General features: G+C 36.5%; 54 protein-coding genes and 1 tRNA gene (1 of these 55 running past the window's edge). 12 read left to right on the forward strand and 43 right to left on the reverse strand.

Features of this window, described 5'->3' with window-relative positions; translation table 11 throughout:
* Positions 1–179 precede the first annotated feature (179 nt).
* The 7 genes from ODR02_RS22185 to ODR02_RS22215 form a co-directional block, all read right to left on the reverse strand.
* Positions 180–557 (reverse strand): VanZ family protein, encoded by a 378-nt coding sequence (locus ODR02_RS22185; RefSeq protein ID WP_209786029.1) that lies wholly within the window; start codon positions 555–557, stop codon positions 180–182.
* The gene (gene gcvH, locus ODR02_RS22190; protein WP_209786030.1) at positions 532–909 is read right to left on the reverse strand and encodes a glycine cleavage system protein GcvH; all 378 of its coding nucleotides are present in this window, start codon (positions 907–909) and stop codon (positions 532–534) included. The genes ODR02_RS22185 and gcvH overlap by 26 nt, the downstream gene beginning before the upstream one ends.
* Positions 910–1,016: 107 nt before the next feature.
* Positions 1,017–8,048: a T9SS outer membrane translocon Sov/SprA gene (gene sov / locus ODR02_RS22195; protein ID WP_209786031.1), complete on the reverse strand. Its 7,032-nt coding sequence runs from the start codon at positions 8,046–8,048 to the stop codon at positions 1,017–1,019.
* A gap of 57 nt (positions 8,049–8,105) precedes the next feature.
* Positions 8,106–8,690 (reverse strand): Holliday junction branch migration protein RuvA, encoded by a 585-nt coding sequence (ruvA, locus tag ODR02_RS22200; RefSeq protein WP_209786032.1) that lies wholly within the window; start codon positions 8,688–8,690, stop codon positions 8,106–8,108.
* A gap of 227 nt (positions 8,691–8,917) precedes the next feature.
* Complete coding sequence (locus ODR02_RS22205) at positions 8,918–11,203, reverse strand: NADP-dependent malic enzyme (RefSeq protein WP_209786033.1); 2,286 nt, start codon at positions 11,201–11,203, stop codon at positions 8,918–8,920.
* A gap of 16 nt (positions 11,204–11,219) precedes the next feature.
* Complete coding sequence (locus tag ODR02_RS22210; protein WP_209786034.1) at positions 11,220–12,071, reverse strand: BadF/BadG/BcrA/BcrD ATPase family protein; 852 nt, start codon at positions 12,069–12,071, stop codon at positions 11,220–11,222.
* A gap of 82 nt (positions 12,072–12,153) precedes the next feature.
* Positions 12,154–12,420, reverse strand: a complete 267-nt coding sequence (locus ODR02_RS22215; protein ID WP_309513582.1) for a hypothetical protein — start codon at positions 12,418–12,420, stop codon at positions 12,154–12,156.
* Between the two features lie 364 nt (positions 12,421–12,784).
* Between ODR02_RS22215 and ODR02_RS22220 the strand changes: the two genes are divergently transcribed.
* From ODR02_RS22220 to ODR02_RS22250, 7 genes are all read left to right on the forward strand, one after another.
* Positions 12,785–13,243: a GtrA family protein gene (locus ODR02_RS22220; protein WP_105684656.1), complete on the forward strand. Its 459-nt coding sequence runs from the start codon at positions 12,785–12,787 to the stop codon at positions 13,241–13,243.
* Positions 13,244–13,246: 3 nt separating this feature from the next.
* The gene (locus ODR02_RS22225; RefSeq protein ID WP_209786035.1) at positions 13,247–13,984 is read left to right on the forward strand and encodes a lysophospholipid acyltransferase family protein; all 738 of its coding nucleotides are present in this window, start codon (positions 13,247–13,249) and stop codon (positions 13,982–13,984) included.
* A 30-nt stretch (positions 13,985–14,014) separates the two neighbouring features.
* A complete protein-coding gene (locus tag ODR02_RS22230; RefSeq protein WP_209786036.1) occupies positions 14,015–15,460 on the forward strand; it encodes an MFS transporter in 1,446 nt (481 codons plus the stop codon).
* 91 nt (positions 15,461–15,551) lie between these two features.
* Positions 15,552–16,514, forward strand: a complete 963-nt coding sequence (locus tag ODR02_RS22235) for a DUF3810 domain-containing protein (protein WP_442879496.1) — start codon at positions 15,552–15,554, stop codon at positions 16,512–16,514.
* 766 nt (positions 16,515–17,280) lie between these two features.
* A complete protein-coding gene (locus ODR02_RS22240; RefSeq protein ID WP_309513584.1) occupies positions 17,281–18,795 on the forward strand; it encodes a thioredoxin domain-containing protein in 1,515 nt (504 codons plus the stop codon).
* A gap of 189 nt (positions 18,796–18,984) precedes the next feature.
* Complete coding sequence (locus ODR02_RS22245) at positions 18,985–21,180, forward strand: peptidase domain-containing ABC transporter (protein WP_309513585.1); 2,196 nt, start codon at positions 18,985–18,987, stop codon at positions 21,178–21,180.
* Positions 21,181–21,323: 143 nt separating this feature from the next.
* Positions 21,324–22,622, forward strand: coding sequence for an HlyD family secretion protein (locus ODR02_RS22250; protein ID WP_209786040.1), 1,299 nt, complete (start codon positions 21,324–21,326; stop codon positions 22,620–22,622).
* Positions 22,623–23,051: 429 nt separating this feature from the next.
* On the opposite strand, the gene ODR02_RS22255 is transcribed toward ODR02_RS22250, so the two are convergent.
* The 7 genes from ODR02_RS22255 to greA form a co-directional block, all read right to left on the reverse strand.
* A tRNA-Met gene (locus tag ODR02_RS22255) sits at positions 23,052–23,125 on the reverse strand.
* A gap of 44 nt (positions 23,126–23,169) precedes the next feature.
* Positions 23,170–24,462 carry a TlpA family protein disulfide reductase gene (locus tag ODR02_RS22260; protein WP_209786041.1) on the reverse strand — a complete coding sequence of 431 codons (1,293 nt, stop codon included), beginning with the start codon at positions 24,460–24,462 and terminating at the stop codon, positions 23,170–23,172.
* Between the two features lie 61 nt (positions 24,463–24,523).
* Positions 24,524–24,742 carry a signal peptidase gene (locus ODR02_RS22265; protein WP_209786042.1) on the reverse strand — a complete coding sequence of 73 codons (219 nt, stop codon included), beginning with the start codon at positions 24,740–24,742 and terminating at the stop codon, positions 24,524–24,526.
* Between the two features lie 5 nt (positions 24,743–24,747).
* Positions 24,748–26,751 (reverse strand): T9SS type A sorting domain-containing protein, encoded by a 2,004-nt coding sequence (locus ODR02_RS22270; protein ID WP_309513586.1) that lies wholly within the window; start codon positions 26,749–26,751, stop codon positions 24,748–24,750.
* A gap of 74 nt (positions 26,752–26,825) precedes the next feature.
* Positions 26,826–28,013, reverse strand: coding sequence for an ATP-dependent Clp protease ATP-binding subunit ClpX (gene clpX, locus ODR02_RS22275; protein WP_105684646.1), 1,188 nt, complete (start codon positions 28,011–28,013; stop codon positions 26,826–26,828).
* Positions 28,014–28,082: 69 nt separating this feature from the next.
* Positions 28,083–28,472 (reverse strand): HIT family protein, encoded by a 390-nt coding sequence (locus ODR02_RS22280; protein ID WP_209786044.1) that lies wholly within the window; start codon positions 28,470–28,472, stop codon positions 28,083–28,085.
* Between the two features lie 56 nt (positions 28,473–28,528).
* On the reverse strand, positions 28,529–28,999 hold the full coding sequence (gene greA / locus ODR02_RS22285; RefSeq protein WP_047429224.1) for a transcription elongation factor GreA: 471 nt from the start codon (positions 28,997–28,999) through the stop codon (positions 28,529–28,531).
* 109 nt (positions 29,000–29,108) lie between these two features.
* Here greA and ODR02_RS22290 point away from each other — a divergent pair, with 109 nt between their 5' ends.
* From ODR02_RS22290 to ODR02_RS22300, 3 genes are all read left to right on the forward strand, one after another.
* Positions 29,109–29,564, forward strand: coding sequence for a hypothetical protein (locus ODR02_RS22290; protein WP_209786045.1), 456 nt, complete (start codon positions 29,109–29,111; stop codon positions 29,562–29,564).
* A 5-nt stretch (positions 29,565–29,569) separates the two neighbouring features.
* Complete coding sequence (gene dtd / locus ODR02_RS22295; RefSeq protein WP_209786046.1) at positions 29,570–30,019, forward strand: D-aminoacyl-tRNA deacylase; 450 nt, start codon at positions 29,570–29,572, stop codon at positions 30,017–30,019.
* A gap of 266 nt (positions 30,020–30,285) precedes the next feature.
* Positions 30,286–31,944 (forward strand): S8/S53 family peptidase, encoded by a 1,659-nt coding sequence (locus tag ODR02_RS22300; protein ID WP_309513587.1) that lies wholly within the window; start codon positions 30,286–30,288, stop codon positions 31,942–31,944.
* An 85-nt stretch (positions 31,945–32,029) separates the two neighbouring features.
* On the opposite strand, the gene ODR02_RS22305 is transcribed toward ODR02_RS22300, so the two are convergent.
* The 13 genes from ODR02_RS22305 to ODR02_RS22365 all read right to left on the reverse strand — a co-directional run bounded on the left by ODR02_RS22305 (position 32,030) and on the right by ODR02_RS22365 (position 43,631).
* Complete coding sequence (locus ODR02_RS22305) at positions 32,030–32,542, reverse strand: hypothetical protein (protein ID WP_309513588.1); 513 nt, start codon at positions 32,540–32,542, stop codon at positions 32,030–32,032.
* Positions 32,543–32,602: 60 nt separating this feature from the next.
* A complete protein-coding gene (locus ODR02_RS22310; RefSeq protein WP_209786048.1) occupies positions 32,603–33,142 on the reverse strand; it encodes a hypothetical protein in 540 nt (179 codons plus the stop codon).
* Between the two features lie 53 nt (positions 33,143–33,195).
* Positions 33,196–33,900 (reverse strand): DUF1361 domain-containing protein, encoded by a 705-nt coding sequence (locus ODR02_RS22315; protein ID WP_309513589.1) that lies wholly within the window; start codon positions 33,898–33,900, stop codon positions 33,196–33,198.
* Between the two features lie 6 nt (positions 33,901–33,906).
* Complete coding sequence (locus tag ODR02_RS22320) at positions 33,907–35,277, reverse strand: DUF4153 domain-containing protein (RefSeq protein WP_309513590.1); 1,371 nt, start codon at positions 35,275–35,277, stop codon at positions 33,907–33,909.
* A gap of 44 nt (positions 35,278–35,321) precedes the next feature.
* Positions 35,322–35,639: a hypothetical protein gene (locus tag ODR02_RS22325; RefSeq protein WP_309513591.1), complete on the reverse strand. Its 318-nt coding sequence runs from the start codon at positions 35,637–35,639 to the stop codon at positions 35,322–35,324.
* Positions 35,640–35,649: 10 nt separating this feature from the next.
* The gene (locus ODR02_RS22330; protein WP_105684638.1) at positions 35,650–36,135 is read right to left on the reverse strand and encodes a Coq4 family protein; all 486 of its coding nucleotides are present in this window, start codon (positions 36,133–36,135) and stop codon (positions 35,650–35,652) included.
* Positions 36,136–36,170: 35 nt separating this feature from the next.
* Positions 36,171–36,470 (reverse strand): hypothetical protein, encoded by a 300-nt coding sequence (locus ODR02_RS22335; protein WP_309513592.1) that lies wholly within the window; start codon positions 36,468–36,470, stop codon positions 36,171–36,173.
* A gap of 32 nt (positions 36,471–36,502) precedes the next feature.
* Entirely contained in the window at positions 36,503–36,793 is a 291-nt protein-coding gene (locus ODR02_RS22340) for a hypothetical protein (protein WP_309513593.1), read from the reverse strand.
* Positions 36,794–36,856: 63 nt separating this feature from the next.
* On the reverse strand, positions 36,857–37,147 hold the full coding sequence (locus ODR02_RS22345) for a winged helix-turn-helix domain-containing protein (RefSeq protein ID WP_309513594.1): 291 nt from the start codon (positions 37,145–37,147) through the stop codon (positions 36,857–36,859).
* An 85-nt stretch (positions 37,148–37,232) separates the two neighbouring features.
* Entirely contained in the window at positions 37,233–37,850 is a 618-nt protein-coding gene (locus tag ODR02_RS22350; RefSeq protein ID WP_309513595.1) for a hypothetical protein, read from the reverse strand.
* Between the two features lie 160 nt (positions 37,851–38,010).
* Positions 38,011–39,531 (reverse strand): RagB/SusD family nutrient uptake outer membrane protein, encoded by a 1,521-nt coding sequence (locus ODR02_RS22355; protein WP_309513596.1) that lies wholly within the window; start codon positions 39,529–39,531, stop codon positions 38,011–38,013.
* A gap of 10 nt (positions 39,532–39,541) precedes the next feature.
* Positions 39,542–42,487: a SusC/RagA family TonB-linked outer membrane protein gene (locus ODR02_RS22360; protein ID WP_245169786.1), complete on the reverse strand. Its 2,946-nt coding sequence runs from the start codon at positions 42,485–42,487 to the stop codon at positions 39,542–39,544.
* Between the two features lie 379 nt (positions 42,488–42,866).
* Complete coding sequence (locus ODR02_RS22365) at positions 42,867–43,631, reverse strand: enoyl-CoA hydratase/isomerase family protein (RefSeq protein ID WP_309513597.1); 765 nt, start codon at positions 43,629–43,631, stop codon at positions 42,867–42,869.
* A gap of 256 nt (positions 43,632–43,887) precedes the next feature.
* On the opposite strand from ODR02_RS22365, the gene ODR02_RS22370 reads away from it, so the two are divergent.
* Both ODR02_RS22370 and ODR02_RS22375 read left to right on the forward strand, forming a co-directional pair.
* Positions 43,888–44,439, forward strand: a complete 552-nt coding sequence (locus ODR02_RS22370) for a phage tail protein (protein ID WP_309513598.1) — start codon at positions 43,888–43,890, stop codon at positions 44,437–44,439.
* Between the two features lie 36 nt (positions 44,440–44,475).
* A complete protein-coding gene (locus ODR02_RS22375; RefSeq protein ID WP_209786059.1) occupies positions 44,476–45,297 on the forward strand; it encodes a T9SS type A sorting domain-containing protein in 822 nt (273 codons plus the stop codon).
* 84 nt (positions 45,298–45,381) lie between these two features.
* Here ODR02_RS22375 and ODR02_RS22380 read toward each other — a convergent pair whose 3' ends face one another.
* From ODR02_RS22380 to paaC, 16 genes are all read right to left on the reverse strand, one after another.
* Complete coding sequence (locus ODR02_RS22380) at positions 45,382–46,068, reverse strand: SMUG2 DNA glycosylase family protein (protein WP_309513599.1); 687 nt, start codon at positions 46,066–46,068, stop codon at positions 45,382–45,384.
* A gap of 2 nt (positions 46,069–46,070) precedes the next feature.
* Entirely contained in the window at positions 46,071–46,832 is a 762-nt protein-coding gene (locus ODR02_RS22385; RefSeq protein ID WP_209786061.1) for a DUF4241 domain-containing protein, read from the reverse strand.
* A 154-nt stretch (positions 46,833–46,986) separates the two neighbouring features.
* Positions 46,987–47,394: an XAC2610-related protein gene (locus ODR02_RS22390; RefSeq protein WP_309513600.1), complete on the reverse strand. Its 408-nt coding sequence runs from the start codon at positions 47,392–47,394 to the stop codon at positions 46,987–46,989.
* 42 nt (positions 47,395–47,436) lie between these two features.
* A complete protein-coding gene (locus ODR02_RS22395; protein WP_309513601.1) occupies positions 47,437–47,700 on the reverse strand; it encodes a hypothetical protein in 264 nt (87 codons plus the stop codon).
* A 102-nt stretch (positions 47,701–47,802) separates the two neighbouring features.
* Positions 47,803–50,298, reverse strand: a complete 2,496-nt coding sequence (paaZ, locus tag ODR02_RS22400; protein ID WP_309513602.1) for a phenylacetic acid degradation bifunctional protein PaaZ — start codon at positions 50,296–50,298, stop codon at positions 47,803–47,805.
* An 8-nt stretch (positions 50,299–50,306) separates the two neighbouring features.
* The gene (locus tag ODR02_RS22405; RefSeq protein WP_309513603.1) at positions 50,307–50,528 is read right to left on the reverse strand and encodes a hypothetical protein; all 222 of its coding nucleotides are present in this window, start codon (positions 50,526–50,528) and stop codon (positions 50,307–50,309) included.
* Between the two features lie 65 nt (positions 50,529–50,593).
* Positions 50,594–51,421 (reverse strand): alpha/beta hydrolase, encoded by an 828-nt coding sequence (locus tag ODR02_RS22410; RefSeq protein WP_309513604.1) that lies wholly within the window; start codon positions 51,419–51,421, stop codon positions 50,594–50,596.
* An 18-nt stretch (positions 51,422–51,439) separates the two neighbouring features.
* The gene (locus tag ODR02_RS22415) at positions 51,440–52,033 is read right to left on the reverse strand and encodes an acyltransferase (protein WP_309513605.1); all 594 of its coding nucleotides are present in this window, start codon (positions 52,031–52,033) and stop codon (positions 51,440–51,442) included.
* A 145-nt stretch (positions 52,034–52,178) separates the two neighbouring features.
* A complete protein-coding gene (gene pcaF / locus ODR02_RS22420) occupies positions 52,179–53,384 on the reverse strand; it encodes a 3-oxoadipyl-CoA thiolase (RefSeq protein ID WP_309513606.1) in 1,206 nt (401 codons plus the stop codon).
* A gap of 89 nt (positions 53,385–53,473) precedes the next feature.
* Positions 53,474–53,887: a PaaI family thioesterase gene (locus ODR02_RS22425; protein WP_209786066.1), complete on the reverse strand. Its 414-nt coding sequence runs from the start codon at positions 53,885–53,887 to the stop codon at positions 53,474–53,476.
* Between the two features lie 9 nt (positions 53,888–53,896).
* The gene (locus tag ODR02_RS22430; protein ID WP_309513607.1) at positions 53,897–54,205 is read right to left on the reverse strand and encodes a hypothetical protein; all 309 of its coding nucleotides are present in this window, start codon (positions 54,203–54,205) and stop codon (positions 53,897–53,899) included.
* Between the two features lie 87 nt (positions 54,206–54,292).
* Positions 54,293–55,429 (reverse strand): 3-hydroxyacyl-CoA dehydrogenase NAD-binding domain-containing protein, encoded by a 1,137-nt coding sequence (locus tag ODR02_RS22435; RefSeq protein WP_309513608.1) that lies wholly within the window; start codon positions 55,427–55,429, stop codon positions 54,293–54,295.
* Between the two features lie 81 nt (positions 55,430–55,510).
* Positions 55,511–56,311, reverse strand: coding sequence for an enoyl-CoA hydratase/isomerase family protein (locus tag ODR02_RS22440; RefSeq protein WP_105684618.1), 801 nt, complete (start codon positions 56,309–56,311; stop codon positions 55,511–55,513).
* 142 nt (positions 56,312–56,453) lie between these two features.
* A complete protein-coding gene (paaD, locus tag ODR02_RS22445; protein WP_209786069.1) occupies positions 56,454–56,918 on the reverse strand; it encodes a 1,2-phenylacetyl-CoA epoxidase subunit PaaD in 465 nt (154 codons plus the stop codon).
* Positions 56,919–56,970: 52 nt separating this feature from the next.
* Complete coding sequence (locus ODR02_RS22450; RefSeq protein ID WP_209786070.1) at positions 56,971–57,324, reverse strand: four helix bundle protein; 354 nt, start codon at positions 57,322–57,324, stop codon at positions 56,971–56,973.
* A 48-nt stretch (positions 57,325–57,372) separates the two neighbouring features.
* Positions 57,373–57,671, reverse strand: the 3' portion of a protein-coding gene (paaC, locus tag ODR02_RS22455; RefSeq protein ID WP_309513609.1) for a 1,2-phenylacetyl-CoA epoxidase subunit PaaC. It continues 451 nt past the right edge of the window; 299 of the gene's 750 nt are visible here — the last part of the coding sequence; its start codon lies off the right edge, out of view; it ends in the stop codon at positions 57,373–57,375.

Consider the following 57,671-nt stretch of genomic DNA (forward strand, 5'->3'; position numbering starts at 1 on the left):
CAGCATGCGTTGGAGAGTTGCTGGGTTGGAGCGCTAGAGAGCCGCTGGCGTGAGGAGTATGAATGGATAGCAGGAAATAGCTCCTGAATAAGTTGCAGAGTTTGAGGGTTGGAGAGTTAGAATATCAATTTTGTGTTAAGGATAGGAATATGAATCGATTAGCTCTTCCAAAGGAATAATCAGAAAAAACGTTTGACTAATAACTTATAGGTAAAGTATCCTAGCAGACATCCAATAGTATCTGCTACGATATCCAATGTTTCCATAGATCTCCCTAATCCCATTTCTTCCTGCAGGATTTCTGTAAGGAATGCATAGATAAGAATGATCTGAAAAAAGTATGAGAATTTTATTTTTGGGAATGCAGCAATAAAAGAGAACCCCAAGGCAGCAAATATACTGAGATGTAATACTTTGTCTATACCGCTGAACATAAACCAATATTCATGGTTTTCTTCTCCGGGTTTGAGAAGCATATAAGTAAGAAATGCCCAATAAATGGGCAATATCTTACTAAATATTTTTGAAATCTTATCCAATGATAGCTTTGTAATCATCTGCAGAAAGTAACTCTGACTGATCTGCCCCATCAGCAATTTCCAATTTGATGATCCATCCGTCCCCATAAGGATCTGTATTTAACAGTTCAGGCTGAGCTTCTAATTCTGAATTGAACTCAATAACCTTTCCAGCGATAGGTAAGAATAGATCTGAAACCGTTTTTACTGCTTCTACACTTCCGAAAACATCTCCTCCATTAAGATCATCATCTACAGTATCTACGTCAACGTAAACGATATCTCCAAGTTCTCCCTGAGCGAAGTCTGTAATACCAATTGTAGCAATGTTACCTTCGATCTTGATCCATTCGTGATCTTTCGTGTACTTTAATTCTGATGGTGTGTTCATTTTTTAATTTTTATTTTGTACAAATGTATTCAAAAATATAGTAGCTTCAAATATTGGATATAAAAAAAGTCCTTCAAACCTGAAGGACTTTTATGTTTGTATTATTTTTAGAATCCACCTCCGGAATCTCCGAATGTAAATGTGGCAGAAATACCTGCTCTCACTGTAGACAGTGGGAATGCTGTAGAGATCTTATACTTTGAGGTCATCTGTTCGTAGAATACTCTCAGGTTCAGGTTTTCGGAAACGTTATAGTCTGCGGAAAGTTTGATATTCATCAATCTCTGTCCTCCTGTAACCTGTGCATCATTTAACAGAATATTCATAATGGATGTTTTACTGTCTCTTAATGAAATATCTCCTCTGATGTTAAGGTCACTTCCTTTTCCTCTTGTTCCTCTTCCTCTGATATTGGCTGTTCCTAATCTGAAGTTTCTGATAATATACCCAAGTCTTACTACATATTCTGTATTGGCATCTTCGGTAAGCGTCTGGTTAACTAACCCCAATACCATCATTCTGGTTCTGTTGTACTGTATTCCGAACTGCATATTGTTTCTCATGGTAACATCTACTCCAATAAGCGGTGAGAAAGATTCTACATATCCCACCTGGGCGAATGTATACGGGTTAATTTTATCACCTCCATCTTTGACCACATTACCTGCATTATCTACTGTCTGATAATATCCGTTCGGGTTACCGTGATAATCTACGTTACTCTGAATACCTGTTGCCGTATAGGTGGCGGTATAGGCATGTAAGATATCAAACTTCGTGAACTGCCCGCTGATCATCGGGATATTTTTCAATCCGGAATAGGTAATTCTCCAGTTTGGTAACGGGAATCCTGATTTTTTAGGATTGCCCATAGGCGTCACTGATTTTCCTTCCATCGCTGCTCTAAAGGCAGGAATCAATACATAGGCATTTCCAATGCTGTAATGCTTAGCAAATCCGTTGTTATCCAATACTGCTCCCGGATCTCCCAGTTGTTGAGAAAGAGCTCTCGCATTTTCTCTGATCGCCTGGTAAACTGCCTGCCCATCTTTAAATGATGTACTAAGAAGCATTGTCGTATTGGAATAGGTAGTCAATTCGCTGGCAAATGTAAAGTCAGGATCAGAAACCCCACCATTGATATAGTTAAATCCTGTATGTGAGAAGTTACTGTTAAAAGTATGCAACACATTAAGGTCAACTCTTAAATCATTCATCGGCATCACTTGTAGGTCTGCTCTCAATTCTTTGGTCGACATTCTTACATAAGGATCTGTCATATATTTAGAATCACTCACCCATCCGTTTTCCATTACTGTTCTTCTGATGTCAGCCTGTGATCCTAAAAGGAATCCAAGAGTTGGTCCACCCAGTGTCTGTCCAGATCCATACCAGTTTGGAGCTGATATTAGTCCCGGAAGTACTGTTCCATTCGTTTCGTTATAACTTACGTTTAACTGTTTGAAAGAAGTCAGTAAGAATGCTGCACTTTGAAGTGGAGTAAGCTTATTCTTAAATTTATATTTCTTATATCTGTATCTGTTTTTCTCCCATTGCTTTGCATACACATTATTCAGAGAGTCCATTTCCTGTCTGCGTTTCTGAAGTTTGGCATTAATATTTTTGAAATAGTTAAACTGGCCAAAGAACTTCGGAAGATCAGCAGAGGCTGTTGCCTGAATCACATTGGTATTCTGTCCTATTGATCCTAAGCTTGAAGGCCTATTAGTCTCAGGATCTACAAATCCAAGCAATGACGTAGATCTTGCCGCCCAGTTATAGGTAAATCCATATCCTACTTCCGCATCAATAAAGTCCAGATAAGGCAGATACTGGAATGGTAATTTATAGTTTAACTGTGCTCTGTGGTTATACAATACCGGTCTTCCGGCTCTGAATACATTTCCGAAGATTGACTTACTATCCATCGAATTTACATCCAGATTATCATTCAGCGTTCTGGTGGCAGAGTTGATTTCCAGTTTTAATGATTTTGTGAAATTGAATCCTAATCCATACTGCCATCCAAAGAAGAAGTTTCTGTTTCTGATAGCATCAAAATTATTGTTCATGTCACCATTCAGGATAGCTTCTACATTTCTGAACTCAAGCTCATTATAATTTCTGTCGATTTCAGTTCTGAAAGATATTCTTGTAGGAATTGGGTTAATATTGAATTCCTTTACCCATCTCAGATATTTTGTAGACTTTGCCGTATCACTGATCATCTTGTTGAAAGGCTTCAATACCCACGGTTTAAACGTGTAGTTATAATCAATATATCCTCTCAGATACTGTCTGTAATTTCTCTTGGTATAAATATCTCTGAAATAATCATCGTTATAAACAGCCGTTACTGAAACGTTTTCAATATCATAAAACTTAGACTTTTTATTTGGATTTACTCTTTCTTTATGCATGTTGACAACTCCGATACTTCTCTGCTGAGTATATGTTCTCGCTACTTTTTTCAACTGCTCCTTGTTGGGTGCCTTACTGAATTCTACATCGGTATCCAGAGGATTGTACTTTGGATCTTCAATAGTCTGCGAGTAAGAATAATTTAAAGGAATCTTTACTCCGGTTTTTTCAGGAAGGAATTTATCTACATTAATGGCAGTGTTAATACTAAATGCCGATTGAGTAGACTGGGTTCTTTCCGCAGGTTTTGAATCAATATTCCCGAAACCAACTGAGGTATATGAGGCATTGGCATTAACTGTTGCCAAGTCTCCCATATTAAAGTTTAAGCTGGCATTTCCTGCATACCCTCCATCATTTTCAATTTCAGAAAGACGGATTTCGTTTACCCAAAGAACTCTTGATATAGTAGAGTTTGTTCTTGGATCTGCATTTCTTACCCCAATCATAATGGTGGTAACATTTCCTAAACTCGGTCTACCTTTGATATAAATATTTTTATACGGTTCCTGATATCCTGTATCAACTGTTCTATTCGTAATAGCAACACCAGATTTGTCTCTTCTGATTTTAGCATCTACAAAGTTCTGAACATCAAAATCAACTTCATTTTCTATTGGCCAGATCTCCATAGGAGCTGTTGCTGTTGTAGGAGTCATTCTTAAAGATGATTCATACTCGTAATAGTTATCAGTAGCATCGCTTCCAAAACGGATAAAGAATTTGGTATTCTCATCCAGTCCAATTACTCTGTTCAATGGATCATGAGCGTGTACAAACAGCTTCAGCTTTTTGTATCTTCTCATATCCAACGTTGTATTTTTGAATACTCCTCTTGCCTCAGTTTTAAGATCTTTCACTTTCATGTAAAGTGAAGCTTCATTCTGTCTCTGTGCTCCTGCATTTCCACTCAATACCTGTCTGTCAATTCCCGGAGGCAATACATATGGAGGCTGATTCAATGCATTTTCTTCAATATTTACACTTCCTATTTCAAAATTAGGATCTGTCACAGTTCCTGTTCCTTCTTCTGGATTAGTAACATTTAAACTTGCAATTTTACCTGTATACTTTCTCCAGTCTGATCTTACAAGATCCATTGTTCCGAATCTCAGAGTAGAGGTCTGATCAAATCCTGCAAGCATCAATCTTGCAAATCTTACGTTATTTAATACTTCATCTTCGTGTGTTCCTTCAGCTTTATCATAATTTGCTACAGGAATTCTAAACAGGTACCATTTAACATCTGAAGACTGTCCGTTCTGGAATGTTGCTTTTACTGTTTTTACATCTACAATATTGTTCCCTCCCAGCGCTAAACTTTGCTTATCAAGTTTGATCACATACTGATTATAGTTTTCAGTCTGATCAAGGTTGTAGTCTTTATTGATATCTTCAGCATCCGGAGTTTGTGAAGCCACATTCAGAGAGTTGGCTTCTGAGTTTCCTTCAGGATTTCTGAAATATTTGTATCGTTCTACAACAGAAGCTGCCTGGCTTCCTGTAAATTTATCAGAAAGATAGAATACAAAGTCATCCACTGCAGGGTCAGCAATATTGGTTACCGGGTTTACAAAAGTATTTCCGAATCTCATAGCTTCCTGATCAGAAGTAAGACCGTCATATCCTGCATCCTGCACTTTTCTGTCCTCTCCTTCTGTAGAGAAGGCATATAAAATTGGTGGTTGTTTTGGCTGTATTCCCCAGTTTGAATTCGTTGTAGAAGATGGTGTACCAGGAGTTGGCAATCCATTTTCATACTGCATTTTCCCATCCTTCAATACATCTTCAGAAACGTTTCCTAAGTGAAGTAATAGTTTTGGATCAGTACCCAGTGTTTTACCATCTGCATAAGGGTCCATCATCCAGAATTCAACGTATTCAATGTTTGAAGTAACAAAGTTGGGAACACTTATCGATCTCATGATCCCCGCCCATCTGCTTTGTGCCTGTTCTGTTAACGGGTTTACGTTGTATGGTCCTTTTTCTTTAGGGAAATATGAAATATCGAAAGTATTCGTAAAGGTTTGTTCTCCTGCTACGAAATCTCTGTTATTATAAATCTCCGAATATTGTACTCTTCTGGAAGCATGGTTGGATACAGACTGTGGGGTAACTCCTGCCGGAGCTTTTCCTCCAACGCCCCAGAACCTAGGGTCGATATTATACCATGTTAATAATCCTCTTCCATATCCACTTGTTATATCGTCATCTCCTGGTACTGTATTAAATGGCGGCAGTGTATTTTTTTCCGGTTTTGAAGCAAGGCTCCATGCTGCCGGTTCTTTTAATGATATTTTGGAAGTTGTTTGTTCAAAATCATCAATGTAAGACTGATTATTTGTGCCTTTATTCAATCCAGGTAACAAATACGCAGCTTCCATCTTGAAGTTTAAGTTGGATGGAGCTTCGGTTTTCACCATTGGAAGTTTGTTGGTCAATCTTGTAAGGTAAGGAGCCTGATTGTTGTACATCAAGTTGATTCCTGCCATGGTATTGTTTACCGCTTCCTGTCCGAAATTTACTTTCTGGGTTAGTGGAGACTCAGAGTAATTGATCACCGTTCCTCCTAAGATAAAGTTTTCACTAAATCTTCTTTCTAAATTTAATCCTAAGAATCTTTTTCTTTGGGTATTAAATGTCAATTGGTTTTCAAGTGAAATATTGATGGCCTGTCCGGACTGTTTTACATTTTCATTAATGATTGTAACCGTACCAAGCATATAATCTACGGTATAGTCTACACCTTCTGTAAGCTGTACTCCATTTGCAGCCACTTTTACTGATCCCTGAGGAACGTTTACTGCACCTAAAGATATACCCTGCCCCTGAACACCTTTATAACGGCCTTCCATTGTATACCTCTGTGAAAGGTTACTGGCGGACGCTTGTTGTTTTTGTTTGGTATAAAGATCCTGAAATACATATTGAGGATCACTTGTACCTAATTTTGCTTCCAGAAATTTACCGAAAGGCTGTACTTTGGTAAAAATCACTCTTCCTGTTTCCGGTCTGATGGTAATCCCATTGACAAAGTCGAAAATACCGTCTCCTTTACTTCCGTCTTTATTGTTCTGGATATCGCCGTTCATATTAAGACGGTCCCAGTTGAATAACTTCAATAAGTTCTGATCTTTTACAGGAGTGTCTGGAAGATAGTTTACTTTACCTCCTGTTTTTGGATCTCTGTAATAAACATTAAGAATAAAACCATCTGGAGATACCTGTCCTGCATCCATAGAATAAACATTCTTCATCATCAGATCCCACATCGGAGATTGAGTGTTCACTTTATTGTTTACTCTCAATACTTTGGTGATCAACACCGGGCTTTCTTCAGAGAACTCTCCTACTTTGTATACTTTATTGCTTCCGTTAACCGTATATGAGTAGGAAACGGCTAAAAGCTGCTGGTCATTAAGCTTTTGATTTAATGAAATATATCCTAGCTGAGGTTGGTAGGTAAATTCATTAGCATTCAGTTTCCTCGCTTTTGTAGCAAGAAGAAATTCTTCTCCGTTACTATAGGGAGTAGGTGTTCCCGGGAAGACATGCCCTTGAAAAAGAGCATTGTAATTTTTCCCTGCTTCTCTTGTTCCGGCTACTGCTGATACCTCATCATACAATCCGTTCAGCGAGTTATCCGGCAGAGTAACTCCTCCAGGTCCTTCTCCAAGGTCTCTGATGCCGATAATACTTTTTTGATAAGCGAGATTACTGTTCCCCTGATCTAGTACCCAGACTTCCATTCTGGTAATATTGATTGTGGAGTTGATCTGTGGGTAATTAAGTAAGGCATCATCATACTTGTTCAGGAAATAGTGCCCTAAAAAGAAGTGCTGGTTTTCTTCATAGTCAATCGCATTGACTTTAAAGTTGTTCATCACACCACCACCCTGAACTACAATATTACGAGCCTCTCCCTGTTGCTGGGAAAGGACAACCGTTCCAAATGTTTTTCCTAACTGAAACTCTGTTTTCACCCCAAACAATGATTGTGAACCACGGATAAGGCTGGTTGAAAGCGGCATATTTACGTTACCAAACTCAACTCTTTTGATGATTTTATCTTCTCCTCCTTCGTTGGGTTTATCTACATTTCCAAGACCTTTACTTTGAAGATCTTTCCAGCTTCCTTTTGCCTGCCAAACAAGATTCATTCTGTTTTCAAAAGCAAAACCACTCTGGGTATCATAATTGGCCTTTAACTGAAGGTTTTCCCCTACTTTACCCAATAAACCAAGCTGAATTCGCTGATCGATATCAAAGGTAAAACTGGTCCTGTTTTGCGGCAGGATCATCGGGTTATCTATTTTCTGGTAAAGTCCTGCAAAATCAAGGGATGCATACCCTGAAGGAATGATTTCAATTTTGTTACCTCCGAAAATTGTTTCAAAAAGCCTGTTATTAATTAACAATGAAGGGATTAGCCCCTGCTTTCTCGCATCGGATCTGTCTTTTCTGAAAAGAAGGTTATATTTATCAGATTTCTCCTTGTAATAAGCTTTTGTCTGGCTGGCAAGCATATATTCTTTATACTCTTCCGGAGACATGGCTGTAGGAGGACCTGTAATGGTATTTCCGATTTTGGGATACACATAGTACATCCCGGTTTTTATGTCGTAATAGGCTTCGTACCTCGTAGGGTCTGCCACTTCATATTGTTTTCTTATGATCGCTGTATCTTTCTGTGCCTGTGCAAAAGCACTGACAGACATACACAGGAACGACAGGAACAAAAATATGTTAAGATGCTTAATATTCGCCACCAAATGTTAAATGTTTTTTAAGATTTGTTTAACCAATTCTTCTACCGAGATGCTTGGATTTTGTTTTATAATTTTATCCGCAATCTTCTCGCTCGTTCGTTTAGGAATGCCTAAAACTTCTAATGCAGATAACGATTCTTCCTTAATTTTATTATCCGCCATTACAGAAATGTTCGCATTCGGATCACTGTATTTCTGTACTTTATCTTTAAGATCCACGATAATTCTTTCAGCAGTTTTTGCACCGATTCCTTTTGCTTTTTGGATCAATGCACTGTTTCCGGAAAGTATGGCAGAAGCAATCTCATCAAGGCTTAATGTTGACAACAGAATAAGTGCTGAAACAGCTCCTACTCCATTAACGCTTATTAACAGATTGAACATTTCTTTTTCTGAACGTGTGTTAAATCCAAAGAGAAGATGGGCATCTTCACGGATGATCTGCTGGATAAATAAAAAGGTCTGCTGATTCAAAACCAGCGTTTGTGAGGTCATCAAACTGATTCCCACATAGTAACCAACTCCTTGTACATTAATGACAGCGTAGGTAGGCGTAAGTTCTTGAACAGTGCCTTGTAAAGAAAATATCATTATTAATTTTTAAAACTCCCAAATATAGCAATTTAAACTAATTAATGTTTTCATTTGATGTACGAATGATTTTTAACTTAAATTTCAAATAAGAATTCAAGGAATTAACATAAAAACAAAAGACTCCAAAATATGGAGTCTTTTTACTATCTGAACACGGTTTAAAGTGTCATTTTTTAAATAAGAGAGATGGATTACTTATTTTCGGTAATACCATCCATTCTGTATTATTTTTTCTCTCTTCTTTGCGCATCAAGAACAGCAATGGTAGCAAGGTTTACAATCTCATCTACGCTTGAACGCATCTGAAGTACGTGTACCGGCTGCTTTAATCCCATTAAGATTGGCCCGATAACCTGTGCTACTTTCATCCCTCTTATAATTTTGTAAGAAAGATTAGCACTTTCAAGGTTAGGGAAGATGAAGGTGTTCGCTGGTGTAGTACCTAATTTTGAGAATGGGTAATCACTCAGGTGATCTGCATTCATAGCGAAATCCGGTTGAATTTCACCATCTACAACCATTTTAGGGAATTTCTCGTGGAGAATACTTACTGCTTTTGCTACTTTTTTAGAAGTTTCAGAGATGGCAGCAAAGTTTTCAAATCCAAGCATGGCAATCCTTGGTTCGATAGCAAAAGATTTCACTGTAAATTCTGCCATTTTAGCAATGTTCACAAGATCTTCAGAAGTAGGATTCTGGTTGATGGAAGTATCTGCGAAGAAAATAGGTTTCTTTTCAGACAGGATCATCATCATGGCCGCTACTTTATCTACTCCTTTATCTTTTTCAATAACTTCCAAAACAGGACGTAAAACTGAAGTATAATTCTTAGAGAATCCTACGATAAGACCATCAGTATCTCCATGTCTAAGCATAAGAGGTCCGAAATAATCTCTCTGACGTACATATCTCTTTGCTTTGTATTCGTTCATTCCTTTTCTCTGACGAAGTTTCCAAAGGGTTTCTCTGTATTTTTTTCTGTTTTCTTTCTGATCGTCATCACTTGGATCAATGATCGGAACATCCAGGGTAATTCCGTAACGCTCCATCTGCTCCTTGATGTATTTTTTATCTCCTAAAAGACTTGGATAAGCAATTCCTTCTTCATAAAGAATCTGGGCAGCTTTCAATACATTGTATTCTTCAGCATTTCCAAGGGTAATTCTTTTCGGATTGGATTTTGCACGGCTCTGCATCATTCTTACCAGTCTCTCATCTCTTCCCATTCTGTCTAAAAGCTGGTGCTCATATTCTTCAAAATCCGTAATGGTTTTTCTTGCAACACCACTTTCAATAGCCGCTTTTGCTACAGCACTTGATACTTTTGTGATCAGTCTGTTATCAAAAGGTTTTGGAATGAAATATTCTCTTCCGAACTGTAAGTTCTGAACGTTGTATGCTAAAATTACAGCTTCCGGCACCGGTTCTTTTGCAAGATCGGCAATGGCATGTACAGCAGCCAGTTTCATGTCTTCATTAATTCCTGTAGCCTGTACATCTAATGCTCCACGGAAAATGTAAGGGAATCCCAGTACATTGTTTACCTGGTTAGGATAATCACTTCTTCCCGTTGCCATGATTACATCTTTACGAGTATCAAGGGCAAGGTCATAAGCAATTTCCGGATCAGGGTTAGCTAAAGCGAATACAATAGGATTTTCACTCATGCTCAACAACATTTCAGGAGTCATTACGTTTCCTTTTGATAATCCCACAAAAACATCAGATCCTTTTACAGCATCTTCTAATGTTTCGATATCCGTCTGAGCAATGAAATCTAATTTTTCCGGAGTAAGGTTCTCTCTCTTATGATTGATTACCCCTTTACTGTCACACATCAGGACGTTTTCTTTTTTCAGTCCTAATGAAATATAAAGCTTGGTACATGCAATAGCTGCAGCTCCTGCACCATTCACCACCATTTTCACTTTATCAATATCTTTATTCGCAATCTGCAAAGAGTTGATCAATGCAGCTGCAGAGATAATTGCAGTTCCGTGCTGGTCATCATGCATCAAAGGAATATTTAACTCCTCTTTCAGTCTTTGTTCTATATAAAAAGCTTCAGGAGCTTTAATATCTTCCAGGTTAATCCCTCCGAAAGTAGGAGCGATACCTTTTACGATTTCAATAAATTTATCCGGATCTTTTTCATCGATCTCAATATCAAAAACGTTGATATCTGCAAAGATCTTGAATAAAAGTCCTTTCCCCTCCATTACCGGCTTTGAAGCTTCAGCACCGATATCTCCCAGTCCAAGTACGGCAGTACCGTTAGAAATTACTGCTACCAGGTTTCCTTTTCCTGTATAATCATACACAGTTTCCGGCTTATCATGAATTTCCATACAAGGAACAGCTACTCCCGGAGAGTAAGCCAATGACAAATCTCTTTGAGAAGAGTGTGGCTTTGATGGGATTACTTCAATTTTTCCTTTGGGTTCTGCTTTATGATAATCTAGCGCTGCCTGGCTAAAGTTCTTTTCGTCACGATTGTTGTTACTTGACATAAAATTTGGTTTTTTGTTAAAGTATATATTTAATGTGGTAATCTACTAAGCTTTCTATTGGTTTCTGCACAACATGTCCCACATTTAAATTAAGTTCTGTAGCTACAGAACGTAGTATATTTTCATAATAATAAGCGATAGATCCTATAAAATTGATTTCAACGTCTTTAGCTTCTTCATAGGGGATTACCTGGTATTCAAAGAAGTTTTTCATTTCTTCAAAAACCATATCCCTGAAATAAGGATGATCTTTTCTTTCGATCACAAATTTGGTAAAGTCTGCCAAATAAGCATTTGGTCTTGTCGTATGATACATATTTTGCAATGCATCCTCTACGGTAAGCAGATAGTTGGCTTCAAATTCGGCCCGAAGGTCTGAAGGCAGTTTTTTCATGAAATATCTGCGCAGCAATTGTTTTCCTATAGCACTGCCACTTCCTTCATCTCCAATAATAAATCCTAATGAAGGTAATTCTATCTTTACGTTTTCCCCGTCGAAATAACAAGAATTTGATCCTGTGCCAAGAATGCACACGATAGCAGGTTTTCCGCTGTATGCTGCATAGGCTGCAGCCATCAGATCTTCCTTCACAATAAATTCTGCTTTTACAAAAACCTTCTTCAACTCTTCCTCTATGGTTTCGCAGTTTTTTTTCACACCACATCCGGAACCATAAAAATAGACCTTGGTAATTGAATTTTTAAGGGACATCAGATTGCTATTTTTCTGCACCTCAGGAGCGATAAGTTCTCTGTTGATAAAATTCGGATTGAAACCGATTGTTTCTGTTTTCAGAAAAACCTTCTTAAAGTCATCAAGTATTACCCAATCCGATTTAGTAGAACCACTATCTACAATAGCAACCATATTTTAGATTTTAATTTAAGGGTGCTAAATTAGGAATTTATCTTCAATTAGCGTTTAAAAACAACCTGGAAGCTGTCTAAAATCATGAATGTTTGATTTGTGTTTTTTTTTCGTTGAATTGTAAGAGCCAGTCTTCTATTTCATCTTCCAGATAGGAAGTCTGTAATACCATTGCATTGATAAAATCATCAGGCACTGGTTCTCCGTTGGAGTTTTCAAGATTCCACAATTCATTTGACATATTTTCATATTCAGAATACACTCTTTTGAAGCGGGAATTTTCTTTCTCAAGAGCCTCAATATTTTTCTGTTGAAGCTGGAATTTTCTGTATTTGTTTTGACTTTTCATACAAATATTATTAATAATTGGGTCATAAAATGTTGGAGTATATGCGCTTAATCGTGCACTACAAGATAGAAAAAACCATCAACACAAGGAGTTGAAAATGAATTTATTATCAGGTCATTATTACATCATTCTGAATATTAAAATTAGAAATAATTTTTATTAAAAAAAATATTTTAACAACTTTTTTCAGTGTTTAACATATAGTTATAAATTTGCATATCCATATTGTGAAGCTATGTAATTATTGGTATTTTAAAACCATTATTATGAAGAGGAATTCACTAAGGTGTTTATCTGCTGGGATATAGATCACTTCAGTACACTATCCGGTATGGACAAAGATTTTTAGTTTTATACTCATTACATGAAAGAAATACTCTTACGCCAGAAACAGGTTTTGTTCTTCATCATTGCAGGAGGACTGAGTGCCATTATAGAAATAGGCAGCTTTAAGATTTTCAGCACCTATCTTCCGCACTTCTTTGTAAAGGAAACCAACTTCTATGGGATACATTATCCTTTAAGTAATATTTTTTCTACCAGCTGCGGGATTATTACCAACTACTTCCTGAGTATCTGGTTTGTATTTGAAAGGGGAAAGCATTCGAAGAGAAAAGAGTTTGCTTATTTCATGGTTGTTTCTTTCTTTTCAACATTACTCAGCTTAGGTTTTTTCCAAATATTCTACAGTTTCATTTTTAAGGATAATATCAATTTATTTTTTTATACCTTGAGCCCGGAAATGATCAGCAAAATTGCAGCAATATTGCTGGTTTCCATTCTGAATTATTCGATAAAGAAGAAAGTAATTTTTAACGGTTAAGCTGTGACAAAAATTTTAAATTATCTCTGGAGATTCTGGCTGCTGCTGTTGGCATTTTTTCTGACAGTCATTATTGGAATCCCGGTTTATATTTTATCCTTTAATAAAAAGCATTATAAATACGGCTATAAACTTGTCAGACTATGGTGTTTCGGCATGTTTTACGGAATGGGCTTCAGATATGATCTGACAAACCTTTCGGAACAGGTAAAAGATAAGAACATCCCTTATGTCTTTATCTCCAACCATACGTCCATTATGGATATTATGCTTGTCTGCATCCTGTTTCCGGATCATCCGATTTGTTTTGTAGGAAAAAAAGAACTGGTAAAGATTCCGATTTTCGGAACCATATATAAAAGGATTTGTGTCATGGTAGACAGGGCCAGTGCAAAAAGCCGAGCCGATGTATACCGCAGATGCGCAGAGAAGATGGAGGAAGGCAACAGTATTGCTATTTTTCCTGAAGGTGGTGTACCTGACGACACTTCTGTTATCCTCGATGATTTTAAGGACGGTGCCTTCATGCTGTCTTCAAAACATCAATCTCCTATAGCTGTTTATACCTTTGTGGGACTCAAGGAAATGTTCCCGTTTGAAAACTCAAAAGGCTATCCTGGAAGAGTAAAAGTGTATTTCAATGGAATCATGGAGCCTACAGATTCGCCAAAAGACTTAAAGGCAGAGGCTTATGAGACAATAAAAAAAACCTTAATCAGGTATTCCGTTGAAAGGAAATAGTTATATTTGTTTGTGAAATCTATAATAAATATGTCAAATTATTCTAAACAAACCAATTGGGCACAATTCATTCCGTTGGTTACTGTATTCTTCTTTTGGGGATTTGTAGCAGCCAGTAATGATATTCTGATCCCAGTTTTTCAAAAAGCCTTCAATCTATCTCAAACTGAAAGTATGCTGGTGCAGATATGCTTTTATGTAGCGTATACTGTAGGTTCTTTAATTTATATGATTGTATCAAAGAGTCTGAAACAGGATTTGATTAACAAAATCGGGTACAAAAACGGCCTTATTGTAGGACTTTTGATTTCCGCATTGGGAACCTTACTGTTCTACCCTGCTGCCAATATGCATTCTTTCCCTTTAATGATCTCCGGATTATTTATTGTAGGTTTAGGATTCTCTCTTCAACAGATTGTTGCCAATCCGCTTGCGATTGAGGTAGGCCCTACAGAAACAGGATCTCAGAGATTAACAATGGCCGGGGGAATCAACAACCTAGGAACAACCATCGGGCCGCTTATCGTTGCATTTGCCATTTTTGGTTCTGCAAGTGCTGCCAATACAGAAGCAAGTATAGAAAGTGTAAAAATACCTTACCTGATATTGGGAGCAGCCTTCGCACTTGTAGCTTTAATGCTTAAATTTTCTTCTCTTCCTGCTGTAACTCCTACTAACACTGAGGATACAGATGACACAACTCCGGGAGAGCACAGAAAATCAGCATTCCAGTATCCTCAATTGGTCATGGGAATGATCGCCATCTTCGTATATGTAGGAGTAGAAGTTTCTACGGCAAGTAATCTTCCTGCCTATATGGAAAAAAATCTAGGATTTGAAACAAAAGATGTAGCTCCTTACATCTCTCTATACTGGGCATCATTAATGATTGGCCGTTGGACAGGTGCTGTAGAAGCATTTGACGTAAACGCAGGATTCAAGAAGGTCTTAAGGTTCTTAGCACCTTATCTTGCATTTGGGGTATTTTTATTTGTAAACGCACTTGCTCATCATGATCTTTCTCCGTTCTATGTATATGGATTTATCATTATTGCGATGATTATCTGTGATATTTTAAGTAAAGGAAATCCGGCAAGAATGCTTCTGATCTTCTCTTTAGCAGGGATCACAGCTTTACTTGTTGGTATGTTTACTACCGGAATGGTATCTGTATATGCATTCACCAGTGTAGGTCTTTTCTGTTCCACTCTATGGCCGTGTATTTTCGCATTGGCAATTAACGGACTTGGAAAACACACCAATCAAGGTTCAGGATATCTTATTATGATGATTATGGGTGGAGGTATCGTAAGCTTTATACAAGGGTATATTGCCGATCTAACGAATATTCATTTCAGTTATATCGTAGGGGTTATTTGTTTTGCTTATCTTGCATTCTATGCAATCCGTGTAAGTGGAATTCTGAAGGCTCAGGGCATTGATCTGGATAAATTATCTAAAGGTAATGGGCATTAATATAACGACAAAAATATATAAGAAAAAGAGGTTTTGGGCAGGTGTATTACTTGCCCAATTTCTTTTGTTCTATGGATTCTCAAAATCCAAAGTGATGGTTTCTTTTTTTGAAAGCTTTTTTGAATTTCAGAAAAGAGCTCACCAGATGCTGTTCAGCTGGGCTCCGTATTCTGTTGGAGATTTGATTTACATTATTCTGGCAGCTTTTCTTTTATATTATTTCATCACTTTATTCAAAAAGCAACGAAGAAATAATTCGATGATAAAGATACTGATCATGATGAATGTGTTTTATTTCATTTATCAGGTGTTTTGGGGAATGTTGTATTTCCAGACTCCTATTATTCAAAAACTTTCAAGCCAGGAAGAACCCAATGTGAATAAGGCAAAAAAACTGGCTCTTATCTATCTTGAAAAATGCAGACAAACCCGACAGTCTGTTCATGAGGATAATAAGGGCGTTTTTATCATCACTGACCTAACTTCTATCCAAAAGGAAATCCTGAATCAGCAGACAACATTACCTTCTTATATTTCGGATAAAAGAGCTCCTCAGATACTGGATATCAAACCCAGTTTATTCAAGAATGTAATGAATTTTACAGGTATTCTCGGATACTATAATCCCTTTACCGCAGAAGCTCAGTATAACTCTGAATTACCTCATACTTTCATTCCCTTCACAACCGCCCACGAAAGCTCTCATCAATTAGGCTTCGCAAGAGAACAGGAGGCTAATTTTGTGGGATATTTGATAGGGATTCATTCCGGCAATCCGGAGTTAAAATACAGTACAGAGTTATTCACTTTAAAAAGTCTTTTGAGATTCATTGCAGAGGAAGATCCTGAATTTGTAAAGAATGCTCTTCATCATTATTCTCCAGCAATGAAAAGAGATCGTGCTTATGAAAAAAGCTTCATTTTGCGTCACCAGGGTTGGCTGGATGATTTCTTTGGATTTACCAATAATCTGTTTCTGAAAAGCAATCAGCAGGAAGGTTCAGTCACGTATTCTTACTTTATAGATCTTCTTTTAAATTATGAGAAAACATAAAAAAAGAATCGTATCAGGCGATACGATTCTAAAAACACAAATGATGAAAAAAAATTTATTACCTTGACTTGTTCCCTCATTCAAGGCGATGTAAAAGTACGACATATTTTATAAATACAAAAACATTTCCATCCTTTTTTAAAACTTTATGAAAACTTTATGATTTTTTAAGTTTTTTTGAGTTCATTCCATCTTGTCACAAAACACACAAAACAACGACATCCAATGTCCAAAACAAGGTTTAAATCCATATAACCTACGAAAAATTCAAAAAACAAAACATTTACTTAGATAAAAAACATTCTATTTCTATCCTGTTTTTGCTATTTTAAAAATTGGAGTTATCTATAGTATTTGATGTGATATTTCTAAAATTTCCACCTCAAAAATTGCGAAATATCTGAATCATTTTTGAGGCTATTATTAATTCTGTTTTTACCTAAATAAAAGAGCATTCACTCACATAAGTAAAGTTTATTGTAAACTTCATCCTGAAAATTTCAAAATACAACCTGTAAGAATATCATTTATTTCTCTTAAAAGAAAACCTGCTACAGATATCAAAACACCGAATACTACAGGATTTCTAGAAAGAGATCCATCTCTACAATTTTGTGTTGTAAAACGGGTTTTTAGCTTACAATCCTATAGAATAAAATACTGAGGATCAAATAAAATCTATCAATACCCACTTATATCTCACTAATAAAGGAAAATTTTTTTTGTATATTTAAAACATCTGTGTATTTTAGATAAAAATATTAATATGATTTTTGACAAACTAATTAACCATCTAAAACTCGATAAACAGGAATTTATTTTTCAGTTCAACTCCCATCCTAATTACCCATCTGCACTGGCATTCAGTGATACTCTGAACTTTATGGGAATAAAAAATGATGCTTACGAACTTGACAAAGAATATTGGGATGAACTTCCGGAAGAATTTATTGCTATTGTTGAGAATTCATTTTCTCTGGTAAAGAAGTCAGGAAGTAATTATTCAGTCTATTCAGAAAAAGCAAAGACCTTAGGTAAAGAAGAACTTTATACTAAATCAACAGATTTCGTACTCCTTTTTGAAAAAACTGAAAATGCAGAAAGCAAACTGACCTTCAATTTCAAACCGGTTCTTTACATCATTTTTGCTGCTGTTCTTGCTTATTCCTTTATTAGCCAAACCATTTATGAAGCTCTCTTTAATGTTCTTTCATTAGCAGGCGTTTATATTTCTCTGGAAATTTTCAATCAGAAATTCGGAAATACCTCTACTGTCATCGGAAGTATATGCGGAGGCGGAGGGGCTGCAGCAAGCCAGACAGCCAACTCATGTGATAAAATTATCAAACAGGATAAAACCAGTATTTTAGGGCTAAAATTTGCAGATTTTTCTCTTATCTATTTTGCAGGACTTGCCGTATTGGGTCTGTTCTTACCAGCTACGGCTTATATCGTAAAAGGATTTACATTCGTTTCTGTACTTGCCATCGGATACTCTCTATACATCCAGGCATTTGTAGAAAAAACATTCTGTAGAGTATGTCTTTTAATTATTTCAATCCTGGCAGGACAAATTGTAATAAGCAGCTTATTTTTCGAGAATCTTTCATTCAGTGTGGGAACGCTTTTATTGACTGTCATTCTGTGGGCTCTTGTATTCTCTGCAGTGATCTATTTCAACACGCTACTTGAGCAAAAGGAAACACTTCAAAAATCAAATGCAAAAAACCTTAGATTCAAAAGAAATTATGAGCTGTTCAAAAACCAGATGGAACAGAATCCCAAAATAGAATTTCAGGATACTGAAACTTTTGCTGTTGGAAAAAGAGATGCTAAACTTCGTATTTCTATCGTTTCCAATCCATATTGTGGTTTCTGTAAAGATGCTCATAAACTGATAGAAGGTCTTTTGGAGAAATATCCGGATACTCTTTCTTTGCAGATGAGATTTAATTATACCCCGGACAGAGCTCCTGAAAAGTACACACAGCTTCTTTCAGACTTAACTCATATTTACCATAATAGACCTGAAAAAGAGTTTTTACATGCAGTAGAAGAATGGTTCGAAACTAAGGATGAAAGCAAAATCAATGCTCTTTCAGGAGGAACTGTAACATCAGAAAACCTTAACCCAATGGTGGAGATGACCAATGAAAACAGTAATGCAGGATTAAACTTTACTCCGATCTTTATCATCAACGGATATCAGTTCCCTGACAAATATGATCGTGAAGATATTTTATTCTTTATTGATGAATTAATAGAGGATGATGAGATATAATAAATAAATCTCATCCATTTAAAAATTTCACTATCTTAGGAAAAACAAAATAACCATCTGAAAAGATGTAAAAGAGTAGAAAACGGTGACCAATGGGACGATTTCCTGTTTACCATTTCATTGAATTATAATTGAATTAAAGTAAAAATGTCGTCATTCATTGACGGCATTTTATAATGAGTAGTAGTTTTGAAAAAAAAGTTTCCTTTTTATAAGCAACCAGATACCAAAGACTGCGGCCCTACATGTCTCAGGATCGTAAGTAAGTATTATGGTAAAAGTATATCCCTGCAACAGATCCGTAACCTTTCCGAAACAACACGTGAAGGAAGCAGCCTTCTTGGGCTGAGCGATGCCGCAGAAAACCTCGGATTCCGCTCAATGGGTGTCCAGATTGATTTCAACACCCTCACAGAAGAGGTTTCTTTCCCTAGTATAGCACACTGGAATAAAAACCATTTTGTGGTAGTATACAAAATTGACAAAAACAATAAAGTATATATTTCAGATCCCAGTTATGGGCTCATCACTTATACCAGGGAAGAATTCATCAAATCCTGGATTGGAGAAAATGCCAACGAAAATACAGAAGAAGGAATTGTCCTGATTCTTGAAACTACGCCGGCATTCTTTCAGACAGAATTTGATGCTGAAGAAAGTAAGGCAAGCTTTACATTCCTTTCCAAATATCTTCTTAAGTATAAAACGCTTGTTGTACAGCTAGCCATAGGGCTTTTAGGAGGAAGTTTACTTTCTCTGATATTCCCGTTTCTTACCCAGAGTATTGTAGACGTCGGGATACAGAACCAGGATATTAATTTTATCTATGTGGTGTTACTTGCACAGATTATGCTGTTCCTGGGAAGAATGGGAATTGAGACTATCAGAAGCTGGATCCTTCTCCATCTTTCAGCAAGAATTAATATATCGATCATCTCCGATTTCTTTATCAAATTAATGAAGCTTCCTATAAGTTTCTTCGATACAAGAATGACCGGAGATATTATGCAGAGGATTAATGACCACCACAGAATTGAACAGCTTTTAACAAGCTCTTCATTGAATACATTATTCTCATTGGTCAATCTTATTATCTTCAGTATTGTATTATTATTTTATGATTACAGGCTTTTCATTGTTTATCTTGTAGGAGCCGTATTATATGTTGGCTGGATCACTTTCTTCCTGAAAAAGAGAAAAGAACTTGACTATAAGAGATTCTCTCAGGTATCTCAGGAACAGAGTAAAGTAATCGAGCTTATCAACGGTATGCAGGAAATTAAAATGCATAATGCTGAGAAACAAAAAAGATGGGACTGGGAATTTCTTCAGGTAAAACTATTTAAAATCCGAATAAAATCACTCTCATTAGAGCAGTGGCAATCTGTTGGAGGTAACTTTATCAATCAGATGAAAGATATTCTGGTGAGTTTCCTTTCTGCAAAGCTCGTTTTAAGTGGAAATCTTACGTTGGGGATGATGCTTTCTGTTCAATACATCATTGGGCAGCTAAACAGCCCGCTTCTACAGCTTATCGATTTTATCAAGCAGACTCAGGATGCTAAAATTTCCCTTGAAAGACTAGGAGAAATTCACGATAAAGATGATGAAGAAGATAAAAATGAGCATTATGTTACAGATCTTCCCAAAAAAGATATCGAGATCAGAGATATGTCATTCAGATATATTGGTTCCGATGTTCCGGTTTTTGAAAACTTAAGCCTTACCATTCCATATCAGCAGACAACAGCTATTGTAGGAGCCAGCGGAAGCGGAAAAACAACACTGCTGAAACTGCTGATGAAGTTTTATGATCCGGATAAAGGTGAGATTAAAATTGGGAATACCAATATGAAAAATATTTCTCCCAGGTATTGGAGAGATCATTGTGGAGTGGTAATGCAGGAAGGTTATGTATTCAATGATACCATTGCCAATAACATTGCTGTTGGTGAAGATCATATTGACAAACAAAAGCTGAGACGTGCTGTAGACATTGCCAATATCAAAGAATTCATAGAAAGCCTTCCGCTAAGTTATAACACGAAAATCGGAAATGAAGGAGTTGGAGTCAGTGGAGGTCAGAAGCAGAGACTATTTATCGCAAGAGCCGTTTATAAATCTCCGGAATATATTTTATTTGATGAAGCAACATCTGCACTGGATGCCAATAACGAGAAAGTGATTATGGAAAATCTTGAGCAGTTCTTCAAAGGCAAGACAGCTGTTGTCATTGCCCACAGACTTTCCACAGTAAGACATGCCGATAAAATCATTGTACTGGATCAGGGAAAGGTGGTAGAAGAAGGAAGCCATGCTGAATTGGTAGATTTAAGAGGCGAATATTACAGACTTGTAAGAAACCAGCTTGAACTAGGAAGCTAAGTCATAATAGAATCCGAAAAGCTTAATATAAAAACATTTTGATATCCGGCAGATATTCCTCCACCATCATAGTATGATAGAATCTGCCCAATTATTTAAATTATATTCCCCTTTAATATAGTGGGAAATTTTACCTCAGAACAATGAAAGAAGACGTTTTAGACAATATAGAACTCCGCTCTGAGAGCGTACAGGATATTCTTACCCAGCCGCCACATTGGATGATCCGCTGGGGAAATACCGTTATATTCATTATCCTCCTGCTTATTCTCTTAATGAGCTACATCATAAAATATCCGGAATTTGTACCGGCACCCATTATTGTAACTTCTCAGAATCCGCCGGAGAAAATAGAAGCAAGAACCAGCTCCAAAATTGAAAAAATATTCATAAAAGATCATCAGGAAGTTAAAAAGAATGACGTTTTAATGGTGATGCAGTCTACTGCAAACTACAAGGATATTTTAGAATTGAAAAACCTGGTAGATTCCATTACACCTGATAAATTATATACCTTCCCTATTGCTCAGGCATCGAGATTCAAACTGGGAGAATTACAAGGAGAATACAACAGCTTTGCGAAAGCATTTCAGGATGAAGCGCTTTTTACAAGACTTCAACCTTATGCACCTGAAAACCTTGCTGCCAATCAAAGTATTTCTGAATATAAAATAAGAATTGCAACGTTAAAACAGCAGAAAAACCTGGAATCCATAAAATATGATCTCACTAAGAAAAACTTCAGCAGATCTCAGGAATTATTCAACCAAGGAGTTATCTCAGCGATGGAACTTGAAAACGAGAAGATCAAATATCTTCAGGCCCAGCAAAACCTTGAGAATATTAAAATCTCCATATCACAAATGGATGAAGGAGTTTCCAATCTGAATAAAACCAAAAGCGGAACTGCCATTAATACAGAAAAAGATAGAATTACCTATTCTTCACAAACCTTACAGCTTCTTGAGCAGCTGCGAAAATCGTTAAAACAGTGGGAGCTGAACTATCTTGTTATTTCATCCACTGACGGCGTTGCCAGTTTCCAACAGTTTTTTGGAGAGAATCAGTTTGTAAAAGTAGGCGAACCCATCATTTCTATTCTTCCTAAAAATAAAGAGCAGCTAGTAGGCAGAATGTCTGTTCCTACAACCAACTCAGGAAAAATAACCCCAGGTGAGAAGGTATTAATAAAACTAGACAACTACCGATTCCAGGAATATGGTATCATCGAAGGAAAGGTGCAGAACATATCTCTGATTCCTGATGAAAAAGGAAATTACTATGTAGATGTGATTTTACCAAAAGGATTAAAAACAAGCTACAATAAAACGCTTACATTCGATAAAGAGCTTAGAGGAAGTGCAGAGATTGTAACACAGGATCTGCGACTGATTGAAAGATTCTTTTATCAGATCAGAAAGCTATTGGGATATCAGGTATGATAAAATCACCTGAACAAAAAATAAAACCCGCTTTACAGATTGTAAGGCGGGTTTTATTTTATCGTATATTTTAAAATTACAATACCAGTAATGGTTTGCAGAAAATCCCTATCTTATTTCTTCGTTTAAAACAGGAGATTACAAGCACTATTTAGTTAAGTAAAGGGTTTGGGTATAAAAAACAAGATCTTTCAAAAAAGGGCAACAATAAGACGAATACGAGAACTATAAAACCATGAGTCTGTCTTAAAAAAGAAAACTCTGATAAAAACTATAATAAATTTGAAGCAGTCATTATTTTCCCTGAATGTTTTATAGAAAGACAAAAATCCTTACAAAAGAAAATCTTTTGAGAGAATTCGAAGGTGAAGTTATGAATCTTTTAAAAGTAAAAACCGCAATCATTAAATCAATGATTGCGGTTTTTTGTAGCGAAGACGGGAATTGAACCCGTGACCTCAGGGTTATGAATCCTGCGCTCTAACCAACTGAGCTACCTCGCCGTTTTGGTGGTGCAAATATAGAAAATATTTCTTTACCTCCAAAATTATTTTACCTTAAAATATTCCAAAACATCTCCAACATGATCTGGTTTACTGATTATCTTATTGTTAGCATCTAAAATAAAATACGTAGGAGTTGCATGAATATTATATAAATCAGTGTAACTGCTGTTCCAACCTCTCAATTCTGAATCATTCACCCAAGGAAATGCAGCAATTTTTTTAGTATATGAATTCTTATCCACATCTAAAGACAACCCTACAATCTGAATATTTTTTGATTTAAGATCATTATATTTTTCCAACAGTTTTGGAAGTTCACTTTCACAGTGTGAGCATGTAGATGACCAGAATACAACCACCTTCTTATCAGCCTTTATATCGTGTAATGATTTCGCAGTGGTATTAACCGGTGACTGGAACTTATAATTAGGAAAAACAGCCCCCATTTCAATGTTCGCATTTGATTTCAATGTAGAAGCAAGTCTATCAGTGATAGTACACTTAAGATTTTTGGCAAGAGACAGATATTTGCTCTTGTATTCCTCCATCTGATATACATCAAAAATATCAATCAATTCTGATAATACCGTCTGCCCTCTTGGAGTCTCTACTTTTAAACGGTCTAATAGTTTATCCACAGAAGCCGCCACATTGGTATTTCCTCCTGAATTCAGATAAGCTACCAATACTGGTCTCAATAAAGATGAGCTTTCAAGCATATCTCCGGATTTGTCCAGAAAGTTAACTATTTCTTCCTGGTCTACTTTTTTAACAGAATCAGGTGAGTTGGAAAGGAACTTGCTGTAATTCGTATTATAATAAGCTATAAATGGATGTTGCGTAGCATCAATAGAACTTGAAGCTCCGGAAAGTCTGTCAATTTCTGTTTTCAGAGCTTTTCCAAAATCCGTATTGTCTTTGTAATATTCTTTGATCTGTGCTAAAGCCGGCAAAATAAGCTCTTTCTTTTGTGAGCCTTCCTGCTGCTTACTCATCAGATTATTTGCTTCATCCAGATAAATAACATCTTTGACTTTATTATTCTGGATATCCAGTTTAAAATTCACATTCTTATTTTCAGAAATAAAACTCACCGTGTTGTTAGAACCCGGGAAATAAACTTTCATCATCCCCATATAGTTGCTTGGGTATTTAAAAGTCCATGTACTATTCTTACTCTGTTCTTTGGTAACAATAATATCTTTTGATCCGTTTAATGTATATAAGATGGCGTCCTGATCTTTAAAATCTGTAGGAGCCTGAATGGTAACAGTAAATTGAGCCTGCAAAGCAAATGCAGCCAAAACCGCAGATAGCGTGTAAATCTTTTTCATAGAGTAAAAATAAAAAAACTCCCTGACTAATCAGAGAGTTTAATATTATTTTAATAAAATTTTATGCTTTTACGCTCTTGTACTTTTTTGTAAAGTAAACAATAAATCCTATTGCTACGATACCCAGTACATATACATACATATCAATGGGTGAGGCAAGTGATCCCGATCCATTTCCTCCCCCTCCACCTCCTGATGGCGGTGGCGATGGTGGACCAGCGTTTGCTAGAGATACAACACATAGGAAAATTGCCAGTACTAGTTTATTAATAGTTTTCATGTGGTTTATTTTAAGATTTTAGTGTTAACAGTTTCTCCCTTATCAGAAACGATTTTTACAACATATGAATTTTTAACTGAGCCATCTAGCTCGATTACAAAATCTCTGGAAGTTTCAACCGCTTTTTTAGAGATTACCAGTTTACCACTCATATCATAAACTTGAATGTCTGCTTTTTTCCAGTTTGGATCAAATCTAACAATATAATTTGTAATTGATGGATCGTAAACCACAAGTGTTTTAGAAATACCTTGAGTTGTTTTACCTGTACCTAAAGTAAGATTACTTGGTTCTCCATAGTACAAGTTAGCTTCTGCATTCGTTACAGCTACAACATCTCCTTGTTTTGCTTCTATTACATTACCATTTTCTGCTTTATAGTAGAAACCAATTCCTGAAGATAACTGGTGTGCGCCAGCTGGAATTAACTCAGCATTTTCTCTGATCTCGAATTTATAAGACTTCACCTGGTCGTAATAGCTCATTAACTTAACATTCTTACCCAGGAAGTTATTTTCATTAGCTTCGTTGATATATAACCAATAGTTTTGATTATTAGTATCATACCCACCATTCAAGGCCTCTTCATAAGTACCAATAAGATTGATACCGGCTGAAGCCTGAACTGAAGTTGCAGCAGAAATCTGGTGTCCTGTTGTTAATGCTGGAGAAACAACAAAATATGTTCTGGAAAGTTCTTTTCCATTGGCATCAAGACCAATTACCCCCAACTGTTTTATTGAATTGCTTACTGTCTTGCCATTAGCCATTTTAGCAGCATTCACATTATAATCAGTACCTGAAGTTCTTGCTGTTGACTTGAATCTTCTTAGTGTATTAAAATTTAAAGTCTGAAGTGTATTATCTCTTAACTTTATTTTAAACGACTGCATAGGTTTTACCACTACCAAATCTACGTCACCAATAAGTGGAGCTACTCCATCACCTGTTGGAACGTAAGTAACTACCTTATTTCCTGTAGCGTAAGTAGAACCATTTGAAAGAGTAACAACTGTACCTGGGTTATATTCAACACCCCAGATATTTTTCACGGCATTTCCGTCAGTTATAGTACCACTTTCAGTATATCCAATACTAGCTAAATCTATATTGGTAAGGAAAGGGTTTCCGAATTGATACCAGTTTTGTCCAAATGTTCCTGCCCACGGAGTTGTAGTAAACTCAAAACTATCATCAAGATAAGTATTGTACTTTTCATTGTACTGGTTTACAGCATTACCGTTGGTTCCAAATACTACGTTAGAAGTACCTAAATTAGATTTCCCAGCGTTCTGTAATGTTAGAGCACTGGCATAAGGAACATATGGTTTTCCATTAATATTAAATACAGGACCAGCCGCACCTGGAGGGGTATTTATAGGAGCACCTGGATTCCAGTCATTATTGTTAACCTTTAGCATATAATAACCTGTAGCATCCCAAGTGGTTGAGGTAGGCGCTAAATTCAACGTAGTAATAGCAACAGCATTCATATTATCCCATTTCAGAATCGGGTTAGCGTTAGCTCCGTGTCTTGTGGTATTGAACGTTTTACCAAGTTCAGTAGATAATGAATTGAAAGCTTTACCTGAGAAAGGTAATGCAACTTGTTGAAAATAATTACCGGTACCATGACTTGTAGTTCTGTATTCTTTAGTTACAATACCTGTAATATTGGACTGGGATAGTCCATCGATGTACAACTGTCCATACGTGGAAGTAGCAAAAGAAGCAGGAGTGTTAAGTCTTAAGATAATATTTCCGCCGTCAGTCTTATCAGCACCGCCAGCATCAATTGTCTTAAAACCATCTGTAGCAGATCCTACAACCATGATATTTCCATGCACGTCCAAAAGGCCATTACCCTTTGTTTGTACACCTCCACCGCTATAAACTAGGGTGCCTTCGCTCACATACATATTAGCATTAGTGTCAACATGACATAGTATCTGCGCCTGAACAGAATAACTAATTGCTAAAAGACCTATAGCAAATAAACTTTTTCTCATTGTATAAATTATTTGTGTGTTAATACAATCTTCACCCGCAAAGGTATTATTATTTTTCTTAAAAAAAAAATATTTTATCTATTAATCAAAACATTATCTTCGGTTAAGACGATCTCTTTCTCCTCTCCTATTGAAAACATATAGTCTTCTAGAACTTTTTCGGTGGTCCCTCTAAGCCCTCTTGCCCCTAATCCTTTTTCAATAGTTTCCTCTACGATTTTTTCAATTGCTCCGTCTGTGATTACCAAATTTGTGCCATCCATTTTAAAAAGTTCCACAAATTGATTCACAATAGAATTTTTAGGTTCCTTCATGATTCTTACCAACGTCTCTTTCGTGAGTTTATCAAGGTAAGTGATGATTGGAAATCTTCCTAAAAGTTCCGGAATTAATCCGAAAGTACGAAGATCAATTGCATTAATATTTGTTAATATATATTCGTCTTCGCCAGTTTTATTAATTTTTTCAGAGCTGAAGCCGATTGCCTGTTTGTTCATTCTTCTTTCGATGATCTCTTTGATCCCGTCAAAAGCTCCTCCTGCAATAAACAGGATGTTCTGGGTATTTACCTGGATATATTTCTGATCCGGATGTTTTCTTCCTCCTTGTGGCGGAACATTTACGATACTTCCTTCCAATAGTTTTAATAATCCCTGCTGTACTCCTTCTCCTGAAACGTCTCTTGTAATGCTTGGATTATCTGATTTTCTGGCAATCTTATCAATTTCATCGATGAAAACAATTCCTTTTTCAGCTTTTTCCACATCATAATCTGCTACCATCAGAAGTCTTGAAAGAATACTTTCAACATCTTCTCCCACATATCCAGCTTCTGTTAAAATAGTAGCATCCACAATACAGAAAGGAACATTAAGTTCTCTGGCAATTGTTTTTGCCAAAAGAGTTTTACCTGTTCCTGTCTCCCCTATCATGATAATGTTCGATTTTTCAAGCTCTACTTCTCTGTTTTCATCCTGAGCGTGAAGCAATCTTTTATAGTGGTTATATACAGCAATGGAAAGCTGCTTTTTCGCTTGATCCTGACCAATCACATACTGATCCAGGAATTCTTTGATCTCTTTTGGTTTTTTAAGCTCCTCCATGCTGTCTGCAGGTGAATACCCTGCTTTTGATGCACCGTCTTTTACGATAGCATGTGCCTGCTCTATACAATTTTCACAAATAAAACCATTCTGGCCAGAAATCAGCATCTGCACTTCATTTCTTTTTCTGCCACAGAAAGAACATTGGTTTGAGTTCATATGATATAATATATATGTATATGTTAAAGAAAATCGTAAAAAATTACTTTTTTACGATTTTCTGGTTTGTTAAGAATTAATAATTGAGTTTTGAATCTCTGTATATTCTTTGTTCGTTAATTTTAATCTTTCATTTCTGAAATTCATGTCTTCCATCTTATTTAAAGGAATCAGATGAATGTGTGCATGAGGAACTTCAAGTCCTACCACCGCTACTCCTACTCTTACACATGGAATTGCAGTTTTGATCTTCTTGGCTACCTCTTGGGCAAATCCCCAAAGGTTTTTGTATTCTTCACTTTCAAGATCAAAAATCAAATCCACTTCTTTTTTGGGTACTACTAAAGTATGTCCCTTCACCAAAGGCATTGCGTCTAAGAATGCAATAAAGTCTTCATTTTCTGCAATCTTATAAGAGGGAATTTCGCCATTAATGATTTTTGTGAATATAGTGCTCATTTTATCAGAAGTTTGGGTTAGTATTTAGAAGTTTAGAAATAGAAAGGGGTATCAGACTATAAAGAGATATCTAATACTTCAAAAGACAGTTTGTTTCCGTTAGGTAAAGTAATTTCAGCAATTTCGCCAATAGCTTTTCCTAACAGACCTTTTGCGATAGGTGTGTTCACAGAAATTCTTCCTGTCTTCAGGTCGCTTTCATTATCCGGTACCAATGTAAATACCTGCTCTTGCTTGGTAGCATTATTTTTAAGTTTCACTGTCGTTAAGATTGAAACTTTTGAAGTATCTAATTGGCTTTCGTCTATAATTTTAGAAGTAGAGATAACATCTTTCAGCTTAGAAATTCTCATTTCCAGCATCCCCTGAGCCTCTTTAGCCGCATCGTATTCTGCATTTTCCGATAAATCTCCTTTATCTCTAGCTTCTGCGATCTGCTGAGTAATTTTTGGTCTCTCCACAGTTTCCAACTGTTCCAGCTCAGCTTTCATTTTCTCTAGGCCCTCCTTAGTTACATAGCTTGCCATAATTTTCAAAATTTAGTTTTAGTATAAAAAAATAATCCGACATTTGCCGGACAATGTTTTCGTGTTGTAATCGTTTAATTTCTACAAATATATAAAAATTTAAATTGAAATGAAAAAAACTTTTTCAATCTTATCTATTTTCATTTTATTGATTATCAGTAATTTATCCATAAACTCATGTGGAAGCAGAGAAGATACTGTGAGCTGCTTTCCCAATGTTCCTATTAATGTATCACTGAATCTAAATCTGCCTGCTTACTATGCTTTAAACAACATCAACGGCTGGATTTATGTGAACGAGCAACAGTCCGGAACCAGAGGACTTATTATTGTCCGAACAGCCAACGGCTTTAAAGTGTATGACAGGAACGCTCCTCATATATGTCCTGATAACAATACGACTCTTGAGGTAAAAGACAATATTGCCATTATATGTCCTCAGGATAATACAAGATGGATCTTAAGTACGGGACAGCCGGAGTCGGGAGCTAAAACATCTCTTCCTCCTAAAACTTACCCATACAGCTACGATGCCCCAAGCAAAACTTTAAATGTTTATTATTAGAATATATGAAGATCGTTATACAAAGAGTTTCTGAAGCCAGCGTAAAAGTAGACGGAAAAATTGTTGGTGAAATCGGAAAGGGATTAATGCTGTTGGTGGGTGTGGATGAAAATGATGAAAAAACAGATGCAGACTGGCTTGTACAAAAGGTTTTAAATCTAAGAATCTTTGGGGATGAAGATGATAAGCTCAATCTTTCTGTGAAGGACATTTCAGGAGAAATCCTTTGCATCAGTCAGTTTACATTGATTGCAGATTATAAAAAAGGGAATCGACCTTCTTTCATAAAAGCGGCAAAACCAGATAAGGCCATCCCTCTTTTTGATTATTTTAAGGAAGCAGTGGCCCAATCCGGATTAAAAACTGAAAGCGGAATCTTCGGAGCAGACATGAAGGTTTCTCTCATCAATGACGGACCTGTTACCATTGTAATGGATTCGATGACCAAAAGTTAACTCAACAGAGGCAAATACATAAAATACATATCCAAAACGTTTCATCTGAAACGTTTTTTTTGATTTAGTAAGCATAAAACTCACGTGTTTTACCCCTCGAAAGTATTAAAAACCGGTAAGCTTTACCATCCATAAATGATGAAATCCCCAATATATAAGGAAAAATGAAAAAGTGAAAATAAATTCACAAAAATGTGATTTGTTTTTATTTTATTACTATTTTTGATGTAAATCAAAACTGATTTACAACCATTTAACAAAATAGTATGAAAACAAAAATCAACCTTTTCGCATTATTTGCGTTCTGTTCTACGCTGTCTTTTGGTCAGGACAGCCAGCCTAAAATGGCCAATGATAAAAATTCAGTTATTTATGTATGCTTTTCAAAAGGCATCAATTCAGAAAAAACAGCTTTCAGCAGAAACGCTGATCTGGAAAGATTTTCAAGAGAAAACCACATTTCATTTAAGTATGATCTGGATTTCACAGACAACAAACTTGACGAGATGGCCAGAAACAGTAAAGCTATTGGAAATTCAACAGAGTCTGTAGAAAAGCTGAAAAGAATTTATAAGGCTGATATTCCCCTTCAAAACAAAGAAGCTTCAGAGAAAATCATCCATACTCTTGAGAGATTTCCTGAAATAGAATATGTATCTGTAATGAGTGCCGAGCCTATAGAACCTCCTCTGGTAAATACCTTTGTGGCTACTCCGGATCTGGAAAGCTTACAGACTTACCTGAATGACAATCCGGGAATCAATGCCAAATACGCATGGTCAAGAGGTATTACAGGACAGAATATTCGTGTAAGGGATGTGGAATATGGTTTTTACAAAACTCATGAAATGCTTTCTAATCAAAACTCTATACAACTTGAACCCGGATATTCCCCGAATGCAGGATTAGCGAATAATAATTACCGCGACCACGGAACTGCAGTTGTAAGTATTTTAGGTTCCATAAAAGATAATATCGGACTTACAGGTGCTGCTTACAGTGCATCTGAAATAAAAGGATATATGGAATGGACCACTGTGGGATACAACCGAGCTTCTGCGGTAAGCCGATCTATTAATGCATCTCAGGCCGGAGATATCATTTTATATGAAATGCAGACTGGCGGAAAAGACGGACAGTATTGTCCTGCAGAGTATGATAAAGTAATATGGGATCTTACAAAAGCGGCTACTGATTCGGGAATCATTATCATTGCAGCGGCAGGGAATGGCAATCAGAATCTGGATGATCCGTTTTATGCCACCTATCTTGCAAGAGGAAACAGCGGTGCGATTATTGTAGGTGCGGGATCACCCAATACCACCCATTCAAAATTAAGTTTCAGTACTTACGGAAACAGAGTGGATGTTCAGGGATGGGGAAGCAGCGTGATGGCGGCAGGTTACGGATCGTATGCAAAATATGATAATGATAACAACAGAACCTATAATTATTTCAGCGGTACCAGTTCCGCTACTCCGGTAGTATCTTCTGCAGCAATTTTGATACAGTCTTTCTATCGTCAAACTACAGGTCAATATTTAACACCTTCAGCGATGAAAAACTTATTAATTTCAACAGGAATTCCCCAAGGAGGAACTGTGACTGGTCAAAAGATCGGGCCTCTTCCTAATGTGAAGAATGCTATTCTTCAACTGGAGGGTAACTTCGCAGCACCTATTAAGACTTTACCTGCATTAGAGGTTAAAATTTATCCTAATCCATCCAGCACTTCTATTGCTATTCAAAGCAGTGAAAATAAGAAATTAGATGTTGAGATTATCAACCTTCAGGGGCGTACCGTAATGAAAAATTCGGTTTTACCTAATGAAAAAATTGACATTTCCCAGCTGCCAACGGGTCAGTATATTATCAATATCAATGAAGGCCAAAGAAGAGTTGTTGAGAAATTGACAAAACTTTAAAATAATAGATTTTTATACATTTTACTTCACACCAAACCCTCTTTCATTTTTGAAAGAGGGTTTTTTATGATAAGTTTTTATAGAATTATTTTGCGGGAACGCTGCTGAAATTAAGAGCTACTTTGATATTCATATCTGAAGAGGTCTGATTTTTCAGCTCATATACTGTTCTTACCGTCAATCCTGAACTTTTTACAATTTCATCCAAAAATCCTGTATCGTTCAGATCCAGATTTAAGCTGGAAGAATTGGTGGAGATATTAGAACGGGAAGCGATCAATCTTTCTCCTGTTCCGTTGGATGACACGTATATTTTAACGGTTTTGAAAGCACTCAGATTTCCTCCTGAAGGAGATGCTACAGAAATTTTCGCATCTGAAATTCTTACATCTTTAATTTTTGCATTGTTATTTCCTCCGAACCATGTCTGTACATTGGCAGCTGTTGCAGTGGAAGAAACTTCTTTATCTGCCGGAACTCCCGTAGAGACTAATACGTTCGTTGTGTATGGAAATGTATTCTGAACCAGCGACTGTACGGTTCCGCAACTTACGAGTACAGCTGAAGCGGCCATTGCTGTTAGAACTATATTTTTCATAATTTTAAATTTTAAACTTCAGAGTTTAGTTTGCAGAAATTGTACCAAATTGATTTGATCTTATTCCAGGCTTACCGTAAAACTTCCCTTGGTATTTCCGGAAGCCATGTTACTTTTCCCGATGATCAGCCATACTTCACCTTTTCCGGGAGTTTCATACGTAATTTCTCTTCCGAAGGGTCCGTCATAGTTCCCGTCAGGAAGTCTGATCTGATTGAAACGAATATTAAAATCTTTGTCTTTTGTTGAAATTTTTGCTTTGATCGTTGGGCGGTCGTAATGGGTCAGTTTTAAAATCAAATCCTGATCATCTTTGGTAAATTCTTCTCCCAATGTGAAAGGAAGCTGACTTGCATCAGCAGTTCTTATGATCTGGCCTTCTTTTTCACTTCTCATGACTCCTTTACGCAAAACTTCTTTAGTGGCCGGAGCATTGTTAATAATTGAGTCTTTTTTTCTTAATGCTGCAGAATCTGCTTTTACAACGGAGTCCGGCATTTCTGTCGCCACTGTAGAATCTTTATCCGGAACGTTCGTTACGGCTGGTTCTTTTTTACAGGCCACAATAATCAAAGGAATTAACAATAAGCTTTTTTTCATAATAATTAATTTAAGAATGGATCAACATTTATTCTGTTGGCCTTATTGAAATGCTAAAACTGTTCCAATCCGTTTAATGATTTATTTTCCGGCTGCAATTCTTTTGCATCATTTGTTCCTGCCCATTTAAATGTAAAGTACATAAAGTTGAGCATTATTCCCATTAAAACTGTAACACCCCATGTTTTGGTGTATTCCATAGGATAAATGAGGCGTACCACAATATCGGAGAAGAGACCAAAAGGATTATTGAGTACATCCCAGCTGTTCCATCTCAGAAATCGGCCAAGGTAAACTCCAAAGCTGCTCATGAAAAGAAAGAGTACAATCACTCCAATGATGATATTTTTGTTGCCATAATCAGAAAGGCGTTTTTCAATATCATTAAGACTCATAAAACCACAGATCAATCCCGTCCATGCATAAGAGAGAATGACAATCAGATCATACCAGATCGGCACAGCATTTCTGGCTCTCAGATGAAAAAGATCTGTAAGAATGTAGGGAGAATTGGGAAAGAACAGTATCCAGACTATTATAATGGCAAACAGGGAAATTTTACTTCTGATATTAAAGGTAATAATGAAAGAACTTAATAATAAAGGAATCCACGCCAGAAAAAGGTTCCAGTTGAGAAACAAAAATACTTTCGTATCACTGATGTAATATCTGAAAGCTGAAAGGCTGAAACAGAATACGGTCATCAATATAAGAAGCACACTGATTTTAAATCGAGATGATTCAACAAAGGTTTTCATGATCGTTTATTTTAAGGTTTGATAATAAATAATCTTTGATAGGAATGTTTTAGAGGTTTCACTTTTCATTTTATCATGTAATCTCTTTTTAAGCTTCTGATCATTTTTATCATCCGCGTATTCCAGCAGAGCTTTCTCACTAAAATTAATGGATGTTACATGATAATTTACCGCAAAGTCCTTCCGTTTCATATTCTGGGAAGTAATAAAGCCTCCCCAATTAAAATAGCTGCATACTAACACGGTTCCATAAAAATACCAGATCATTGTATTGACAAGGAATATGTTTCTTTTTTGCTTCTGAATTTTTATGTAAGTCAAAGCCAGACCAATCAGTGATAAAAGAAGGAATGCAAATACGCCTAATCTTTTATAGGTAAATGCATAATTAACAATGTACTCATAGTTTTTAAGGGCTGCGGAAACAACAAGAATAGCATTGAGGAAAATCCATAGTTTAGCTAATATTTTCAATAAACCCGCTTTTGGATCAAAATTAAATCCGGATTTAAAGTAGAACATAATCACCAGAATAGCCATCACGATAGACATGATTACGGCATTCACTCTTTCATGGGTTTCTTCGGAAAGCTGAATCGGAGTTTTTACCGCTTCATAAAACTGTTCATAATTGTACGTAATAATGAAGAAAATCAGTAAAATATTCAGCAAGACAAAAGATATTACGCCACTTGTTCTTTCAGCATCCAGGTCAAGGAAAGAATAAGTAGCCTTGGGAATCCGGGAATCTTTGCTAAACTCATTGTCCAGAATATGATTATTTTTATAGATGAGTTTTTCCACCGCATAGTTCCAGTAATTAAAAGCAATAAAAAATCCTAAGACTGATAAACAGAACACCTGCCAAATATTAAGATCAAGTTCGTAATTTGTGAAAAGAGCGGCAAAGTGATCACTTCCGGCAGAATAAATCCCAAAGAAAACAGAAACCAGTACCAGCGGAATCAAAATAAAAGCAAAGGTCTTCTGCCACAATCCGGAAACATTTTTCTTAGGCAGCCATTCATCAAAACTGAAAAAGCGACAGAATGAAGTACAGCAATTCACAATAAAAACAGGAATTAAAAAGAGGATTTTCAATCTTCTGTTCTTCGATTTATATCCCAGCAAAAGCAGTGAACTTACCACGGCAATAAAGGATGGAAAATCACCATACCATGCAAATGCTGCACTGGACAGAATGCTTGTTACAAAAAGGGCGTACAGGGTTCTGGTTTTATTTTTTTCAGGCGTTCTGATTAGGGTTAATACAGCGTAAATCATTCCCAGAATTCCAAGATTTAGCCCAACATCCTGATCGTAGAATACAATGACAAACAGAATGGCTGTAAGAAATATATAATGATGTGTTTTCATGAGGTTAATTATTTAAATATTTAAAATTGAAAGGATTGAAAGATTTAAATTTTGAGAACTGCTTCCAGCCAGGGAAACTGTGTCATTATATAAAGGTATAATACCGTAACCGGGATATTAACAAGCAAGAGCAATACGGAATTACCGGAAGGTTTCTGACCGGTAACATCTGTAAGATAAATGATCAGCTCATGCAGAAGGATAAACATATTAATGACAGCTGTTACAAGTACATAATAAAAGCCAAGCTCAATGAAAAACTCTGCTCTTATCAGCCAAAATGCAATCAATAAAAGGGTTCCCAACAGAAAAGAAATCATAAATGATCTTTTCCCCAACGGACTGAATTTTATGTTTCTCATGGCCACTAGTTTAATGAAGAACTACGGTTTCTTTCTGCTGAATAAAATCTTTCACATGTTCATAATTCTGCCAGAGCAGTTCTTCAAAATCCCAATGATGAAAAGCTCTCATGTTCTGACCTTTTTTGTAAGCCTTGATATAAATTTTCACATATTCAGGCAGGATCATTGTTCCTAGAACGATCGCCGCCAAAAGATGGGCATTGAGCTTACCATTTCCGAGAAGCAGGTACTGCATGGCAATTTCATCTTCGAAATTAGTTCCACAGCCGGTAATCAGATGGTGTACATCATGGTTTTCCATTTTGGGTATCATCGAAAAACCATGTTTCCGGTAAAATTCTCCCAGTTTTCTTCCCAAAGAATCTTCCTGAAATTCCAATAGCTGTTTTTCGTTGAACTGCCATTGTCTTTTTTTCTTTTTAAAGTATTTTCTATATAGTTTCTGTGTTTTATCATACACAAAAAGCAGAAACTGAACGCGTATTTTTTTCATACTGTAATGATTTGAAAAATAGATATCTATGGATATTAATGATTAAAAAAACTAAGACCTATAATGGTATAAATATATGCGATGGGAATATTGATTGTCAAAATGAGGATGGCAATCATACACTCTTTGAATTTTGATCTATAAACTATACCATATAGTAAGAACCCAAGTACTGCTAATAAGTTTAAGGGTACCCCGAAAATAACCAGCATGTAGCCTGCAGCAGCAAATTCATCATTTTTGGATATGAGTGCTCCCAGGAGAATAAGGGTTCCTAATGAGAAAAAAAATCCAAACACAGCTTTACTTAAATTTATTATTTCTAAATCTTTCATAGTTATTTAGGATTAATGAACCAACCCAATGTTTAGCTTCCTGCAAACGGACTCCAGAATATTCCCACGGCCAGCTCTAACCATATCAGTACAAGAGCCAGCAATATGAAAATGCAGAACAGGACTTTCTGACTTTGGTTTTTGATTTTATTTCTGACCAGATTGATAAGAAAGGCTGTTTCAAAGAGTAAGATTCCTGCAATCAGAAAATCTGAAGCTGACCAGTTTATTTCCTTAGAAAATAGTCCTCCAAGCAATGGAATACACAGTAAAACCAGTGGAAGAGCAAAAATTGTGACTGTTTTTTGTTTGTGTGTGATCATTTTTTTAAATTTAAATTATAAAGTACTTTGTATTTCAAAGTTAATTTTCAAAAAAATATAGGACTATCGTCCCAATAATTTTTCAAGAGCATCTAAATGTTCGTTAAATGCCTGTCTACCATTCTGAGTTACACGATAGGAAGTTTTAGGTTTTTTCCCTACAAATTCTTTTTTAACTTCAATATAACCAGCTTTCTCCAGTGCATTACTATGGCTCGCCAGATTTCCGTCTGTAATTTCGAGCAGTGTTTTCATTTCTGAAAAATCAACCCAGTCGTTGACCATAAGAACGGACATGATGCCCAGTCTTACACGGCTTTCGAATTCTTTATTGAGTTGATTTATTTTGATCATTTCTTTATATTATTTATTTTGCCCAAGACAATATCTATCGCTTCTCCTGACCAGACTTTTCAACAGAAAAGCCTGCCTGTCCTCATTACTTATACTTTTTATGCATAATCAATCCATACACAATATGCAAAACTCCGAAACCTATTGCCCAGAATAATAATCCCCAGCCCAAAACGAATAATGAAATAAGTCCTAAAATAATCTCAAGATATCCTAAATACTTTACATCCGTTAATGTATAGCGTTCTGCTGCCACCAAAGCCAGTCCATAAAAAATTAAAGTGGCCGGAGCAATGAAAACAAAAAGATGATGATAAAGAAGCGCAAGGCAAAAGATTCCGCCTGCAACCAAAGGCACTGCAAAGGTAATCAAAAGTCGCTTTGTAGTGGCATCCCAGATCTTCAAACCTTTCTTTTTACTTTTATGAGCAGTAAAAATATAACCGCTAAGGACAGCAACTACTAAAATAATAGTTCCAATCAGGACAAGTTCTTTAACCAAGGCAGGACCCAATATGTTTCTCTCTCCATCAAGATAGCTTATTCCCTCCCTCTGAAAAACAAAATACACATATATTGCTCCAATAATTGCTGTTAAACCTGCAACAACTCCGGATAAACCGCTTAAAGAAATAAATCGGGAAGATCGTTCCATCATAGAACGGATATGAGATAAGTCTTCGTGATAGTTTTTTGAATCCATAAAAAGAACTTTGAATTACAAAGTTATAATTTATTTTTAATCCACCAATTATTTATTCTCAATTTTGAAAATAATTTTTCATTGAAAACCTCATCTTCTATATAAAAAGAGAACCCTGCTATAAGCAAGGTCCTCTATCATATATTAAAATCTGTACGTTTTATAACGGGTTCTGAACAATCAATGGATTGGCATTGATCTCAGCTCTTGGAATCAGGAATTCCCAACGTAAATCTGTATTTGCAACTGTCATTAGGTTATTGGTCACTATCGGCTGATGATTTGCACCCGTTCTATCAAGCCCTTGATTTAATCTCTTTAGATCTAAGAATCTGAAACCTTCACCCCATAGCTCAAGCCTTCTGGTATTAAGTACTTCTGTAAGATAGGCAGCTCCTGTAGCTGAAGTTCCTACATAATTAACCTCAGCATCAGTAAATCTTTTTTTACCTAATGTATTCAATGCTGCTTTTGATCCTGCCTCATCACCTAATTTTGCTAAAGCCTCTGCTTCTATAAGATACATTTCTGCAGATCTCATATAAGGTACATCTACCCGACTGTCGGCCTGACTTGCAGCTAAAAATTTCTGACTTGTATACGGAAATTTAGAATATGTTGAAGGCAAAGCAAGAGCGGTGTGTGCTCCCGTTGGGTCAAAATTATCAATTCTAACATCTTTTTTATTGAGAAATAATTGGTACAATTTACTATTGATCGCCTTTGGAGCCTGACGAATATTAGTTGAATTAAAGTTTCTCGACATATAAGCACCAAAGTTAGAGAATGAATCTCCCTGATCTGCTATAATGGTAGCACCCCACATCCACTCACTGTTTCCTGCCAGATTGTTGAATCCTGCAGTATAAGCAGTTTTATCCATCAAATCGAATCCTGCGCGGGCAGACTGGGCAGCCATTACAGCCGCAGCATAATTCCCTTGTGTTAATGCAATTCTGGCTTTTAATCCTAAAATTACTTTATCATTAAAGTGCGATTTTGTAGCTCTGGCAATTCCGGCAAGTCTGGTTGCTGCTTCGTTAAGGTCTTTTCCGATCTGCGTATACACTTCTTCTACCGTATTTCTTGCTAAAGGTATTTCATTGGCCTCCAATCTGATCGGAACACCAAGTTGAGTGTTATTTGCACCCGGAACATATCGTTTACCATAAATCTGAACCAACATGTAATAGCAGAAAGCCCTGAAGGCATACGCTTCGCCAATAGCTGCTTTGATAGTAGTAGCATCAGCTGCAGTAGGTGCAGGAACTGAGGGACCATTCGCAATAACCAAATTTGCATTTCTGATTAATGCATAGTAAAACTGATAGGGATAAAAGGTATTAGACGCACTGTCATTTACCTGATCCTGCCATCTTACTGTAGATATATACCATCCATTTCCTGTGGATGGAAAAACAAGATCATCTGCCAAGGCATCCATCATAATCATAATTCCACCCTGACCATTCTGCCCCTGGCTGTCATTCTGTCTGGAATACATATCTCTATGCATTCCGTTGATGATTGCCATCAGATTGGATGCACTGGAATAAGCGGCTTCTTCTGAGGCTGCAGTAGTAGGATCTGTCTCCAGATAATCACTCTGGCATGAAACCATTCCTGTAAAGACTGAAAGAACAACAGCCCACTTTATATATTGCTTTGCGATATTTTTCATAATTAATTATTTAAAAAGATACATTAAATCCAATAGTCACTACTCTTGCCGGAGTATATCTGTTTGATGCGGTACCGTTAAAAGCCTGTGATGGCTCCAGCCCCTTTCTTGCCGTTTTGCTCCATAAATTCTCTCCTGAAACAAGAATTCTTAAACCTGATACACCAAGCTGAGATAAAGTTTCAGGGCTGAAGCTATAACTTAAAGTAGCCTGTCTGAATGTAATAAAATCAGAACTTACCAGCCATCTTGAAGAGTTACCAATATTGGAGCTCGTATAGGTTATAGAATTCAAAGCGGGAACATCTGTGATCTGCCCCGGAGTGGTCCATCTGTCCAAAATATCTGTACTTAAAGCTCCTCCCTGTGAGTAACTGGACATTAATGCTGCATAATTGGAATCATATGTTTTCCCCCCTAACTGATAAGTAAACAATGCTGATAGTGACCATTGCTTATAAGTAATAGATGTTCCAAAGCTTCCAAATAAATCAGGAATTGCCGTTCCTGAATAATCGAATTTGGCCTTACTGGAATTGGTTGTCACTTTGATACCATTTACCGTTCTGATATCAGCAGCTGTGGTATTGGCATACGTATCAGCTACCAGAAATAGAGGAGAACCATCTGCAGGATCTACACCATACCATTGTCTTAACCAGTAATCATATATTGAGTGTCCTACAGAAATTTTCTTGGTTCCGTTGATAATTTCCGTGATCCCATTTGAAAGTTCTGTTATTTGATTTTTAAGTGTAGATGCATTCGCAGTGATATTCCAAGTGAAATTTTGGGTTTTAATAACATCAGCATTAATAGTGAATTCAAATCCGCGGTTATACATTGTTCCAACATTCCTGCTGATTGTATTGTCTGGAACACCTGCAGAAACAGGAAGAGGAACAGGGAAGATCAGATCTTCAGTCACCCTGTTATAATATTCTACAGAGCCTGTAATTCTGTTATTTAAAAATCCAAAATCTACACCTACATCAGTTTGCTTGTTCGCTTCCCAGGTAATTGAAGGATCTGCTAAAAAGCCAAATAAAATCCCTGGCTCCTGGGCGTTATTATACCCTAAAGTATAAGTACTCTTGTACATAAAATAACTATTCGTTCCATCATTTCCAACTTCTCCGTAAGAACCTCTCAGTTTTAATTCACTGATAAGATTAGAGTTACTTAAGAACTCTTCTCCTTTCAACCTCCATCCCGCACCAATTGACCAGAATGAATCCCATCTTACATCTTTTGCGAATCTTGATGAACCGTCCCAGCGGATAGATCCTGAAAGCAAGTATTTTGATTTATAATCATAATTTAACCTTGAGAACACCCCTTCTTTTCTGTAGTTATCCTTACGGGAAGTAAGTGATGCCGGAGTCACAAAGTTGATCAGTTCATCATTATCATCAACAATCTGCCCTTTTTTATATCCATACAAATACTCATACGTATATTTATAATTTTCATGCCCTAAAAGGAATTCAAAATTATGATCTCCAAATCTTCTTTTATAATTCAGGAGTTGGTTCCAGGTAAATGTTTGTTCTGTAAAACTGTATTTCTCTGCAGAACCTCCCGGAGCAGCGTCTCCTATAATTTTATTTCCATAGGTACTCCTTCTGTTATTTCTGATATCAAATCCTGCATTTGTGGATAAAGTAAGATAAGGATCTACCTTAATTTCAGCATAAGCTCTTGATATGATATAATAATTTTTAGAAAGATCTTTATTTAAAAGAGTTTCCTGAATTACATTTCTTCCGGCCGCCGCATCGGCTCCCCTGGCGCTTCCAGCATCATATATCACATTTCCATCATTATCATAAAGGGTTGCAAATGTAATAGGATCATGGGCATATGGGCTATAAATAGGAGCCATTGTTCTTGTCCATCTGTAAGGATTGATATAGGCTGAGTTATTATCCGCTCCATCTACGGAATTATTCCCACTAGAAGAAACGCCACTGATGCTTGTTCCCAATTTCAACCAGCTTTTAACCTGGGAATCTACTTTTAATCTTGCCGTAAATCTTTCAAAATCTGATTTGATAAGATATCCGGTTTCATTAGTGTATCCTACTGAAGAAAAATACGTTGTTGTATTGCTTCCTCCACTGTAATTCAATTCATAATTCTGTCTGAAACCTGTATTCATCAAAGGTTTCTGCCAATCTAAATCTGTATATTTAAGTTTTGCATCGGGATTTAAAACCCCATTAACAACCAACTGAGTATTAGGAACATCGAAAACATTGGTTTTCAAAACACCGGAAATTAGCTGTGCTGTTGCATAGTTATTAGCATCAGCAATTGTTATTCCAGGCATCGAAGTCATTCTACCGTTTCTTATGGATTCCCAGATAAGAGGATAATATTGATACACATCCACTCTATTGTATTCAGGAATTGATCTTCCTACCGCTCCTGTACTCATACTAAAGTTGAAGGCATCTTTTCCTTTTCTCCCTGATTTTGTCGTAATCAAAACAACACCATTGGCAGCTGCAGAGCCATACAATGAGGTGGAAGCAGCATCTTTCAGAATATTGAATGATGCAATATCATTAGGATTAATAGCTGCCAGAGATCCGGTATATATCGTTCCGTCCACCACGTACAAAGGTGAGGTTGAAATACCATAAGACCCTATTCCCCGAATCTGAATACTTGGTGAACTTCCCGGCTGACCTGTCCCGGTACTGACCTTCACGCCGGCACTGGCACCATCCAGCGCCTGCCCGATACTTGTTATGGGACGATCTGCAAATTGTTTTGCTTTCACTTCGGTATTGGAACCTACCATGGTTTCTCTTTTCTGACTTCCATAGGCTACTACAACAATTTCATCAATCTTAGTATCCTGAGGTATCGTATCATGTTTAGCCTTTTGGGCTTCTACCACGTGCCCTCCTACAAAGAATAGCACAGCAGTAGTTAATATTAACTTCATTTTCATATTTAACAAATTTTAACAGTATTAATGCAAATATATGCAACTAAAATTGATAAAAAGTCAATAAAAAAGATATTTAAATAAATTAAATACAATTGATTTATAATTTTAACTAATTATTTAATATCAATTAAAAAAATAAATCAAAACAACGTTAAATTGGCTTAAAAAAAATTAAACATTTATTTAAATTATGTTAAAACAATATAAATATCTAACAAAAACAAACATTTCATTACCGAAAATAAATAACTAAACAAAATAAACCATCAATAATGCAATCTAAAAAACAGGAAATAAAAAATCCGGAAAAGCAAATGCTTCTCCGGATCCTATGTAGATTAAATCCTGTTATGTATTACCAGCTAAGAGCAGCTTATTTGGCTCTCAACCTTTCTTTAATAGACTCAATATTTTTCTTTGCAGAATCTTCAAGGATAAGGCTTGCACTCATATGGATTCTTGCAGGCATCAACTCATTGAAGTGGTCTGTACCTTCCCATGAAACTTTTTTAATTAATGCTAAAGCTTCGCTGCTTCTTGACGCTAAAGTTTGTAAAAACTGCTGTAATTTTTCATCCATCTCCTGAATATTCTCTGAAACAGAATGGTAAATATTATGCTGTTCCGCCCATTCTGCTGATCTGAAATCTGCATCAATAGCCATGGCAGAGAATTGGGATTTTCCGATTTTTCTTTCAACATAAGGTCCGATTACAAAAGGTCCGATTCCAAGATTGATTTCAGTAAGAGCCAATGCTGAGTCTTTTGTTGCAAAGCAATAGTCTGCTCCACATGCAAGTCCTACTCCTCCTCCAGTTGTTTTTCCCTGAACTCTTACCACTACTATCTTTCCACAGTTTCTCATGGCATTTAAAACTTTTGCAAAGCCACCAAAAAATTGGGTAGACGCTTCAAGTTCTTCAATTGCTAAAAGCTCATCAAAACTTGCCCCTGCACAGAACGCTTTCTCACCAGCACTTTTTACCAGAATCGCTTTCACTTCATCTTTAGCTCCTTCTTCAAGGATGGTTGCTGCCAGTTTTTCTAAAATCGCTCCCGGAAGAGCATTACTTTTGGGTGTTCCGAAACTGATTTCGGCAATATTATTTTTAATTTCTGATGCTACAAATTCGCTCATTTTTATTTTTATTGGATTCTTACAAAAATACGAAATACAGCTCGTTCAGAGAAACTTAAAGTTTATATTTTCTTTTCAGATCTGTATACTTAAAGATATTATTACGTAGAAATACGGAGTTTTTAATTTGGTATTTTCTACTCTAGTCCCTGCTTCTTATTAATCGTTCCTTTGAACTGAGAATTAATAATCAAAAGGCGGAGTCTGAAAAGCCTGTAAAAAGAGTAAGAAATTTAAAACTAAAAAAACTATTATCATGGAAGAGTACATTGGAATTGTAAAATTATTTGCAGGAAATTTCGCACCTAGAGGATGGATGTTTTGTGACGGAAGTTTAATCAGCATTTCGAGAAATTCTGCCTTATTCTCTATTTTAGGAACCACTTATGGTGGAGACGGGATCACTACTTTCGCTTTGCCTAACTTAAAAGGGCGTATGGCTCTAGGAGCAGGAAATGTAAATGCCAATCAGTTTTATCCATTGGGCGTGGTTTCAGGGACTACACAAAATACACTTTTAGCATCAAATCTTCCAAGTGTAGGGGCAGGATTTCAACTTAAAGTAGCTAATAAGAATGCCAATTCATCTACTCCTACAGCCACTTCAACCATTGCGATCTCAGGAACACAAGTGGGAAGAGATTTCAATGCAGTACCTAGTTTCGTGAACGACGCCAGCCCTGATACGGTTATTAACAGTCAAAGCATTGCTTTCATCGGACAGAATCTGCCTGTGAATAATATGCCGCCTTATCTTGGCTTAAATTATATTATTTGTGTTGAAGGGATTTATCCACCAAGGGATTAATACCCATACAACCACCTAACATTTAAAACAAAAATCATGAAAAGCACTACTTTTTTAGCAATCTGTAGTCTGCTCATTTCAATTTTCTCATTCGGGCAGACCAGTACAGAACAATTTGAGACAGAATCGAACGGAAGTGCAAGCTTTACCGATAATGGAGTCATTTTCAATATCATTTCCCATGTAAGTGTTTTTGATATTCAAGGAAATTTTCCTGGAACCGGCTGGAGTGGAACAGCAAATGACAACAGATACATTGATAACTCCAACGACACTCAATCTCCACCGTCATTCAGCATTAAAACCACTTCCAATCTGTTTAAAGTAAACAGGTTCTGGATGTATCTTTCTGCATTGAACCTGGATCTCAATGTAGCAGGAACACTGACTGTAACCGGAAAACTAAGCGGAGTAACCAAATTTACCCAAACAAAAACTACCGGATTTGCAACAAGCTTAGGCAGTACGAACGGATATACCTTAATTGATCTTACCAACTTAAACGGTCAAAATTACTCAAACATCGTGATTGACGAGCTGCAGATCACTGCAAACGGAGCCTTCCGATATGTAGGTTTAGATGCCTTCACCTGGGTAAAAGACAGCAATCTGGTATTAGGTATTTCCGAAGCTAAAAGCGCTCAAAAAAACTTGACTGTTTATCCCAACCCAACCAGCGGCCCCCTTTCTATCACCACTGACAAAGCCAGTGAAGCTAAAGTATACAGCCTGGATGGAAAAATGCTGAAAACGATACACACTCAGAAAGGAAATAACGAAATCAATATTTCAGAACTTCCAAAAGGAGTTTACATCATCAAAACAGCAACGGAATCTACCAAAATCATTAAAAAATAAAGTCATAAAATTTCACATAAGTTCCACATTCCCATAAAGATTCTAATTCATGAATGACAAATCCCTTTCGACGAAGGGATTTTGTCATTTTTTCAGAGCTAAAATATATTTGTCTATATAAAGCTGTTTTTCTTTTGATTTGTATTGCTGAATATATCTTGGATGTTCCAGAACAGTCAGTGTATCGAACAGTTTTGCCTCTTTGTTCAGTTTTGAAATAAATTCCGCATTCTTTTTACCAAGGACAAAAACTTCTGATGCATCGAGATTAAGACTGAGATGCTTCTTCAGAGATTCAATCATAAAGTCCTTGACAGATTTGAAGAGTTCCTTATCATCGTAATAGTTGGCATTAAGCCAGCCATTCTTTGTTCTCCTTACAATAGCCAGCGGAAACGGAGAATTGATATAAACATCTTTATAGAAAAGATCAGCGCCGCCATATTCTTCAATCATATCATACATAAAAACTGAAGAAACTTCATGGGTGTGAGCAGATTTCATTGTTATCCCGCAAACGCTTTCAAGTCTTTTGGTATCGGTAAAAGGAACTCCGGTTACTCCTGCTCCATGACGGCTCGGATTAATACCAATTATAAATTTTCTACGAACTGAATCATCATAGTATTGATGATAAAACTTCTGCATGACCATTAAGGTTTCAGGATTATCCAGATATGGATTCAGGACTTCAAACCCTTCAGGAAGATTTCCTGTATAGCTGAGGTTTTTGTTGAAATCTATGACATGGTCGGCAAAAGTTGTATTCATATCTAGTTTTTAGAAAAAATAAAATTTTCAGGTTGATCGTTCTCATCTTCATCTTCGTCACTTAAAGCTAATTCAATATCAATGAATTGAATGTATAAACCACAAATTTCATCGTTACCATCGTAAGCAAAGTAAACAGGATAAGTACCATCACCAAAACCACTGGCAAACATGGGGATCTGATAATTAGTACCTGGAACTGTCCAATTGATCCAGTCTCCGGCATCTCTCTGATTGTTGGGATTAGCCTGATAGCTTTGTGAGAAAAGCGCTGCGAAATAATCATCGTACACATTGTTAACATCTATTTCATCCACAAACTTATCTACAAAAGGAAGTACTTCTTTATCAGTAATACAACCTAAACCAGCATCCACTCCGAAACCAAAAAAATCATCTTCAGTTACATCCTCTAATTCCTCAACCCCAACTAAAGCCTCTCTGTAAATGACTGGTTCTTCTTTAGTAAATTCAACTTTTACCACAGCATATCTGTCTCCCCAATCTTCGGATTTTACGACAGCAATGGTCACCGGAAAATTTCCTATTGGTGTCTGAATAAAATAAGGGGATTGATTGGCATTTAGGGAAACCAACGGATCTCTTACCACCACTTTTCCAGAAGGAAGGGAAACATTTCCTATTTCCATGGTCTCCATTTTCTGTCCCAGAATTTCATCCGAAGTAAAATAGGTTTCCAAATCTGTAGGACAAACCAAAATATTCTTCACTTCTTCCCAGTTTTGCATCCAGCTCTGATTCATTGTATTATATTTTTTTGAATTAATTTTAAGATTGAAAATAATGAATAAATCCAAGGGTGTCAAGTAAGACTGAATTTTTAACAAAAGATTATAAAAATAAAGCTGCAAATCAAAATGAATTGGTTTAAAACCTTGACATAAGTATTGTAGATCGTTAGTATTCTAAAGGCTTGTAGTTACGAAAAGTTTTATAAAAATCTTCATCATTTCCTTTGAATGGCTTTTCTTCAATAATTATAAATTTGCCTGCAGAATCTTTTTCTTCCACAAGTATTTTATCAGAAACATCAACTCGTGCAAATTCATCCAGAGAATCTTTTTTAATTTTTAAAAATGCCGTTGTAGTGGAACCTGTTAAAATTACAGAATTGATACAGTTTAATTTTGAATTAAAACTCAAGTTTGGATAATAATCTGAATTTTTAATGTGGATAAAATTTTTATTCTCCGGATTATATACAAATAAAGTCATCACTATATTCCCTCCTCTTCCGGCGATAGCACTCTGGTAGGTTATATCATTAAATCCGTCGTTATTGAAATCACCAATTTGAACATCCAAACCAGTCACTCCATCTTTATCGAATTTGAAACTGTTTGTCAGTCACCAGATGTCAATATCCGTTTTCTCACCTTTTACCCATTTCTTTTCCGATTTATAAAAATTAATTGACACAAATACATCTCCGTTACCTGTATGTCTGAATTTCTCAAATTCAACTTTAGTTTTACCTTTTACTCCAGCATGTAAACTGTCAACAAATTTCTCTTCAGAAAAATAGCCTTCTTTATCAGGTCTTGGACTTCCTGAACAGGAGAAAAGAAGCAAAGTTGATAGAGATAAAAAGAAATTTTTAAAGAATCTCATGATAAAAAAACATATATAAATTTAACTAATTTCTACTAGATTTTAAAATAAAAATCCCCTCCAGATGAGTACTGAAGAGGAAATTTTTATCATTTTTTTGAATTAAATCAATCCAAATTGCTGGAAGTGGTGGGTAAAATGCTTTTTGTGCATCAGTTCCCACATTTCTTTATTCAGTTTTCCGAATACAAAATTCATGTGTTCTGCCTGTGGATTTTCTTTGTAATAGATTACAAATTTCTTCAGGTTATCCATGAATGACAGCTTTGCTGCTTCCAGATTTTTATGCGTCAGTTCCGGAAGCGAACCATCCTGAGGAAGGAACGGAGCTGTAAACTCCTTTGGCATTGCTCTGTGATTGTAAAGAGAATCCTGCCATTTTTCAAGATTTTCCTCCGGAGTGAAACATTTTTCGGCTTCAGGTTCTCCAAAGCTTACCAATACAGCCTGTTCAAGGTGCTCTATCATCTGCTGTGCTGACATTTTTCCCCAAAGAGAAGGAGTACTTTCCGTTAATCCATTCAGTATCTTCTGAACATTTTTCACATTCAGATCAATGAAAGGGGATTGTTTTGCCACCAATGTTAAGATTGTTGCCACACAAACTACCTCATCTCTTTGGTTCACTACTTCCACCAACCATTTTACAACACCGGAAGGAATGTTTCTTCCTTTTACACCTCTGTTGATTTTTTCTTTTGCTGTTAAATAAACCGTGATGGTATCTCCGGCATATACAGGCTTGAAGAAACTACATTCTTCCAATCCGTAATTAGCAATTACAGGTCCTTTTTTACCTGAAACGAATAATCCTGCCGCTGCTGAAAGAATGAAATATCCGTGAGCTACCGTTTTATCAAAGATTGTTCCTGTTAAACTTGTCGCGTCCGTATGTGCATAGAAGTGATCCCATGAAACATTGGAGAAGTTTACGATATCTGCATCAGTAACTGTTCTTCCTGCTGTTTCTAAAGAGTCTCCTACTTCCACTTCTTCAAAATATTTCTGGAAAGGATGTTTGTCTGAGAATTTTTTCTCTGCTCCCTGCTGGTAGATTTTAGTAATTGCTTTAAGCACATCCGGTGATCCCTGAATGGCTGTTTTCTGTAAGAAGAAATGAAGACCGCTTAGTCCACCCATTTCCTCACCACCACCAGCTCTACCAGGTCCTCCGTGCATTAATGTCGGAAGTGGTGAACCATGACCAGTACTTTCCTTAGCGTTATCCCTGTTCAGAACAAAGATTCTTCCGTGTTGGGAAGCCATTTTCCATGAAGTTTCGGCAATAAAGTTCTCATCATGAGAAACGATAGATCCTACTAAACTTCCTTTTCCTCTCTTTGCCAGTACCGCTGCTTCTTCAGCATCTTTATATGGCATTAACGTAGATACCGGCCCGAAAGCTTCTACATCGTGAGAGATATTTTTTTCGAAAGGCTTATCGTTCAGGAATAGTTTCGGACTCATAAATGCTCCATTTTCATAGTTGGCATCTACCAGTTCGTGTTTTCCGTCATAGACAAGTTCTGTTTCTGATTTTAGAATGTTTACTTTTCTCAGAACTTCTTCATACTGCTGTCTTCCCACCAGAGATCCCATTTTGGTTTCTCTGCTTAATGGGTTTCCGATTTTTGTTTGATCCAAAGCTTTAGACAAAGCATTCTGAACGTCACCGATTAAGTGCTCAGGAACGATAATTCTTCTGATTGCCGTACATTTCTGTCCTGCTTTTGTGGTCATTTCGTTACGAACTTCTTTGATGAATAAGTCAAATTCCGGAGTTCCCGGTTTTGCTTCCAATCCAAGAATTGAACAGTTCAACGAATCTGCTTCCATATTGAAACGAACAGCATTCCCTGCAACAGAAGGAAGAGATTTTAATTTTCTTCCGGTATGGGCTGAACCTGTGAATAAAACAGAGTCGCCATCCTGTACATAATCTAAAATATTTCCCGGTTCTCCGCAGACTAACTGTACAGCACCTTCAGGCAATACTCCACTTTCAATCATATCCTGGAATACGGCGTTGGTAAGGTAAGATCCGAAAGGCGATGGCTTCACAATAGAAGGAACACCCGCTAATAAGGAAGTGGAAAGCTTTTCTAACATTCCCCAAACCGGAAAGTTGTAAGCATTGATCTGTACAGAAACTCCTTCACTGGGTGTTAAAATATGAGTTCCTAAAAAGGTTCCATTAGCAGAAATCTTCTGAGTGTCTCCGTCTACCCAAAATGAAGTATTAGGAAGCATTCTTTTTGCCAATCCGGAATAGGTAAAGAAAGTTCCGAAACCTCCTTCAATATCCACCCATGAATCAACGTGGGTAGCGCCTGTTTTGTATGATAAGTCGTAGTATTTTTTCTTTCTTTCCAGGAGGTAAAGTGCTACTTTTTTCAACATTTCTCCACGGTCGTAGAAAGTCATTGAAGAAAGGTTTTTATATCCTACTGTTCTTCCATAGTCAAGAGCCTGTTCAAAATTAAGCCCTTCTGTGTCGGAAACAGCTACCTGTTCTCCTGTAACGGCATTGTACAAAGGGATTCCGTTTCCGGTACCTTCTACCCATTGTCCGTAGATATAGTTTTTTAACTTTTCCATATAGTTTTTTACTTTTTGCTTAGATTAATCTTTTTAATAAAGTTTCTAATAACCAGATAAGGAATAAAAAGTACCATCCAACAGTCTAAAATGATGACAATTTCAACAAACAAAGTATAGAAATTGTCTTTCTGTTTTAGATTGGCAATTACCTCATCTGACTCAACATGTTCCAAAGCATCTGAAATTCCTATTGACTCTATTATCAGATAAAGCCCTAGAATATTCATAATGATTATAAAAATCAATATTAGGATCCAATATTTCTTCAGAAAGTTGATCAATTAGAACTAATTTATTTCGGTTCCTGATAAGGAAACATCTTTACCAGTCCTTCATATAAACTTCTATGAAGAATAGTGGCGTGATTGTCTGTTTCCATCATTTTATATTCTAATGTCCAGTTTTTCTTTCCTGCTTTTTTCAAAACATCGTAGAAAGCTTCGGCATCTTTTACCATCACCGGATGTTCTCCTTTCCCTACAGACACATAGACAAACTTTTTAGTATCCGGAGATTTTGAAAGTAATTGTGGAGCTTGTTTTAAAAGGCTTTCGTCATCCCACCACAAACTTGGGCTAATGATAAAGTAGTTGTTGAACATTTCCGGTTTTTTCAAAAGGATTTCTGTGGCCAAAAGCCCTCCTAAAGATTGACCAAAAAGGTATTTTTCTGTAGTTTTGAACTGACTTTCCACATAAGGTTTTAATTCTTTTTCAACAAATGCTATAAACTTATCTGAGTGTCCTGTTGTAGGATAATCTTTCTGTAAGTCTTTTAAATCCGTATGAAAAGTAAAATCCCTTTTTCTGTCTATATTAGCAATTCCCACCACAATGGTTTCCGGCATGGAATACATCTGATTAAAGAATTGTACTAATCCTGTTACGTGAATAAAATCTTCATTCATACTTCCATCGAGCAGATAGATTACAGGATATGATTTTGTTTTATCAAATCCCTGTGGAAGATAAATATTCAACGTTCTGTCTTCATTTAACGTTTTGGACTTAATGGTCCTCACTTCTCCGATTGTCAATGGTTTTGAAGTAACAGTCTGTGCTGATACTACACCATTCATCGCCAACATCATGCTGCACACAAGTGCAATTTTTTTAATCATATTTAATTTTAATGGTCATTATTTGATATCATCCCAGATACTGTAATCCACAATTTTGGTTGGGATCTGCTGGACATATTCTGTAAAAGGTTCACAAGGCAGAATAGCTTCTTTTCCTTCTCTTGCCAGTTCCTGATATAGTTTTGTTCCTTCTGTTTTCCAGTGGATCATTTCGTCAGAAACATCACGGATAATTTTTGCAGGACTTCCCACAACTAATTTTCTTGGTTCACATCTGAAATTGGCAGGAACAAAAGCCAATGCTCCAACAATACTTTCATCACCGATATAGGCTTTGTCCATCACAACGGAATTCATTCCGATCAGACAGTTTTTTCCAATATGACCCGAATGAATGATTGCTCCATGCCCGATATGTGCAGATTCTTCTAAAATGGTTTCTATATTAGGGAAAACATGAAGGGTACAGTTTTCCTGTACGTTGGCTCCATCTTTAATGATAATTTTCCCCCAGTCACCACGGATTACCGCATTGGGACCGATATATACTTCTTCACCTATTTCTACATTCCCGATAATGACTGCCTGCGGATGAATGTAAGCAGATGATTTTATAATGGGACGAATCCCGTGGTATGAGTAGATGTTCATAAAATTTTCGTTAAAAATTTAATATAATAATATATCAATTTAACAGTTTACCAATGAGATTCTTCACTACATTATATTTCGTTCAGAATGACAAAAAACAATAATTGTTACACTGGTACACTGTTATATTATTACATTGAAAAAATTATACTTTTTCAATCACCATTGCATATCCCTGTCCTACACCGATACAAAGGGTACACAATGCATATTTTTTATCCTGTTTCTGAAGTTCCATGGCTGCAGAACCTACAATCCTTGCTCCGGAAACTCCAAGCGGATGACCAATGGCAATAGCTCCTCCATTTGGGTTTATTCTGGTGTCATCATCTTTTAAGCCTAAGCTTCTCGTTACAGCAAGTGCTTGTGCTGCAAACGCTTCGTTTAGTTCAATGATATCCATATCTTCCAAAGAAAGATTCAATCTCTTTAATAATTTTTGAGTAGCTTCTACCGGGCCAATTCCCATGATTCTTGGTTCAACACCTGCTACAGATGATCCCAGAATTTTTGCTTTTGGCTTTAAACCATATTTTTTTACGGCTTCTTCACTTGCTAAAATTAAAGCAGCTGCCCCATCATTCATTCCTGAAGCATTTCCAGCAGTTACTGTTCCTTCTTTTCTGAAAGCCGGACGAAGTTTTGCCAGACCTTCCATAGAAGAAGAAGGCTTAATGAATTCATCTTTTTCGAAAACAATAGGATCTCCTTTTTTCTGAGGAATTTCAACTTTTACAATTTCTTCTGCCAGTCTTCCGCTTTCCTGTGCTTTAGTAGCTTTCTGCTGAGACCAAAGGGCAAATTTATCCTGATCTTCTCTGTTGATCTGGTGCATATCGGCTAAGTTTTCTGCTGTTTCTCCCATTCCGTCAACCCCATATAATTCTTTCATTTTAGGGTTGATGAAACGCCATCCGAAAGTAGTATCAAACATCTGACTGTCTCTTCCGAAAGCAGCGCCAGGTTTTGACATCACATAAGGAGAACGCGTCATATGCTCTACTCCTCCTGCAATATAAATTTCTCCTTCTCCTGCAGCAATGGAACGAAATGCATTCGCTACCGCAGACATTCCTGAAGCACATAGTCTGTTGACAGTCTCTCCACCAATTTTATAAGGAAGACCTGCCAGTAAAAGTCCCATTCTTGCAACATTTCTGTTATCTTCACCCGCCTGATTGGCACATCCGAAAATAACATCCTCAATTTCCTCCACAGGAACTTCAGGATTTCTTGCGACTACTTCTTTAATAACAATAGCTGCTAAATCATCTGCTCTTACTTCTGATAATCCTCCCTGCAATTTTGAGATGGGAGTTCTTACATAGTCTATGATGTATACGTTGCTCATTTTTTTTTGCTTTAGGCTTTAAGCTATATGCAGTAGGCTCTATCAGCTTCAAAAAAGCTTACTGCCTATTGCTTCAAGCTTACTGCTTATTATAATTCTGTTACTTTTTTTCCGATTTTGTAAACTGTTCCTACAAATTTTGCAATCAGTTCTTTATTTTGATTGGTAATCTGAATATCATACACCGCTGTTTTTCTGGTATCATTTACCAAAATACTTTCTGCTCTGAAAATATCACCTTCTTTTCCTGCTTTGGTAAAATTGATGATACAGTTCAATGCTACAGCAGCATCTCCGGTATTGTTGGAAGAAAATGCCAGCGCTGAGTCTGCAAAAGCAAACGTAACTCCGCCATGAACTGTTTTAAGCCCATTAATCATATCTTTCTTGATAGGCATTTCTATTAAACAGTAATTTTCTTTTACTTCAATCATCTTAATATTCATCCACTGGGAAAAATAATCCTGATTGAACATATAATCTGCTACTTGTCTTGGGTTCATTTCTATTAATTATATGTTTGTTATTTCTTCATACAGTTCATCAGATAATCTGTCGTAAACATTCATTGTTTTTCCCAGAATGATTTGTCCGTATGAAAGATTTTCTGAGTCTGATGAATTTTCAGAGGGATAGGATTCGTCTAAATCAATTCCATTTTCAATGGCTAATCTTTTGATCAGCTCTTTATATTTTTCATTAAACTTTCCTAAAAGCTCAAGTCTTTCCTGCTCATCAACAGAGGAAGCTTCCTGAGTTAAATATTGTTTCTCAATTAAAAGCCTAGTTTCTAACTCAGCTCTGAATTCTTCTATATTCATAATATTAATTTGAAAATTAAATAAATTTGAGAATTTGAAAATGAAAACCCATTATACAATTTTCAAACTGACACATTTTCAAATTATTTAATTCATTTTACGAAGCAAAGGACTTTGTCTGTATCTTTCTTCCTGATATTCTCCGTAAAGGCTCTGTAAGGTTTCGGAGATTTTTGCATACCCGATTTCTTTACCCCAGCCTAATAATCCTTGTGGATAGTTTACACCTTTCTGCATTGCTAGTTCAATATCTTCATCATTGGCAACGCCTAATCTTTTGGCCTCAACCGCTTCGTTGATCAGCATGGAAATGATTCTTAAAAAAATCTGCTGATACAAAACATCATCTTTCTGAGCAACAGTTTTTTCTGCTCCTTCGCTGTAATCGTAGAAACCTTTTCCTGTTTTTCTGCCGTGAAGTTTGGCTTCAGACATTCTTTGCTGCAATAAAGATGGCTTGTATTTCGGGTCATAGAAATAGTCTTTGTAAACAGTTGTTGTTACGGCAAAGTTCACATCCACTCCGATAAGATCCATCAATTCGAAAGGACCCATTTTGAAGTTCCCTAACGTTTTCATAGCATCATCTACCTGTTCCGGGGTAGCAATATTTTCTTCAACAATTCTTAGGGCTTCTCCATAATAAGGTCTAGCAATTCTGTTGACGATAAATCCGGGAATATCTTTGGCAATAACAGGAGTTTTCCCCCACTCTTTCATGAGGTTATAGAGTTTTTCTGCTAATGTTTTTTCTGTTAATAAGGAAGGAATAACTTCCACTAAAGGCATCAACGGAGCCGGATTGAAAAAGTGAATTCCGATGAAACGCTCCGGTTTCTTTAGTTCTGCACCGAGAGAGGTGATAGAAATAGATGAGGTATTGGAACTAAGGATACAGCTTTCTGAAACGTAATTTTCAAGTTCTGTAAATACTTTGGTTTTGATATCCTTATTTTCAATAATCGCTTCAATGATCAGTTCACAATCTTTGAAGTCTTTTAATTCTGTAGCAATGGAAATGTTAGATAAAATTTCAACCATTTTTTCTGATGAAATTTTCTGTTTATCAACCAATTTCGTTAATGTTTTTTCCAGACCTACCGTTGCCGTTTCTACTTGTTTTGGATTGGCATCATATACCCAAACCTTGCATCCGTTCGTTGCGGCTACTTGTGCAATGCCGATTCCCATTGTTCCGGCACCGATAATTCCAATATTTTTCATTTTGTACAATGTAAAATGTACAATGTAAAAAGTATTTAATTGTGTACGTTGTACATTGTACTTTCTACATTGTACAATTTTTTATTTTCCTTTATAATTAGGTTTTCTTTTCTGTAAAAAGGCATTTACTCCTTCAATGAAGTCTTCTGTGCCTGCCGCTTCCTGCTGAAGATCTCCTTCCAGCTCAAGCTGTTCTTTCAGGGTATTGGTATAAGAATTAGCGAACGCTTTTTTTGTCAGCTTAATTGCTGCGGTAGGCATGTTTGCCATTCTTTCAAGAATTTCCATAGATTTTGGAACGAATTCTTCTTCAGTGAACACTTCTGCTACAAGACCATGAACTTTAGATTCTTCTGCTGATAATTTTTTACCTGTAAATGCTAAATAATTGGCCAATTGTCTACCTAAAAGCTTCGGTAAGAAGTACGTTCCTCCTGTATCAGGAATTAAACCGATATTTGAAAATGCCTGAGCAAAATATGCTTTCTCATTCGCCAAAACGAAATCAGAGATTAAAGCCAACATAGCTCCGGCACCTACTGCAGGTCCGTTTACTAAAGCAATAACCGGTTTTTTGCAACGGGTAACTTCCAGCACTAAGGGATTATAGTAGTCTACCACAATTTTTCTGATGATGTCATGATCATGGTGTTCTTTGCCTACCACAAATGCTTCATCCAGATTCTGACCTGAGCAAAACGCTCTTCCTCTTCCGGAAATAGCAACACATCTTACCGTTTCGTCATCGCTGCATTCTTTAACAAAATCTCTAAGATCTGATAAAGCCGGCTTGGTAAGAGCGTTCATTGTTTCCGGTTGATTAAGATATGCGATTTTAAGCTTTCCGTCAAAATGCGTTTCAATATCAAGTTGTGTATACATAGTTTTTATTAATTTATTATTTAACAACGCACTAATTTAACAATATAAATCAATGTAACCGTCTAATAATTTGACAATCTAACAATTCCTTCGTTATGCTTTGCATAGCCGTAAAGTATATTGCAGACAGATGGATAACTCATCAATGACATTTAAAATAATCAAATGGCTCCAGGCAGTCTAAACACTGATAAGAAGCCTTACACAGGGTAGACCCAAATCTGCTGATCTGCTTGGTATGTTCGGAACCGCAACGCGGACATTTTTTTGGTTTTCCGATATGATGTTCATCTGCCCCTTTTTCCGGAGGTGTGATTCCGTAAGCACGAAGTTTTTCTCTCGCTTCATCCGTCAACCAATCTGTTGTCCAGATCGGAAACATCTTGGTTACTACTTTAGCTTCCCATCCGTTTTCTTTCATCATTTTGATAATATCCTCTTCAATGGTAAACATAGCGGGACAGGCAGAATAAGTAGGTGTAATGATCACTTCACAGGTATTTTCACCTGTAATTTGTGCCTCTCTTACAATTCCTAATTCTACAATATCAATCACGGGAATTTCCGGATCGGGAATGGTTTTTAATAAATCTAATAATTTGTTCAATTTTTTTAATCTAACAGTTTAGCAATGTAAAAATATACCAATAGCCTTGTCCTTATTTCGATTGTAGACTGGTACTTAAAATTTTGTAAATAATTTTAGAAATTTCCAATATTTGATTTTTCAATCGATCATCAAAGGGATAATTTTTCGAATGTTCGCATAAATACAGCCAATATTTTGTTTCCTCTGCTTCTTTTGCAGCAATTTTCATCTTATGGATAAAATCATTTTTGCTTGAAGGGTTTTGAGCTTCATGAGCATTGGCTCCTATACTTGTTCCCGAACGTAATAGTTGTTTGGATATCACATATTTTCCAGCAGTATCTAATTTTTCACAATATTCAATAATGTCCAACGAAAACTGAAGTGTCTTATTAATGATTGCATTATTATTCTGACCATCCATATTGCATATTGATAGATTATTAAATTGTTTCATTGTTACATTCGAAACCTACCAAGTACATCCAGGATACGCTCTCTGCATATACTGAAGCTCGCAAAGGATAAATCCGAAATATTCCGTGTGATATCCTGTTCTTGATTTTGGCTGCATGAAAGGATTTTCAGGATATTCTAAACCGAAATCTGCAAAATCTTTTTGGGTAACTGCAAGGAATTCTTCGTAAAGAGCGTCTGCATTGGGAGCAATATTTAAAGCAACAAGATCCTCTTCGCCTTCTGTTTTAGCAAAAAGACCTTTTGTATACTCCCAGATATTTTCAATCGCTTTTACCAGACGTTCACGACTTT

The sequence above is a fragment of the Chryseobacterium sp. CFS2 genome, assembly GCF_036543225.1.
Taxonomy (GTDB): Bacteria; Bacteroidota; Bacteroidia; order Flavobacteriales; family Weeksellaceae; genus Chryseobacterium; species Chryseobacterium culicis_A.

Excerpts from the sequence above, each read along its gene's own strand:
- clpX (WP_105684646.1), bottom strand. The coding sequence starts at position 28,013 with ATGAACTCAAACCAATGTTCTTTCTGTGGCAGAAAAAGAAATGAAGTG.
- ODR02_RS22250 (WP_209786040.1), top strand. The coding sequence starts at position 21,324 with ATGAAAGAAGACGTTTTAGACAATATAGAACTCCGCTCTGAGAGCGTA.
- ODR02_RS22290 (WP_209786045.1), top strand. The coding sequence starts at position 29,109 with ATGAAAAAAACTTTTTCAATCTTATCTATTTTCATTTTATTGATTATC.
- ODR02_RS22325 (WP_309513591.1), bottom strand. The coding sequence starts at position 35,639 with ATGAGAAACATAAAATTCAGTCCGTTGGGGAAAAGATCATTTATGATT.
- ODR02_RS22360 (WP_245169786.1), bottom strand. The coding sequence starts at position 42,487 with ATGAAGTTAATATTAACTACTGCTGTGCTATTCTTTGTAGGAGGGCAC.
- sov (WP_209786031.1), bottom strand. The coding sequence starts at position 8,048 with ATGTCTGTCAGTGCTTTTGCACAGGCACAGAAAGATACAGCGATCATA.
- ODR02_RS22450 (WP_209786070.1), bottom strand. The coding sequence starts at position 57,324 with ATGGATGGTCAGAATAATAATGCAATCATTAATAAGACACTTCAGTTT.
- dtd (WP_209786046.1), top strand. The coding sequence starts at position 29,570 with ATGAAGATCGTTATACAAAGAGTTTCTGAAGCCAGCGTAAAAGTAGAC.
- paaZ (WP_309513602.1), bottom strand. The coding sequence starts at position 50,298 with ATGGAAAAGTTAAAAAACTATATCTACGGACAATGGGTAGAAGGTACC.
- ODR02_RS22335 (WP_309513592.1), bottom strand. The coding sequence starts at position 36,470 with ATGAAAGATTTAGAAATAATAAATTTAAGTAAAGCTGTGTTTGGATTT.
- ODR02_RS22230 (WP_209786036.1), top strand. The coding sequence starts at position 14,015 with ATGTCAAATTATTCTAAACAAACCAATTGGGCACAATTCATTCCGTTG.
- ODR02_RS22375 (WP_209786059.1), top strand. The coding sequence starts at position 44,476 with ATGAAAAGCACTACTTTTTTAGCAATCTGTAGTCTGCTCATTTCAATT.
- ODR02_RS22415 (WP_309513605.1), bottom strand. The coding sequence starts at position 52,033 with ATGAACATCTACTCATACCACGGGATTCGTCCCATTATAAAATCATCT.
- ODR02_RS22240 (WP_309513584.1), top strand. The coding sequence starts at position 17,281 with ATGATTTTTGACAAACTAATTAACCATCTAAAACTCGATAAACAGGAA.
- ODR02_RS22435 (WP_309513608.1), bottom strand. The coding sequence starts at position 55,429 with ATGAAAAATATTGGAATTATCGGTGCCGGAACAATGGGAATCGGCATT.
- ODR02_RS22300 (WP_309513587.1), top strand. The coding sequence starts at position 30,286 with ATGAAAACAAAAATCAACCTTTTCGCATTATTTGCGTTCTGTTCTACG.
- ODR02_RS22425 (WP_209786066.1), bottom strand. The coding sequence starts at position 53,887 with ATGAACCCAAGACAAGTAGCAGATTATATGTTCAATCAGGATTATTTT.
- ODR02_RS22395 (WP_309513601.1), bottom strand. The coding sequence starts at position 47,700 with ATGAGATTCTTTAAAAATTTCTTTTTATCTCTATCAACTTTGCTTCTT.
- ruvA (WP_209786032.1), bottom strand. The coding sequence starts at position 8,690 with ATGATATTTTCTTTACAAGGCACTGTTCAAGAACTTACGCCTACCTAC.
- gcvH (WP_209786030.1), bottom strand. The coding sequence starts at position 909 with ATGAACACACCATCAGAATTAAAGTACACGAAAGATCACGAATGGATC.
- ODR02_RS22380 (WP_309513599.1), bottom strand. The coding sequence starts at position 46,068 with ATGAATACAACTTTTGCCGACCATGTCATAGATTTCAACAAAAACCTC.
- ODR02_RS22220 (WP_105684656.1), top strand. The coding sequence starts at position 12,785 with ATGAAAGAAATACTCTTACGCCAGAAACAGGTTTTGTTCTTCATCATT.
- ODR02_RS22260 (WP_209786041.1), bottom strand. The coding sequence starts at position 24,462 with ATGAAAAAGATTTACACGCTATCTGCGGTTTTGGCTGCATTTGCTTTG.
- ODR02_RS22365 (WP_309513597.1), bottom strand. The coding sequence starts at position 43,631 with ATGAGCGAATTTGTAGCATCAGAAATTAAAAATAATATTGCCGAAATC.
- ODR02_RS22305 (WP_309513588.1), bottom strand. The coding sequence starts at position 32,542 with ATGAAAAATATAGTTCTAACAGCAATGGCCGCTTCAGCTGTACTCGTA.
- ODR02_RS22210 (WP_209786034.1), bottom strand. The coding sequence starts at position 12,071 with ATGGTTGCTATTGTAGATAGTGGTTCTACTAAATCGGATTGGGTAATA.
- ODR02_RS22310 (WP_209786048.1), bottom strand. The coding sequence starts at position 33,142 with ATGAAAAAAAGCTTATTGTTAATTCCTTTGATTATTGTGGCCTGTAAA.
- ODR02_RS22215 (WP_309513582.1), bottom strand. The coding sequence starts at position 12,420 with ATGAAAAGTCAAAACAAATACAGAAAATTCCAGCTTCAACAGAAAAAT.
- ODR02_RS22355 (WP_309513596.1), bottom strand. The coding sequence starts at position 39,531 with ATGAAAAATATCGCAAAGCAATATATAAAGTGGGCTGTTGTTCTTTCA.
- ODR02_RS22405 (WP_309513603.1), bottom strand. The coding sequence starts at position 50,528 with ATGAATATTCTAGGGCTTTATCTGATAATAGAGTCAATAGGAATTTCA.
- ODR02_RS22320 (WP_309513590.1), bottom strand. The coding sequence starts at position 35,277 with ATGAAAACACATCATTATATATTTCTTACAGCCATTCTGTTTGTCATT.
- ODR02_RS22370 (WP_309513598.1), top strand. The coding sequence starts at position 43,888 with ATGGAAGAGTACATTGGAATTGTAAAATTATTTGCAGGAAATTTCGCA.
- ODR02_RS22265 (WP_209786042.1), bottom strand. The coding sequence starts at position 24,742 with ATGAAAACTATTAATAAACTAGTACTGGCAATTTTCCTATGTGTTGTA.
- greA (WP_047429224.1), bottom strand. The coding sequence starts at position 28,999 with ATGGCAAGCTATGTAACTAAGGAGGGCCTAGAGAAAATGAAAGCTGAG.
- ODR02_RS22315 (WP_309513589.1), bottom strand. The coding sequence starts at position 33,900 with ATGAAAACCTTTGTTGAATCATCTCGATTTAAAATCAGTGTGCTTCTT.
- ODR02_RS22270 (WP_309513586.1), bottom strand. The coding sequence starts at position 26,751 with ATGAGAAAAAGTTTATTTGCTATAGGTCTTTTAGCAATTAGTTATTCT.
- ODR02_RS22440 (WP_105684618.1), bottom strand. The coding sequence starts at position 56,311 with ATGTATACACAACTTGATATTGAAACGCATTTTGACGGAAAGCTTAAA.
- ODR02_RS22345 (WP_309513594.1), bottom strand. The coding sequence starts at position 37,147 with ATGATCAAAATAAATCAACTCAATAAAGAATTCGAAAGCCGTGTAAGA.
- ODR02_RS22330 (WP_105684638.1), bottom strand. The coding sequence starts at position 36,135 with ATGAAAAAAATACGCGTTCAGTTTCTGCTTTTTGTGTATGATAAAACA.
- ODR02_RS22385 (WP_209786061.1), bottom strand. The coding sequence starts at position 46,832 with ATGAATCAGAGCTGGATGCAAAACTGGGAAGAAGTGAAGAATATTTTG.
- ODR02_RS22340 (WP_309513593.1), bottom strand. The coding sequence starts at position 36,793 with ATGATCACACACAAACAAAAAACAGTCACAATTTTTGCTCTTCCACTG.
- pcaF (WP_309513606.1), bottom strand. The coding sequence starts at position 53,384 with ATGAGCAACGTATACATCATAGACTATGTAAGAACTCCCATCTCAAAA.
- ODR02_RS22430 (WP_309513607.1), bottom strand. The coding sequence starts at position 54,205 with ATGAATATAGAAGAATTCAGAGCTGAGTTAGAAACTAGGCTTTTAATT.
- ODR02_RS22185 (WP_209786029.1), bottom strand. The coding sequence starts at position 557 with ATGATTACAAAGCTATCATTGGATAAGATTTCAAAAATATTTAGTAAG.
- ODR02_RS22410 (WP_309513604.1), bottom strand. The coding sequence starts at position 51,421 with ATGATTAAAAAAATTGCACTTGTGTGCAGCATGATGTTGGCGATGAAT.
- ODR02_RS22205 (WP_209786033.1), bottom strand. The coding sequence starts at position 11,203 with ATGTCAAGTAACAACAATCGTGACGAAAAGAACTTTAGCCAGGCAGCG.
- ODR02_RS22350 (WP_309513595.1), bottom strand. The coding sequence starts at position 37,850 with ATGGATTCAAAAAACTATCACGAAGACTTATCTCATATCCGTTCTATG.
- ODR02_RS22280 (WP_209786044.1), bottom strand. The coding sequence starts at position 28,472 with ATGAGCACTATATTCACAAAAATCATTAATGGCGAAATTCCCTCTTAT.